The organism is Paenibacillus sp. FSL R5-0341 (assembly GCF_037975235.1).
Classification (GTDB): domain Bacteria; phylum Bacillota; class Bacilli; order Paenibacillales; family Paenibacillaceae; genus Paenibacillus; species Paenibacillus amylolyticus_A.
Map to the genome: position 1 here is coordinate 5,649,213 of NZ_CP150241.1, position 56,331 is coordinate 5,705,543.

The window sequence follows — 56,331 nt, forward strand, 5'->3', positions numbered from 1 at the left end:
TCATGGGCGATTGTGTGAAGATTGGCAAAGTAGGTACTGCGGTTCGTTCGGGATTTTACGCAGCGAGCGCTATATAACTCAAATTCAAAAAGAGCCAGACTCCGGTTATCCGGGTCTGGCTCTTCCTATTGAACTCATTTAGCTTCGCTGCTGCATGTCCAATATGCCGTAGAAAAAGAGATCCTGCGTCTGCCGTGCCAACTGCGAAGGTGTCTCGTGACCTGGCAACAGCTTAATCAGGGTTAAGCGTTCAATAATAGCGAGCAGACATTCTGCAAAGAAAATCGCATCCAGATCCTGACGATAATATCCGGCTTGCTGTTCTTCAATCAGATTCTGTTCCATGAGCCTGGCAATCTCTGCCTTGATGCCCACGGACTCCGGGGACAGATACAACCCAATTCGGGTCAATGCCGGATTCCTTCCGAGGAATCGGTAGATCTGCTCCAACGAGGCCACGACCGCTTCCTTGAGGTCCTCCCTATTCTTTCCCGGCCCGATATGACTATCGCGCACTGCCTCACTGAGGCCATTACGAAAATCAGCCACCAGCTCTTCAAAAGCAGCTTCTTTGCTCTCAAAGTACAGATAAAATGCAGGCTGTGTTAACCCAGCCCGAGCAACAATTGAACTTATTTTTGTCTGGTAGAATCCACTCAATGCAAATTCCTCTGCTGCTGCCTCCAGGAGACGAAGCCTGCTCTCTTTGCCAATAGCTCCTTGTTTTCTCACTTCAACTCCCAGCCCCTCTCTGTTCAGACATCCTGCTCTGTTGTCCAAACCTCTACTGTAGATTATACCTAATCTATGGGGCTACTGAAGTGAAGCTTTAGTGATGAATGTTCACTTGAGGCATACATGAATGAAATGGCTCCTCACCTCATTCTAAAAATCATGCACCGTCACACACAGCTGAATCGCGATGCCATACGGATCACGCACAATGCCGTATCCTGGGCTGAATTCATTTTGCTCGTAAGGTACCAGTACCTTCACACCCTCATGTTGCACCAAAGAATGATACAGTTGGTCGATTGTAGCTTTATCCTTGGATTGAATACATAATGACGTGCTGTTTCCCAGCTGCCACGCTCTCTCCGTGTCCATTGCTTCTTCCGCAATCATGATCTTGTTGACCCCAATCTCCAGCACCGAATGTGTAATATACTCATCTTGTCCGGCAGGGTACTCAAAGCCTGGGTTCATCTCCTTCATCTCTTTATAACTTTTCTTGAATATCACCTTGGCGCCCAGAAACTCCTCATAAAAAGCAATGGCTGCCGCCGCATCACCGTTCATCGACAAAAATGGTATCACTTCAAAATTCATTAGATTGCCTCCTTGTTCCTATTGGATTACACTTATCACTATAACAATGAAAGGTGCCAACCCATGGCACCATTAAGAGGATTCGATATGAAAAAATCAGAACGCATGAACCAGATGCTACGTTTCATTAATCAAAAACAACAGTTCACCCTGCAAGATCTCATGCAGGAGTTCCAAATCTCCAAGCGGACCGCGTTAAGAGATATCGCTTCATTGGAAGAGTTGGGTGCACCTATCTATGTCGAATATGGACGCTACGGCGGATATCGACTGCTGCAACAGATGCAGCTGCCTCCCATTTCGTTTAATACGGGTGAGCTTCATGCCCTTTATTTTGCGATGCAGGCCCTCCGCAGCTTCTCCAGCTTGCCCTTTCAGGTTTCTTTCCGTACCATTCATGAGAAATTTATGAGCGCGTTATCCGACAAGCAACGACAGGATATTGAGAACATCCAACATCGGGTTTCCTTCCGTCATACGGAGCAGATTCGCGATAGTGTGCATTTGGAGTTTTTGTTGTTGGCTGCTGTGCAAAATATAGTGATCCAAATTACGTATCCTGATCAACGAAGATCTACAGATACAGGGTCGTCTCCTGCCGACTTTTCTGATCCTGAACCATGGGATTCACCATCTCGTACATCCAGCTTCAACAATCGTACCATTCAACCCATTGCGCTCTATGCCAGGAAAGGCTACTGGTATTGCCAGGCTTATGATCTGAATAAGCAGGCGTATCGTGTGTTCCGCTGCGACCGGATCACTTCGGCTGAAGTGTCCGACATTGAACCTTTGGCTCATGTTATTGAACTTCAAGCACAGGATACCCATTCGTTATGGGAACCATCACAAGATGCTATTTCATTTCAATGTCGGATTGACGAAGCCGGGGTTGAACTTTTCCAGCAAGAACATTTTCCATCCATGCAGATTACGCACGTCAACGAATCGGGCAGTGAGCCGGCACAAAGGCTTCTTGTCGGTTCGTATGAAGCTCATGAGCTTGATTTCATTACTCGGTACCTCGCAGGATTCGGCAGATCTATTAAGATCATGGAACCGGACACGTTAAAAGAATCATTGCGACAGTACTATATGGACTTGTTAGATCATGTATAAAGATCATATCTCTATATCTATTTTACTTTACATGCCTTTTAACTCCTGTTCATGGTCAACTACTTTTAAGTTTTTCTTATTACCAATAGCGAATTGAACGATAATCTGCAGTACGATGATGATAGCCAAACCATAGAATGCTTGCACGAAGCTGCCTGTCAGATCGTGGAGCCAACCAATCGCAAGCGGCCCCAGTGCTCCCAAGATATAACCACCGGATTGAGTCATAGCAGACCAGCTACTAGCTTCCTGTGCATTGCTTGTCTCATCGATCGGCAACATCAGTGCAATTGGGAACAGTCCACCTGCACCAATACCGAGCGGGATCGCCGCGAGCCACGGGCTGACAGAGAGATTCAGCATCAGGACACCTATCAGCTCTAACGATGCACATCCGACAAGCCAGAATACACGTCTTTGGTACCGGTGTACAAGCATGGGAATGAATAACGTTGAGGGCAGCGATATCAATGTAAACAACGTTTGGATGTTGCCAGCAGTCTCTTGGCTATATCCATGGCTTTGAATCGCTGGTGCTAGCCAAGCGGTTAGTGAATAGAAGATCGCTGCCATCAGCCCGAAGAACAATGTCAGCACCCATGCTCGCCTGTTCTTCACCGGAAGTGATGCATGAATGACAGCTGAAGTTTGTCCAGATTGACGCTCTGTGCGCGCAGACCAAGCTAATTTCAACCAGATCGGTAATGCAATAACTGCGAGTAATGCCCATGTGGCTAAAGACCCTCTCCAAGATCCACCCAGCGTATGCTGGAACGGAACCGATAATCCCACACTAATGCTGGCCCCCATCACCATTGCTGTAGAGTAGATGCCTACCATGGCTGCCACTCGGTTAGGAAAATACTGCTTAATGAAGCTGGACAACAGCGGACCTGTGAGTGCAATCCCTACACCCGACAGAAAAGAAGTGAACATCATTAACGGCGTTGCACCTACGAATAATCGTAGTCCCGTTCCTAACCCAATAAGGATTAAAGCCAGTACAATGGCACCTTCGTTCCCCCACCTTCTACTTAGTCTTACGGAGAACGGAGCGAATATGCCCATACATAATACAGGTAGTGTCGTTAACAGACTGGCGGTCATACCACTCAAACCCAGATCATGCTGTATGGTGCTCATTAGCGGAGAAATGGATGTAATGGGTGGTCTCAAGTTCAGTGAAGCCAGGATAAGCGCCAAGACAATATAAAAAATTTTCATTATGGATCACCTCATGGTAGTAGTATTCTTGCCTCACCAAAGATCCTATTTGTTAATGCCAGGGTCTTTGAGTGGTGCAAGATTAAGTATAGATTTATCATAATGATTGAACAATACTATTGTTTCTATTAAAATGATTACTAAAATCAATGATTGAAGGTGAATTCATGGAGATTCGTCAGATGGAGAACTTTATTACAGTGTGCGAGGAGCTTCATTTTACTCGGGCAGCTGAGAAACTTGGCATATCTCAACCTACGTTGAGTCAACAAATACGTGGGTTGGAGGATGAACTTGGTGTTCCTTTATTTGACCGTGTCGGCAAAAAGATTGTGATGACCCAGGCAGGGACTCTGTTTCTTGAGCACTGTGTACAGATGATCCGGCATTTACAGAATACCCAAGATGCGCTAGCTGAATTCCGCAATGATCAGAGAGGTCGATTAGTCATTGGTGTTCTTCCATCCGATTTGGATTATCGTCTCACTCCACTGCTCGTTGATTTTCATGCCCGATTCCCCAAAGTGCAATTGAAGGTGATCTCTTCGATCTATGTCGTGAATCAAGTGTTGGAAAATGAAGTCGATATCGGCATTGAGATCACGTCTGCACCTGATGATCGGCTTGTACGCATTCCTTTGTGCAGCGAAGAGTATGTACTGGTCGTTTCCGAGAATCATGATTGGGCAGAACAAGGTACGATTGGAATCCAGGAACTGCGTGATATCCAAACGGTGATGTTCCCCGAAGGATTTACAGGCAGAGAATTGGTCGACGGTTATTGCCGTAAGTATGGATTCACCCTAAACACCATCATGGAGACCAGTTCGGCAACCTCTATCATTAGCTTGGTCAAAGCCAACGTTGGAGGAACATTGCTGCCTTATCCTCTGATCCAAGCCATGAATGAACCCACGCTACGTTGCATTCGAATTACAGACGATCCGCCATACCGACACTTTGAGATTATCCATCGGTCTGATCGCTACCTGACGCAATCGGCTAAGGCATTTATTGAGAAGACAATCGAATATTTCAATCAAAGGTAAGTTTAAAAGGAGAGATATTGAAATGAAAATAAAAGAAGTTGGATTGTTGGCACATCAGATCGAGGCCATAAAGGAGTTTTACGGTACACTACTGGAGTTGGATGTTGTGGAGGATAATCCTACTTTCGTTTCATTTCATGCGGGAGACTCGGTCCTTTCATTCAAGATGGCTCCAGAACAGGAGAAGCCTTACTATCATGTAGCGTTTACGATTCCAACAAATAAACTTGCTGATGCGAAGAGGTGGGCCCAAGACTGTAACATTCCGTTGCTTTCCAAAGATGGACAGGATGAATTCTATTTCCCCTACTGGGATGCAACAGCCTTCTACTTCTATGATCCAAACGGCAACTTGATGGAATTCATTGCTCACCACTCACTCGATAATGCAGTCGAGGAAGCTTTTGAAGCGAATCATTTATTATGCATAAGTGAAATCGGCCTGCCTGTCGATGATGTTCCTGAGACGATGAGCACATTGAATGGGCATTATCGACTTGAACCCTTTGCTGGAGACGGAAAGAAATTCTCTCCCACGGGTGACGCAGAAGGCATGTTTATTGTCATTGATAAACAGATGCCCTGGTTCCCAGACGGGCGCATGCCCGCTGTATTTGCCACGGAGGTTAAGGTAGAAACTGGGCAGCACGGTAGTCTACGTTTACAGGAGGGTCTGTACTCTATTGTTTCGATTTGATGTAAGAACGTACGGAATGAAAAGCTCAAAAGGGACGTCCGGCTCAATACTTACCGAAACCATCCTCACACGTGATATCCGATTTAAGAATTTCGTACAGATTTTGTTTGGAATGCTCTAATTGTTTTTGTGCTTCTTCAATTTCTGATATTTTTGCTTGGATAATGCTTGCTTGATCTTTACTTGAAAACCCGTCTTTAGAGATCATGGACTGGATCTCATGAATCGAAAAGCCTACGGCTACACATTGTTTGACCACTTCCAGATGCTGAATAATGCTCTCCGCATATATTCGATAGTTGTTATGATCTCTTAGCATATGTTCATCCGGGATAATACCTATTTTCTCGTAGTAACGAATCGTGGATATCGGAAGGTTTACATGGTTCGCTACTTCACTAATTTTCATATGGATTTCCCCCGTTTCTTCTTCTTGCTATAAAGTATACTTCATAGTTTACAATCCTCATAGTGAGACAGATGGAGATATAACCTATACCCACTCTCACCAATATAGATATGAGGAGAGATATCAATATGAACACAATTAACGGTCAATTCAACAAAACAAATGATTTTGATAACATCGTCTTGGAGCGCCATTCCGTTAAAGCCTACGATCCTGAAGTAAAAATCAGCCGCGAGGAGATGACCGAAATATTAGCGAAAGCTTCACGAGCCCCTTCGGCCATTAACATGCAACCGTGGCGTTTTCTTGTTATCGACAGTGCTGAAGGCAAAGAGAAGCTTGCACCACTGGCCTCTTTTAACCAGACACAGGCACTAACGTCTTCCGCTGTCATTGCCGTATTCTACGATGCTAACAACGTTGAATACATGGAAGAGATTTTTAGCAAATCAGTCGAACTTGGATATATGCCACAAGATATCATGGATATGCAGATGCAGCAGGTAAAACCTTATTATGCGAACATAAATGCATCCGAACTGCGTGATATGAACCTCATTGACTCAGGCCTCATATCCATGCAACTCATGCTCGTTGCTCGCGCTCATGGTTATGATACGAACCCTATGGCCGGCTATGACAAAGACCAGATTGCTGAAACCTTCGGCCTAGATAAAGAGCGTTTCCAGCCCGTGATGTTGATCTCCATAGGGAAAGCAGCCAAAGAAGGCTATCCTTCCTATCGTCTCCCGGTTGAAACGATTACGACTTGGGCGTAACCAATAGTATATTTCGAAACAAACATGACAATGGATAACGCTATTTATGAGCATCATTTTCATACTCATTGCAAATTATCCTGTTGCTCATAGGCATACCGTTAAAAACTGATCTTGTGGAGAGTCATTAATATGTAGTATCTCTGGAGTAAGGATATAAGTTCATATAACAACTATTATTGTATATTATTCTTAAGAAATAGTAATACTCTCTGTGCGTCCCTATAACATCAGAGAATTTATCCTATAGCCTCGGCTATCAGTCATAGGATTTCATAAATGTGCCTCTCCTCTACTGATTTCGAAATAGGAACTTTTGCGATAGAATCATAATGGATAGGCTAACAATGGATAGGAGGTCCATAACAAAAAGGGTCCTAATGACAAATGTCATCAGGACCCTTTTAATATACTAAAACTTAAATATTATAAGAATTTAACAATCTGTTACTCAACCGTTACGCTTTTCGCCAGGTTACGTGGTTTATCCACATCGTGACCCAGTGCCAAGGAAGCGTAGTATGCCAGCAATTGCAACGCAACTACAGACAGAGCCGGGCTCAAGAGTGGCAAAGTCTTAGGAATGGCAAACGCTTGGTCTACGGATTTCAGCAATGGTGCTACGTGCTCTTCGTACGTAATTGCCAGTACATCCGCGCCACGTGCTTTCACTTCCTTAATGTTACTCACTGTTTTCTCAAGTACGTTCTCTTGCGTTGCCAGGGCAATAACAGGTATACCGTCTTCGATCAATGCGAGCGTACCATGTTTCAACTCACCCGCAGCATACGCTTCGGAGTGAATGTAAGAGATCTCTTTCAACTTCAAAGATCCTTCTTGAGCTACTGCATAGTCAAGACCACGACCGATGAAGAAGAGATGTTCATGTTTGGAGATTTGCTCTGCATATCCTTTGATTGCTTCTGCTTGCTCCAACATGGATTCCACTTGTTCAGGTAATGCTTGCATAGCTGCCAGCGTGTGTTCAATCTCTTCTGCTGATTGAGTACCACGAACTTGTGCAAGGTACAGACCAAGCAAGTTGAACGCGATCAACTGCGAAGTATACGCTTTGGTAGAAGCTACTGCAATTTCAGGACCTGCCAATGTTGCGATAACATCATCTGCATCACGTGCAATGGAGCTGCCCACTACGTTTGTGATTGCCAGTACATGTGCACCATTGGATTGTGCTTCACGCAATGCAGCAAGCGTATCGGCAGTTTCACCGGATTGGCTTACTACGATTACGAGTGTATCTTTGTGCACGATTGGGGAACGGTAACGGTACTCGGAAGCCACATCTGTTTCAACCGGAATACGCACCAATTGCTCAATCACTGTACGTCCAACCAGACCTGCATGGTACGCTGTACCACATGCAATGATTTGAACGTTACGGATATTTTTAATTTGTTCTTCAGTCATTTTCAACTCAGGAAGTTGAACTTTTTTACCTTCATTATCGATGCGACCCAGCATTGTATCACGATATGCTTTTGGTTGCTCATGAATTTCTTTCAGCATGAAGTGCTCGAATCCGCCTTTTTCTGCGGTTACAGCATCCCAATCGACACGAATCATTTCCCGAGAAATAAAGTTGCCTTCAATCGTCATCAATTCGACAGCATCATGTGTCAATACAGCCATTTCACCATCATTCAGAATGTACACGTTACGTGTATGTTCCAGAATTGCCGGAATGTCGGAACCAATGAAGTTCTCGCCTTCACCAATACCAATAATCAATGGGCTTGCTTGACGCACAGCTACGAGTTTCTCAGGCTCATGCTCTGTCAATACACCCAGTGCGAATGCACCACGCAACAACGTGATTACTTTTTGCACTGTTTTAACGATATCACCGTTGTATTCACGTGCGATCAGGTGAGAGATAACCTCAGTATCTGTCTCGGAAGTGAACGTGTGACCTTGAGCCATCAATTCATCCTTCAGATCAAGGTAGTTCTCAATAATACCGTTATGCACAACAGAGAACTTCTGGCTTCCATCCGTGTGTGGATGAGAGTTCTCATCCGATGGTTTACCATGAGTTGCCCAACGTGTGTGTCCGATTCCGGCATTACCTACCAGTGGTGCACCATCCAGCTTGGCTTCAAGATTCGCAAGACGACCCAGAGCTTTCGTGATTTGCAGACCATCCGGTGTGAATACTGCGATACCTGCAGAATCATAACCACGATACTCGAGTTTCTTCAAACCTTCTACCAATACCGATTGAGTGTTCTTATTACCAATATATCCAACAATACCGCACATAATTTATTTCCTCCGTTTGTATATGAATACTGTGTCACGAAGAGAAACAGGCAGAGGCGGCATATCGGAAAAATGAGTGATTGCCTAACGTTTCATGAATACTTGTTACCTATTCAATTATCAATGATCAGAGCGACCTCGTGTCGCCCCGCAGTCATCATAAGCTGTTATGAATGCAATCATGAATGTACATCATTTTCCCGTCCGCGTACTGTTTACGCTCTTCACGCACATTCATTTGAATTTTAGTTTAACTCATGCACCTGCACCGGCGCGTTGTGTGGACAGTCACCCATCCATTTTCCGCAATCCGGTTTACGGCTCTGGTGCTTCACCGGGAGGTCCCCGCCGAACAATCCGAACACCTCCACCTCGTCAGCTTGGTTGCCGTTGATGTTAATCAGCTTTCCTTCAACCTCGAAGAAATCCTGATCAACATCTTTCCGCGCAACTCCAAGCTCTGGCGCTTGTGTAACTGTAACCTTACGTTCCTCACTTTCTGTGTCTGAATGACGACTCCACTCATTATATGCACGTCAGGTCTATTTTGCAATGGAGCAAAGTACCTGTGACAATTTCAGCATATTTACCCACAATCCCGACCCGATAAACGGACCTATGGTCTCATCAGGCCGGGACGCAGGAATATTCATCTTTAGAGGAAATTCAAAAAGTCCGCTTTTGATTACGAATCATGCCTATTGGCATAATCAGCATCGAATATGAAATTCAGCCGAAATGTCCGTTGCTCACGTAGTTTCCCTACGCTCCGCTACTCCATTTCTATATTCATTCCATCTTCTCGGTACTGAAAACCAGACTTTTTGAACACGCACTATATGTCTTAAATCCTGTTATATCATACCCTTTATACACAACAATTCCCTTTAGAAAACCGTATGCACAAGGGATTTCTTTCAGTCCTATACCAGTTCTTTTTGCACTACATCTGCGATTTGGGACACAAATTGTTCAAGTTCGTCTTTGTCTGGTCCTTCCGCCATAACACGGATCAGGGATTCAGTACCTGAAGCACGAACGAGTACCCGTCCATTATCGCCGAGTTGTTGTTCTACTGTAGCAATAGCTTGCTCAATCGCTGAATTTCCCTCGTATTTGCTCTTATCTTCAACACGCACATTCACCAATACTTGTGGGTACTGAGTCATCAGCGCTTTAAGTTCACTCAGTTTTTTACCGGAAGCTTTAAGCGTATCCACGAGTTGAATCGCAGTCAGCATACCGTCACCAGTTGTATTGTAATCCAGGAAAATAACATGGCCAGACTGCTCTCCGCCCAGGTTGTAACCGCCGCGACGCATTTCCTCCATCACATAACGGTCACCTACAGCCGTTTTAGCTGTTTTCAGTGCAAGTTTCTCCGTTGCTTTGTAGAACCCGATGTTACTCATAACGGTCGATACAACTGTACTATCTTTCAGTTTTCCCGCACGATTCATCGCATCACCACAGATACACAGAATGAAATCTCCATCCACCTCAGCGCCTGTCTCATCAATAGCAATCAGACGATCCGCATCCCCGTCAAAAGCAAGACCCAGATCTGCTCCATGTTTGAGCACTTCTTGTTTCAGGTTCTCTGGATGAGTTGATCCACATTGCTCATTGATATTCAGGCCGTTAGGCTCAGCGCCAATGGCAATGACTTCTGCACCAAGTTCACTGAACAACTTCGGTGCCAGCTCATAAGCTGCCCCGTTTGCACAGTCCAAAACAATTTTAAGACCAGAGAACGACTCATTTACTGTTGTTTTCAGGAAATCGAGGTAACGATAACGGGATTCTTCATCCGTCGTTACGGTACCCAGGCCGCCACCAACTGGCCGTGGCAATTGATCTGTCTCCGCATCCATCAGTTCTTCAATCCGGTTCTCTGTTTCATCAGACAGCTTGAAACCATCTCCGCCAAAGAACTTGATTCCGTTATCCTCAACCGGATTGTGAGAAGCCGAGATCATCACGCCCGCGTCAGCTTTCAACAAACGTGAAATATAAGCCACTCCCGGAGTGGATACAACGCCCAGACGAATCACATCAGCGCCAATGGACAACAGACCTGCAACCAGTGCGGATTCCAACATCAATCCCGAGATACGAGTATCCATGCCGATAACCACTTTTGGTCTTTCCACACCACCTGCAAGCACGTAACCACCACAACGTCCAATGCTGTAAGCCAGTTCTGCCGTTAACTCTTTATTGGCAACCCCTCTTACTCCGTCTGTACCAAAATATTTCCCCATGATTTAACTCCTTCTATTCGCATCATATACGAGCACTATTATTATTTTTTAAGAATTTTAAAATTAGATCGTTTACGGATTTGAGCCACTTTTACTGCCAGTACCGCTGTTATTGTTATTTAAATTTCCACGATTGGTGGTACTCCCCTGTTGGCCCTGATCCTGATTATCCGTATTCGATTCCGTTTCTTCTTCATCAGGAGCAGTCTCTGTTTCCCCATTTTCGACTTCGGCTGGTGTAGGGTCAGGTGCTACCGTTCCCTCGTCCGTCGGTTCTTCGCCAGGAGTGGTCGTTGTGTCTTCAGCTTTTTCGCTAATTTTGACCGTCGCACTCAATGCAGTGGATGATTCATCCAGCTTGGCAAAACGGGGCAGATCGGCTTCAAGCTTGATCTCATGCGTTCCGACCGCAAGGCCAGCAAGATCCCCGGTCAACGTGAGATCATCACTACTCAGTCCCTCAAGCATGCTTGCTGAGCCTGTAAGTGTGAGGTTCAGACCGCCACTTCGAGGCGTAACCAGCGTACCTTCCAGTCCATTCCCCGCACCTGTAAGCGTAATGGGGACGTTCGGAAAGACTTTGGTCGTCTCCTCTGCCTCGTCAAATGGTGATATGGTTACCTTAATCTGAATCGAACTAGGCTCGATTTTCTCAAAACCGGAAGGCGGCGTCAAGTCCACGTTAACTGTCGACGTACCCGACTGATCAAACTGCGTCAGATCAAGGGTTACTTGGTCGTAGGACTGTATACCCCCAAGCGCATCCTCTGATCCATAAACCGAGACTTCTTTCACGCTTGGCTCTACCGTGGAGAGTACCAGGCCTTCCGGAAGCTGTCCCGAATATTTGATTCTTAAGGGTACAGATGTATAGGGCTGATTGACCGGAACTCGGACTTCAACCGTTTGAGGCGTTATAATCGCATTTTCAAGGACCTTGCCTTCAGCATCGTATGCCTGAAGCTTCACTTTTTTCTGTATAACATCTTCCTTGGCATCTTTCACGCTCACACTGCCCTGGACCTTCGCTACAGCCTCAAGCTGCCCTTCGGGCAGAGTTACCTTAACCGGAGCTGAAGGTTCAATTACGGGCGTTCCAGCACTGTATCCGGCGTATGTTTCCCCTTCGGGTACAATATTCACATTGAAGGATTTGGTGCCCAATTTTTCTACATTCACCGTAACCATGGAAGGTTCCATGCTGACCACTTCTACCCCTGAAGGCAGATCAGGTACCAGCGGCAGTGTATTGGACCCATCTTTCACCTGACTCAGATCGACCAGTACCTTGTAATCATCATTGGTAAAAATCGATGTTAGCATTGAGCGCTGTCCTTTGATCTCCAGCCGGACCTCATCCGTACTTAATGAAGTAAGCACATAGCTGTTGCTGTCTAATCCATAAGGTTGAACAGGCACCGTACGTTCCACAACCTTGTTGGTTGTGCCTGTCGTAATCGTAGGAGTGGTCGGTACTTCATCCAGATGAATCATGAACCAGAGCAGCAGGCTCACCGCAAGCGCAAGTATTTTGGCAAAGTTATTATTGTTAAACCACTTATCCATTGTTACGTCCTCCCTTCCGTTTCCAGAAGGTTGTCCAGCCATTCTTTTTCAGATTGGATGTAGGGCGCAACTCCTCATACAGTTTGGCAATCAGTGATTCTTCCTTAATATCACGAACGACCTGTCCATTCATTGCCAGTGATACTTGTCCTGTCTCCTCGGAGACAACCAAACAAATCGCATCTGCAACTTCGGTAATCCCGATTGCTGCACGGTGGCGTGTTCCTAATTCCTTACTGATAAACGGATTTTCTGATAATGGCAAATAACAGGCTGCCGCCGAAATCTGTTTTCCCTGTATAATGACGGCTCCATCATGGAGCGGTGTATTTGGAATGAAAATGTTAATCATCAGCTCCGAACTGACCAGAGAGTGCATCTTAATGCCCGATTCCGTGTAATCGTTCAGACCCGTTTCACGTTCAAATACGACCAATGCGCCAATTTTACGCCGTGACAAATAATTAACAGACTTAATAATCTCACCAATTAACACCGTTAATTCTTCATCACTCGCTGCCGCTGAACGTCCAAACAGCTTACCGCGTCCCAATTGCTCCAGACCACGGCGCAGTTCCGGCTGAAAGATAATGAACACCGCAACGACACCAAACGTGAACATCTGGTTCATCAACCACTTGAGCGTATACAGGTTTAGCCACGTACTTAATGCCCAGATCAGCACAAGGAACAGAATGCCCTTTAGGAGCTGAACCGCACGCGTACCTCGCACAAGCAAAATCAGTTTGTACATAATATAGGTAACGATCAATATATCGATAACGTCCTTAATGGACTCTGTCCACGTTAAGTCAGCAAAATAATTCATAAGCCAGCCCCCGCTATCCCCATTGATGAGTAAACCCTGATCTCATATTAACCCATTAGGATTTTAAATAATCCTTTATCTCCGCATTTTTGCATCTTGGATTCCTGCAAAATGCTTATCTATATGTAGTAGTATGTTCTCTTTAGTATCTAGGTTATAACGTTAACGTTCAGGTTGCAAGTTACGGCAGTCTCAAACTGCACATAAACATCACATTTACCATGAATTACAAAGTTTGCGTATAAAAAAAGAGTACCCCATGCAATCTGGAGGTACCCTGCTTGGTATATACCATTGAAGATTTTACCCTGTTCTAGCGATAAGCCACTTCATTTACCATATTGGTTATTTTGTACCAGAACCAGTCCAGCGCCTGATCAATACTTTTCACCTGACCTGAAATATGCGCCGTTGAAGCCTGAAACAGTTGTCCGTCGATAACCGTCAGATTGCCGTTCACATCACCATATACTTGTGCGGTTCCATTTTCTATCGTAAGATCGCCAGCAATTGACTTACCTTCAGGAACAATAACCGTGTTACCCTGAATCACGATCTGGTCCAGATTATTTCCCTTAACGACCATTTCGTTGTTCTGATTCCAGAAATTCAAGGCGCTAAAGAGCATCACGACCAAAAAGAAGGCTGCCGCCGTCAGCGCGGGATGTCCTTTGACCCATTTGAGCCATGCTTGCTGTCTCTTGGGCTGGGGCAGAGCATTCATAATTCGATTGGTCAGCTCATCAGAGGCAGACGGTGAATAGTGTTTCATGGCAAAGAGTAGCATTTCCGTCTGTTCCAACTCTTTAAAGCGCATGCGACAATCCGGACAGATCACAAGGTGACTTTTCAGTTCCACCTTCTGGGCCGGGGACAACGACTCATCCAAACATTCATGCATTAAAGAGACGGCCGAGTTGCAATCCATATGAGAGCCAATCCTTTCTTAAATCACTTAGTCCATGAGCCATTAAAAAGCACGCATAAGACTTGCATACATTACATACGCATCCGTTTCGGATATGTTTCAATTAATTTCGCCCATATTTAAAGGCGTTTAACATTTATAACTTATACTCCAATTTTTTACGTAGAAAATCACGGCCCCGATGAACGCGTGTCTTAATCGTTGTTACGGGCATACCTGTCACATCACTGATTTCCTGTAGCGACAAGTCCTGTAAATATCTCAGAATCATAACGGACTTATACTTGGCTGGCAAACTGTCAATGGCTTCACGAATGAGTGTCTGCGTTTCTGACAGGAGTGCTTCACTCTCCGGTGTACGATCATCACTCGGGAGCATCGCGTAACCATCAGATCCTTCCTGATCATTCAGTTCAGCATCCAAAGAGTATGAAGGTTTCTTTCTACGCAGTCGGTCAATACACAGATTGGTCGCGATCCGGTAGATCCAGGTTGAGAACTTCTGGTTCGGATCGTACTTCTCCATGTTACGAAACACACGTAAAAACGTCTCCTGCACAACGTCTTCAGCTTCATGACGATTGTTCAGCATCCGGTATGCCAAATGAAATAGCTTGTCCTTATATAGTTCAACGATTTCTGCGAAGGCTCTCTGGTCGCCCTTGAGCACCAGTTTAACAAGCCTGTTCTCCAAATTGTCCACCCTTATTCCCCCAGACATGCTGATGGGTCTTCCGTCTTCTGATACCCGTCCACACTTGTAATTCACCAATCAAATCGTAAATCAACTTTGGTCAAAAATCAAGACTGTATGACAAATATCCGCCAAAAACAGTAAAAACGGGAACTCCCGCAGGAGTCCCGTTTCATCTCTCACTCCGTAGAGCAGAGAATGGAGCTTTTTAGTTAACAAAGTAATGAGTACTTTGTTACATATGAATCAAAATCATTCATATGCATCAGTTTAATAATCAACCTGTATTACGCAACCCTGCAGCAATGCCGTTGATAGTCAACAACACTTCTCTAAGTAGCTCCGTATCGTCCTCACCACGTTCACGCATATCTCTGAGCTCGCTCAGAAGTTGAACCTGCATGTAGGATAACGGATCCACATAAGGGTTACGAAGACGAATCGATTCTTGAATAACCGGTACATCATCCAGAATCTCAGCTTCTCCGGTAATTTTCAGAATCAGCTCTTTTGTGAGCTTGAATTCGGCTTCGATCTGACCGTAGATGCGATCACGGGCTTCCTTGTTCGAAGTCATTGCTGAATATTCTTTGGCAATCACGAGGTCTGCTTTGGCTACAGCCATCTGAACCGTATCAATCAGCGTGCGGAAGAATGGGAAGCTTGCATACATTTCTTTCAGGACAACCAGATTTTCCTCTTTATCCTGATAGTAACTTTGCAGCCCTGTTCCTGCCGCATACCATGCCGGAAGCAGATAACGACTTTGCGTCCATGCAAATACCCAAGGAATTGCTCTCAGATCTTCGAACTTGTCGCTACCCTTCCGCTTGGACGGACGTGAACCAATATTCAGTTCACCCACCTCTGGAAGCGGTGTGGATTCCTTGAAGAATGTAAAGAAGTCTGGATCACGGAAAATCAAATCCTGATATTTCGTCAGAGATACTTCCGAAATCTCTTTGATGATGCTATCCCAATGACGCTCAGATTCTGATTCTTGCGGCTCAAGACCATTCAGTGCTGCTGTAATCAAAGCAGATGTTGCCTGCTCCAGACTACGGTACGCAATCCCCTGAAGGGAGTAACGGGAAGAAATAACCTCTCCCTGCTCTGTAATCTTGATGCCTCCACCAATGGTATGTGGTGGTTGAGCAAGAATACTGCGGTTGAGTGGCATGCCACCACGTCCCAGAGCCCCGCCACGTCCATGGAAGAACTTCAGCTTAACGCCGTGTTCATTACCTACAGCCGTGATCGCATTCATTGCTACGCGCAGTTCCCAGTTGGCTGTAACCACTCCGCCATCCTTGTTACTGTCTGAATAACCAAGCATGATTTCATGCAGTTCGTTCCGTCCTCTTACGCTTGCGCGGTATACAGGAAGATGGAACAGCTTCTCCATAATGTCCGAAGCCGCATGTAGATCATCAATCGTTTCAAACAGCGGTACCGCTTGAAGTGTAGATACAACCTCACCGTTGTGACCTTTGGTGAATAAGCCCACTTCCTTCGCGAATACCATAACCTCCAGCAAATCACTTGCGCCCTGCGTCATACTGATCAGGTAACTTGTGATACAGCCGGTCCCGAATTCGTTCTGGGCACGCTTAATGGTACGGAAGACATCCAGACACTCTTTGGTTCCCTCCGTGTATTGGTGGTAAGGAGAAGTAAGTGGACGCGGATCATCGAGCAAACGAGCAAGCAGATCGATTTTACCGTCCTCTGTCAGACGTGCATAATCTTCTACAATGTTCATTTTCGCCAAAATTTCTGACATCGCATTTTCATGTTCCTTACTGTGCTGACGCACATCCAATGCCGCGGTATGGAAACCAAACAACTCGACTTGACGAATCATTTTGCGGATAGTCGTATCCGCTACGTAATCGGCAAAATGATGGCGCAGACTTCGATCAATGATCATCAGATCATCAATCAAATCCTGAGCGCTATCATAACGGTCAGGCTGACCTAATTTGTTCTCATCCAGTACATTGTTCAGCTTGGCAATCATATAGGCCAATTTGATGCGGTATGGCTCTTTTTCATTCCGCCAGATATCCACTTTTTTCAATGTAACATAATTGCGGTCCTGCTCAATCGACTGCACCAGCTCATCCGATACATGGATGATGTTCGTGCTGAAGCTGAGATGGCCCATAAGTTCAATCATAATCCGTTGGTACTCACGCAAAGCTAGCTTGCGTTGCATCAACAGTGTCTGCCATGTTACATCTGAAGTTACCGAAGGATTTCCATCCCGGTCTCCACCGATCCAGGAACCGAACCGCAAATACGTCGGCACATGCCAGTCATGGTCAGGATAAAATTTGTTCAGGCAGCGTTCCAGCTCCTGATATACATCCGGAAGTACGTGGAACAACGTTTCATGAAAGTAATACATCCCGTTCCGCACTTCATCGAGTACAGTCGGTTTGCGGTCGCGAAGTTCATCCGTCTGCCAGAGGGTAATAACCTCATTCAACAGTTTCTCTCGCAACTGTTCACGTTCACGCAACGTCAGCGTAGGATTATCGAGTAGCATGACATCTTCGGATATCCGTTTGTGGATGTCCAGAATAACCCGGCGCATGGCTTCGGTTGGGTGAGCTGTCATAACGAGTTCCAGCGACAGATCGTCAAGAATCTCTTCCACCTCTGTATGAGACAATCCACGTTCCTTCAGATCCTGTACTGCTTTCTCAATCGATCCTGGCTGCACAGCGTCCCCTGCAGAACGTTCATAATCCCGTTTACGCCGGATCCGATGGTTTTGTTCAGCAATATTAACTAATTGAAAATAAATAGCGAAAGCCCGAATAACCTGATGACGATTGTCCGAGTCTAATTCCTGGATCATCGTTTTGAACTCTGCATAGAGTTCTGGCAAAAATTCTGCACGTAACGATTTGCTCGTTTCCCGAATCTTCTCAACGATATCTAGAAGCTCCGTGCCGCCTTGATGGACAAGAACTTCCCCGAGTATATTGCCCAGGAACCGCACGTCTCGCCGAAGCAGGTTGTTGGATTGGCTTTTGCTGGCGGTTACCATAGTTTCAGTCATGCTTATCCTCCCATCTGATCGTTCCATTCGTACACGTAAATTTGACACCTTCATAACATCATACAATAAAATGGTACGAAAATCTTTATTTTTCTACTAGAAAAAATGGGGATTATCCCCGATTTACAGCACAAAAACACGCTTTTTTATTCATTTTCTTGTTCTGCTTCAATTAATGGTCATATGCTGTCGCATGATACCTTTTTCACGTACTTTAAATAACTCAAATGTCTCATACCTATTCTAAAAAATTCATAATTATACAGTTCTTTTAGATATGATCCCATGTACCTGATTGTAAGGTTAAACCGCATAATTTCATTGTTTGAGAACAGATGATATACAAAGAAACATGACCGGCAAAGCAAGCTTTTGTATACTTTACCACAGTGACGCAATAAATTAAAGATGTAATTATAAATTTTCTTTCTACTACAGTTTGCTTATAGGGCGAGTTTCTTATGTACTTTGTTAATCCACTATAGTCAAAGGGATATCTTAACAGACCATTTCTACATATTGTCCTTGTCTTTTTGGGCAGATTAATTTATAGCTCTAACCAAAAAGGAGGAACTCAAATGATGAAAAAAGGTACGACAATTATTGCTTCCGTGCTTCTGGTAGCGGCGATAGCTGGTCCTGCTACTGCTGCTGATGGTCATACGGCCAAAGGAACAGATACAACCGGCTCACGTGTCCAGTCTTATCAAAACACTAACTACCTTGATCGTACAAACACCAACATGAACATGGATGGAAACTACCGCAACAATGGTGACTATCGTACCAACAGTGTTCGTGCTAATGCCACGACAACCAACCGTGATAACGGTATGGATTGGGGCTGGCTCGGTTTGCTGGGACTGCTTGGTTTAGCTGGGATGCGTAGAAGAGTTAATGATCATAACGAACGTTAAATTGCGGTCACGTTTACGTAACAATGGCTACTGTGTCTTAGAAGCGTCTCATTCACAGAGGTAAACAGAAGAGCCAAGACCTCCCTATTTGGATTGCAAAGGGGTCTTGGCTCTTTTTAAGTAAACCTGTACTGTACTCTACATAAAAATATCTGTTACTCTGTGTAAAAATAAAAAAGCCTCTGCATCTGCAAAGGCTTCTTCATTATGTAAGCGGGTGATGGGAATCGAACCCACGCTATTAGCTTGGAAGGCTAAAGTTCTACCATTGAACTACACCCGCATAAGCATAAAATCGGGATGACACGATTTGAACATGCGACCCCCTGGTCCCAAACCAGGTGCTCTACCAAGCTGAGCTACATCCCGATACTAAAAAAAAATAATGGCGCGCCCTGAGAGATTCGAACTCCCGGCCTTTTGATTCGTAGTCAAACGCTCTATCCAGCTGAGCTAAGGGCGCAAAATATTGGAGCGGAAGACGGGAATCGAACCCGCGACCCTCGCCTTGGCAAGGCGATGCTCTACCGCTGAGCCACTTCCGCAAATAAGGGATGCGCGTGGAGGGACTTGAACCCCCACGTCAAAGACGCTAGATCCTAAGTCTAGTGCGTCTGCCAATTCCGCCACACGCGCATATAATGGTGAGTCATGAAGGGCTCGAACCTTCGACACCCTGATTAAAAGTCAGGTGCTCTACCAACTGAGCTAATGACTCATAATAAAATGGCTGGGGATATAGGATTTGAACCTATGCATGACGGAGTCAAAGTCCGTTGCCTTACCGCTTGGCTAATCCCCATTAAAATTAGATGGTGGAGGCTGAGGGGATCGAACCCCCGACCCTCTGCTTGTAAGGCAGATGCTCTCCCAGCTGAGCTAAGCCTCCATCTATATGACCCGTAGGGGATTCGAACCCCTGTTACCTCCGTGAAAGGGAGGTGTCTTAACCCCTTGACCAACGGGCCCCATTTTCAAAGCTCTCAACCGGGATCGAACCGGTGACCTCATCCTTACCATGGATGCACTCTACCTACTGAGCTATGAGAGCAAATGGCTCCCCGAACAGGGCTCGAACCTGTGACAACTCGATTAACAGTCGAGTGCTCTACCAACTGAGCTATCAGGGAATAATATGCATTTGCAGTGCAAATGCAATTCATCGTACAACGTCCACATGCAGAGCCTGTTTTCTATGTATGATGAAAGAGTTCGCTTGGCGGCGTCCTACTCTCCCAGGACCCTGCGGTCCAAGTACCATCGGCGCTAGAGGGCTTAACGGTCGTGTTCGGGATGGGTACGTGTGGAACCCCTCCGCCATCGCCACCAAACGCGGTGCTTACATTTCAGAGTTGTTGTTCTCTGAAAACTAGATTCGAAACGAAACTTACGCGATCAGAACTTGCATATTTGGATAAGCCCTCGACCGATTAGTACTGGTCAGCTCCATGCATTGCTGCACTTCCACCCCCAGCCTATCTACCTCGTCGTCTTCAAGGGGTCTTACATACTGGGAAATCTCATCTTGAGGGGGGCTTCACGCTTAGATGCTTTCAGCGTTTATCCCGTCCGTACATAGCTACCCAGCGGTGCTCCTGGCGGAACAACTGGTACACCAGCGGTACGTCCATCCCGGTCCTCTCGTACTAAGGACAGCTCCTCTCAAATTTCCTACGCCCACGACAGATAGGGACCGAACTGTCTCACGACGTTCTGAACCCAGCTCGCGTACCGCTTTAATGGGCGAACAGCCCAACCCTTGGGACCTACTTCAGCCCCAGGATGCGATGAGCCGACATCGAGGTGCCAAACCTCCCCGTCGATGTGGACTCTTGGGGGAGATAAGCCTGTTATCCCCAGGGTAGCTTTTATCCGTTGAGCGATGGCCCTTCCATGCGGTACCACCGGATCACTAAGCCCGACTTTCGTCCCTGCTCGACTTGTAGGTCTCGCAGTCAAGCTCCCTTATGCCTTTGCACTCTTCGAATGATTTCCAACCATTCTGAGGGAACCTTTGGGCGCCTCCGTTACTCTTTAGGAGGCGACCGCCCCAGTCAAACTGCCCACCTGACACTGTCCCCGCACCGGATTACGGTACCAGGTTAGAACCTAGATACGATCAGGGTGGTATCCCAACGTTGCCTCCACGCAAGCTGGCGCTCACGTTTCAAAGGCTCCCACCTATCCTGTACAGATCGTACCCAAATTCAATATCAAGCTGCAGTAAAGCTCCATGGGGTCTTTCCGTCTTGTCGCGGGTAACCTGCATCTTCACAGGTATTAAAATTTCACCGGATCTCTCGTTGAGACAGCGCCCAAGTCGTTACGCCATTCGTGCGGGTCAGAATTTACCTGACAAGGAATTTCGCTACCTTAGGACCGTTATAGTTACGGCCGCCGTTTACTGGGGCTTCGGTTCACAGCTTCGGATTGCTCCTAACCACTCCCCTTAACCTTCCAGCACCGGGCAGGCGTCAGCCCGTATACTTCGCCTTACGGCTTCGCACAGACCTGTGTTTTTGCTAAACAGTCGCTTGGGCCTTTTCACTGCGGCCCCCTCGTGCTATTCACACTACCGGGGCACCCCTTCTCCCGAAGTTACGGGGTCATTTTGCCGAGTTCCTTAACGAGAGTTCTTCCGCGCGCCTTAGAATACTCTTCTCGCCTACCTGTGTCGGTTTGCGGTACGGGCACCATCACCTGGCTAGAGGCTTTTCTTGGCAGTGTGAGATCATGACCTTCGCTACTGTAATTTTCACTCCCCATCACAGCTCAGCCTTACAATGTGCGGATTTGCCTACACATCAGCCTTACTGCTTAGACGGACATCCATCAGTCCGCGTCACTACCCTACTGCGTCCCCCCATTGCTCATAACGGCTTACGGTGGTACAGGAATTTCGACCTGTTGTCCTTCGACTACGCCTTTCGGCCTCGCCTTAGGTCCCGACTTACCCTGAGCGGACGAGCCTTCCTCAGGAACCCTTAGGCTTTCGGCGGATCAGATTCTCACTGATCTTTTCGTTACTCATACCGGCATTCTCACTTGTATAATGTCCAGCGCTCCTTACGGTACACCTTCAACCCTTATACAACGCTCCCCTACCCCTGATGCAAAGCATCAAGCCATAGCTTCGGTGGTGTGTTTAGCCCCGTTACATTTTCGGCGCAGAGTCACTCGACCAGTGAGCTATTACGCACTCTTTCAATGGTGGCTGCTTCTAAGCCAACATCCTGGTTGTCTGTGCAACTCCACATCCTTTCCCACTTAACACACACTTGGGGACCTTAGCTGATGGTCTGGGCTGTTTCCCTTTTGACAATGGATCTTAGCACTCACTGTCTGACTCCCGGAAGTAAGTCTATGGCATTCGGAGTTTGACTGAGCTTGGTAACCCTTGCGGGCCCCGCACCCAATCAGTGCTCTACCTCCACGACTCTGTTTTCCGAGGCTAGCCCTAAAGCTATTTCGGGGAGAACCAGCTATCTCCGAGTTCGATTGGAATTTCTCCGCTACCCCCACCTCATCCCCGCATTTTTCAACATGCGTGGGTTCGGGCCTCCAGTGCGTGTTACCGCACCTTCACCCTGGACAGGGGTAGATCACCCGGTTTCGGGTCTACGTCCACGTACTAAGTCGCCCTATTCAGACTCGCTTTCGCTGCGGCTCCGGCTCTTCACCTTAACCTTGCACGGGAACGTAACTCGCCGGTTCATTCTACAAAAGGCACGCCATCACCCCTAAAACGGGCTCTGACTTTTTGTAAGCACACGGTTTCAGGTTCTATTTCACTCCCCTTCCGGGGTGCTTTTCACCTTTCCCTCACGGTACTGCTTCACTATCGGTCGCTAGGAAGTATTTAGCCTTGGCAGATGGTCCTGCCGGATTCATACGGGGTTTCACGTGCCCCGCACTACTCGGGATCCGTCTCGGAGGGAACAGACTTTCAATTACAGGGCTTTTACCTTCTTTGGCGGGCCTTTCCAGACCTCTTCGCTTAATCGGTTCCTTTGTAACTCCATGTGAGACGTCCCACAACCCCAAAGAGCAAGCTCTCTGGTTTGGGCTTCTCCGCGTTCGCTCGCCGCTACTGACGGAATCACTATTGTTTTCTCTTCCTCAGGGTACTTAGATGTTTCAGTTCCCCTGGTATGCCTCTACACAACCTATGTATTCAGTTATGAGTAACTGGAAATTACCCCAGCTGGGTTTCCCCATTCGGACACCCCCGGATCAAAGCTTGCTTACAGCTCCCCGAGGCAGTTTCGTTGTTCGCCACGTCCTTCATCGGCTCCTAGCGCCTAGGCATCCTCCGTGTGCTCTTAGTAGCTTAACCATATTGCTCCGGTTTTGACTGCTCGCTTCCCTTGTTTTGCTTGCGCAAATCCAAAAGTCGCTCCCATTCAATACCATCGCAAAAGCAATTAACTACCGTTTTTATTAAAACTTGTTTAACACAAGTTCAGCTAAAAAGGAATGTTCTAATTCGCGTTTGTTTCGTTTCGATATCTAGTTTTCAAAGAACAAGCTTGTAAAACATTTTTGGTGGAGCCAAGCGGGATCGAACCGCTGACCTCCTGCTTGCAAGGCAGGCGCTCTCCCAGCTGAGCTATGGCCCCATATAAAGTTTTAAAGGTATAGATGGTGGGCCCTGGTGGACTCGAACCACCGGCCTCACCCTTATCAGAGGTGCGCTCTAACCAACTGAGCTAAGGGCCCACATTTTATATACTATTTGAACCCAAAATGGGTTACGCTTGGCGGCATTCTACTCTCCCAGGACCCTGCGGTCCAAGTACCATTGACGCTGAAGGGCTTAACGGTCGTGTTCGGGATGGGAACGTGTGGAACCCCTTCGCTATCGCCACCAAACGTTTGAGAGTTTGAGCTCTCAAAACTGAGCAACGAGTGAGTAGTTTGTGCTCTTCATTTCATCCACACCGAAGTGATGGACCAAAATGAATCGCTGTTGCAGGTTCTTAGAACCTGCTTATTTGAATGTTTCCATTGCAGGAAACGATTCTCCATAGAAAGGAGGTGATCCAGCCGCACCTTCCGATACGGCTACCTTGTTACGACTTCACCCCAATCATCTATCCCACCTTCGGCGGCTGGCTCCTTGCGGTTACCCCACCGACTTCGGGTGTTATAAACTCTCGTGGTGTGACGGGCGGTGTGTACAAGACCCGGGAACGTATTCACCGCGGCATGCTGATCCGCGATTACTAGCAATTCCGACTTCATGCAGGCGAGTTGCAGCCTGCAATCCGAACTGAGACCGGCTTTGTTGGGATTGGCTCCATCTCGCGATTTCGCAGCCCGTTGTACCGGCCATTGTAGTACGTGTGTAGCCCAGGTCATAAGGGGCATGATGATTTGACGTCATCCCCACCTTCCTCCGGTTTGTCACCGGCAGTCTATCTAGAGTGCCCACCCGAAGTGCTGGCAACTAAATATAAGGGTTGCGCTCGTTGCGGGACTTAACCCAACATCTCACGACACGAGCTGACGACAACCATGCACCACCTGTCTAGCATGTCCCGAAGGAAAGGACTATCTCTAGCCCGGTCATGCTGATGTCAAGACCTGGTAAGGTTCTTCGCGTTGCTTCGAATTAAACCACATACTCCACTGCTTGTGCGGGTCCCCGTCAATTCCTTTGAGTTTCAGTCTTGCGACCGTACTCCCCAGGCGGAGTGCTTAATGTGTTAACTTCGGCACCAAGGGTATCGAAACCCCTAACACCTAGCACTCATCGTTTACGGCGTGGACTACCAGGGTATCTAATCCTGTTTGCTCCCCACGCTTTCGCGCCTCAGCGTCAGTTACAGCCCAGAGAGTCGCCTTCGCCACTGGTGTTCCTCCACATATCTACGCATTTCACCGCTACACGTGGAATTCCACTCTCCTCTTCTGCACTCAAGTCACCCAGTTTCCAGTGCGATCCGGGGTTGAGCCCCGGGATTAAACACCAGACTTAAATGACCGCCTGCGCGCGCTTTACGCCCAATAATTCCGGACAACGCTTGCCCCCTACGTATTACCGCGGCTGCTGGCACGTAGTTAGCCGGGGCTTTCTTCTCAGGTACCGTCACCTTGAGAGCAGTTACTCTCCCAAGCGTTCTTCCCTGGCAACAGAGCTTTACGATCCGAAAACCTTCATCACTCACGCGGCATTGCTCCGTCAGGCTTTCGCCCATTGCGGAAGATTCCCTACTGCTGCCTCCCGTAGGAGTCTGGGCCGTGTCTCAGTCCCAGTGTGGCCGATCACCCTCTCAGGTCGGCTACGCATCGTCGCCTTGGTGAGCCGTTACCTCACCAACTAGCTAATGCGCCGCAGGCCCATCCCCAAGTGACAGATTGCTCCGTCTTTCCAGTTCTCTTCAGGCGAAGAAAAAAATTATTCGGTATTAGCTACCGTTTCCGGTAGTTGTCCCAAACTTGAGGGCAGGTTGCCTACGTGTTACTCACCCGTCCGCCGCTAACCATCAGAGAAGCAAGCTTCTCTTCAAGTCCGCTCGACTTGCATGTATTAGGCATGCCGCCAGCGTTCGTCCTGAGCCAGGATCAAACTCTCCAATAAAGTATTGAAAAGAGCGATAAGCTCATTTTGAATCTGACGAGATTAAAAATCTCATTTGTGCTCCAGCCGATTCAAGCCAAGGCTTGTTTCAAACTTTCGCGTTCATCCTGCAAGCAGAATGTTTACTCACTCGTTGTTCAGTTTTCAAAGATCAAACATTCAATTTGTTGCTAACTTTCATGTTGTCGTCGTTTCAGCGGCGACTTTTATAATATATCATGTTGAAGTTCTCTTTGCAAGCATTTTTTTCGATTATTTTTCAATCGTTTTATTTACATGCTTGTTTCGGTGAACCGCTCCTAAAAAAGGAACGAAAATTAATTTACCATATGAAATTAGAAAGGTCAACCCTTTTTCGACAAAAAGTATGAACCCCTACGTAATTTCAACATTGTCATGGTTCAGAGGTACAGCACCCGATATTAAGAGCCGCACCTCGCATCCACTACTGTACACCTAATATATGACCAGCTTTAGCATTACGGCTTCGACTTTTTCAGCTTCCCACCTCTTGCATACTTGGACAACTCTTTTGGCGGGGCAAAGCGTGCATACATGCGGAACACAGTCTTATATCGGCTCGCGATAGCATATTTAATCTCTTGGTCAAGACGATTATCACTTAGATCGAACAGCATTTCATCTAATTCTTTACGCAGCACATAGTCTAGTTCCTTGCATTCCTTCTCGTTAAACAACATACCCAGCATTAGAGTTCTCCTTTTTGTGCATAGCCTCTTTATCACACTTACACAAGTTTCATGCAGCACCCCGTGCATTCGCTTTTTATGGGTGCTGCTGGAACCCGTTTTATTGTTATGGTCAACTTTCTGAAAATTTATGAATGCCAACCATCACAAAATTTTATCCTCTCACCAGAGCATACGTAAGTGTGCTTTCAATGATCGCTGCTACAAGAAGCAAGATGACAACCCAGAAAGATGCCGTTAAGGTCCTATTCATAAATGCTTTCCACCGCGTCCCAATCGTATTTCGTTTGTCACTGCCAACGTGTACAAGGCTTTTGATAACTAGTCCACCAAACTTCAGTCCGAATGCGCAAGCAATAATAATCACCGGAATCTCAATAATGCCATGCGGAAGTAAGCCTTTAACCACAATGTCATAGAAGCTTGCTCCATAATTCATCGTGGTGTGCACTACAAATCCAAGGACCATCCCATTGATCAGCAGGAAGATGACAGGCAAGATTCCGAAGAATATACCGGCATAGATGACAAGTACACTTTTGATGGCATTATTGAAAAAGATAAACAGGAAGAAGTTCCATTGCACATTGCCTCCCTGCTCCAGTCGTTCACTGACCTCGCGTAATCCTCCAATTTGGTCTAACAACAGTTTCTCCAATGGACCTGTACTCACCCATCCTGCCCCTATTCCTACGGCAAACAAAACCACGGACCAAATCAATGCACCACGGATGGAACCAAGATCTCTAAGAAATGTACTGAATTTTAACATAATAACCTCCTGTAGAATCTAAAATGATGGACAAACAAGGTTCAGTGACGAATAACTGGGCAGTACGAGCATACATTGGAGAGTAAACAAGCATTTCTTATGGGAGAGGGGCGCTTATTGAAATGAACTCGTTCTATGTATTTAGCGGCAAAAAGATTAAACGTTACCTGATTGTCCTGGTTGCTGCCGTCTTTGCGATCGGTATTATCTATCTGGAGAGAGGTAATGTCTCCGTATTCTCGGAGGAAGCACCATCAGCCGTGTACAGCGTTCCAACCGAGAAGAAAGTGATTGCACTAACCTTTGACATTAGCTGGGGTGATAAACGGACAGAGCCGATTTTGAAAGTTCTTCAGGAGAATAAAGTGCAGAAGGCAACCTTTTTCCTTTCCTCCCCCTGGAGCAAGACACACCCCGAAATTGTTACAGCAATCAAAGATGCAGGATATGAAATTGGTAGCCATGGACATAGACATGAGAATTACAGCAGCCTGACCGAGGAAGAAATTCGCAAAGAAATTTCGACAGCTCATAGCATTTTAACCGATTTAACGGGAAAAGAACCGAAATTATTGCGTCTGCCCAACGGGGACTTTGACAAGCGTGTGCTTCAGGTAGCCAATAGTCTGAACTATCAGGTTGTACAGTGGGATACTGATTCCCTGGATTGGAAAAACCCTGGTGTACAGACTATTGTTGATCGCGTGGTTAGTAAAGCACATCCGGGTGACATCGTGTTACTGCATGCAAGCGATTCCTCCAAACAAACGCATGAAGCACTCCCTGTCATTATCGACAAGTTGAAAAATCAGGGCTATGAATTCGTTACCGTCTCGGAATTGCTAAACCATTCCAGTGTCGAGGGGAAAGAAGTTCGAGACCAAGCTAGTAATCAGTAAGTGGTTGCTTTCTGGAGCGACAGCCTAAACACGAGGTTAAACGTTGAAAAGAGCTAACCTGGTTAGCTCTTTTTGGTCTGTTTTTTATGCAAAATGCATTCTATGCGCGGCTTTCTTTCAAGTGTTCTGCCTTTCCACTTACACTCTGGTTCGTAGATACACCCACCAGCCTGTGCAATATCAGCATTTGGTATGCATTACATAAGAGCAAAGGAACCACAATAAATATGGTTGCAGCGTTCACATCAATACGTAATACACCGATCGTCTCCACTATGGTGACGGCAATCATGAAAAAGAGTGTAGGTACGAGCGCGGAGATATGAGTCAGTTTTACTTTAACGTAAGCGGTAACAATTGCTGCTGCCAAAATAATGATACCTAGCACGATATCCGATATGCGTTCCCGGTCTCCCCCAACAAACAGGCGCAAAAACATCACGTCAAGCAGGGCTAACACTGTAAGTACAATCTGCACAATCTGCCAACCGCGCTTTGAAAAAACACCTTTACCCATATAATTCAATATCAGATATGCAAAGAAACCCATTTGTGAATACACGCTGATCATAACCCCTGATCCAAAGAGTATCAGAAGATACAGAAGAAAATCATTCAATCCATTTGTTTTCTCTCCGTTCACCAGCATCATAATCAATCCTGTGCCTAGTGCTCCCGCGGCCCCAATAAGCAAGGCTGTCCAAAACAGGAAAAACCATTTACGTAAATTCAAATGTTTTCCACCCCCGAGTGTTTATTTTACCAACCTTCACAGCAAAAAACCATCATTGCTCAACATATTTCCCCCTTTCCCATCACATACTACATCCAGTATCTAATCAAGGAGGGATTGTACACATGAAACGGCCTTTGTGGCAGCTATGCTGTGTCGTACTGGGGCTATCCGTCATGCTTGCCGGCTGCGGTTCAGATCAGAGTTCTTCGCCTCCTCAGGGCAGTTATAAAGAGATGAAAACGATGGTTGTCGATATTTTGAAAAGTGATGAAGGCAAGAAAGCCGTGGAGGAAGCTCTTACTGGTCAAAGCTCATCCAGCGGTGAAGGCGGCGGTTCAGAAGAAGGTGGCGGCGGATCGGGTGGTGGTTCGGGAACCATTGGTATGAAAATGTTAATGCCTGTGCAATCTTCGGAACAAATACGTATTGCAGTAAAAGATACCATTACAGCTCCCGAATACCAGAAGGAATTCGAGAAGATCATGACAGATCCACAGTTTGCCGGGGAATTTGCCAAAGTGATCAACGCGCAAAGCAAACAACTCCATATGCAGTTGATCAAAGATCCCACATATCAAAAGTCTGTTGGAGACATCATGAAGTCACCTGAGGTATCCAAGATGTTCATGGATATGACCAAAACTCCGGATTATCGTAAACAGACGATGACTGTTATGCAGGAAGTGATGCAGAACCCGTTATTCCGCATGGAAGTACTCACTTTGCTCAAGAAGGTTGTGCAGGAGGAATTACAACCCAAAGTAGAAAGTGGCGGAGAAGAGGGAAAAGAACAAGGCGGACAACAAGAAGGTCAGGGAGGTAGCGATGGCGGAGATGGTGGAAGCAGTGGAGATTCTGGTGAAGGCGGAGGTTCATAAACAGTAGGTGTTGATACACCATAGCATCTGAAAAGCCTGCATCCAAATGGACGCAGGCTTTAGTTGTATTTATACACTCATGCCATTAGAATTTCGATTCAATGGATCGGGCAACTTCATCGTAGATGGATCCGATACGGGAATCTGCTTTATACACAGAAGGTGAGAAATCTGGCTCGGAAGGATGATTATCCGGAGTGCCTAATGGAATTTGGGCAAGTAAGCTCGTATGCAGACTCTCCGCAAGCCTTCCCCCACCTCCACGACCAAAGACATAATCCTTCTCTCCGCAACTGCCACACTCGTAGTAAGCCATATTCTCAACCACACCAAGTAACTCATGATCGGTCTGAATGGCCATCGCACCTGCACGTGCTGCGACAAAAGCTGCTGTTGCATGCGGCGTGGTAACGATGATTTCCTTGCTCTGTGGCAACATCTGATGCACATCCAGAGCAACATCTCCCGTACCTGGTGGCAAGTCGAGTAACATATAATCCAACTCACCCCACTGAACATCCGTAAAGAATTGACGCAGCATCCGACCGAGCATGGGTCCACGCCAAATTACCGGGTTGTTCTCCCGAATAAAGAAGCCCATCGACATGACTTTGACGCCGAAACGCTCAACCGGTTGAATAACGCCATCTTCCACGACCGGATATTCCTCAATCCCCATCATGTCGGGTACACTGAAGCCGTAGATATCGGCATCAATTAATCCCACTTTCTTTCCTTGTCGTGCCAAGGCTGCAGCCAGATTAACGGTCACCGTTGATTTTCCAACGCCACCTTTACCACTGGCCACTGCGATAAAACGAACACCCGATTCAGGACTTAACAGCTCGTGTCCATCCAGACCCGCTGCATGACCTTTCACAAGCACTTCGTCCGGATCCGGCTCATCATCAGGTTGTCCCATATTCAGGCTCTCACGATCATGCTCAGAAGCTGCACGCACGCGAATATGTACATCCTTCATTCCGTGCTGGGACAACAGATTACGCGCTGCATCGCTCAAGGCTGTTGTATCCTCAGGCCGATTCTCCAGTGTCACCATGGTCAGAGCCACATGATTTTCTTTCACCATAATATCACGAACCCATTCCAGTTCGGTCAGACTTACTCCCAACTGCGGTTCTTGTAATGGCTGTAATAGTTCAAGTATCTGTTCTTTTGATAACATCAGACAGCACCTCAGCTTTATCTATTGGCATGTAATTAGGTATGCTGTTCCAATTATATCATTACCCTTCTTGTTATGACTAACTTTTAGGTCGTTCTCCTGAGGAATATCTGAGAACCCCATTATAGATCGAAGCAGCTACTTTACGTTGATAAGCTTCGTCCGCAAGCATACGTGCCTCTTCTGGATGAGAAAGAAAACCCACTTCTACCAGTGCTGACGGGATTTTCAGAGCCTGTAACAGGTAAACTGTATTCACCGTTTTGGCGATTCGATCAGTATTCTCGAGATTACGAACCATCTCTTGTTGAAGCAGATTGGCCAGTCCTTCGTTATCCGGATGGTTAGGTGTATAGAAAACCTGCGCTCCACTCCATCGGTTTGAAGGAACACTGTTCATGTGAATGCTGATAAAAAGATCCGCTTGCTTATCCTCTATCCTCCTTACTCTTTGTTTCAGATCTTCCGTCTTACGTTTGGAGTACCCCTTGGTGTCTGATTCCGCCAGATCGGTGTCTATTTCTCGTGTCATCACAACTAAGGCCCCTGCCTGTTGCAAATAATCTCTTACATACAAGGCGATAGCCAGGTTGATATCCTTTTCAATAACCCCCTGTTTACTCACCGCTCCTCCATCTGGACCTCCGTGTCCTGCATCAATAGCAATGACTTTACCTGCCATCGGCAAACTCCAGTAACCTGACGTCTTCGCTGAAGGCAGCTCATAGGACATTACCGCCACTAACATGGCCAGCAAACCGAGGCTTAACATGACCCTTTTGATTGTCTTTAACCTAATCCAGACTACAAAGTGCTTCCCCATATTTTTACGCATAAAAAAACCACCTCGTCCCTATAAATGACTCTAATCATCTATATGGGACAAGATGGACAAATATACCGTTAGGACCAGACTTGCTCCGCCATTCCTTCAATCAGCACCTCAGCTACCTCAGGACGTGTAAATTAAGGCGAAGGGCATTGGCCGTCACCGTAGCAATCCGCGCACTTTGGTGCCGGAAAGCGTCATATGGTGTTCCTTATCCTGTGAACAAGTTTTGCTGGATGGCATATTTCCACAGTTGGTACAGAAGAAACTATGCTCGAAGAACAACCGAGTGTTCCCCAGTTCCTCAACCGTAAAGTTAGTATAAATCTCCTGTGCTTCATACGTTCCGTATATTCGCCCAATATTTCGGACGGTTTAGAATTTGAATTGGACCTCCTACGTATGTTGCAGGACGCTCCAACCATTTTTTCACACCTGGATGCTCTGGATCATCTGTTTTGAATACACGCCGTGCTTCTTCACCCTGATCCACCTGGTATATAATTTGGACTTCGAGCAAACCATCGGTTACCCCATCTTGATCAGCAACAAGTTTCACACGTTCACCAATCTGGAGGGATGCCACCTGTGTATCGTCAACAATAAGTGTAATCGGTATACTCCAGACGGTTCCATACACGAACGCATGCGAGACACAACCGAAAGGTAATCTTCCTCATTTATGGAACCTTGAAGTGGCGAGAACGCATCCACACCAATCAGATCCAAATCTGATATCGTCCAAGTATTACTACGCAAAGAGGATAAATTCATACTGGTCTTGCAACAACTGCTCCCGTTCTTCTCCTTGTAGAATACGCTGCACCAGCGTACCTCCATGAAGCAGAATCGATGTCATCTTGCAGCTCCTTGTTTATCTATTATTTATGAAGGCCACATTCCGTTTTATCATTACCAGACCAGCGTCCAGCACGTGGGTCCTCGCCAGGCATAACTTGACGTGTGCAATGCTCACAACCAATACTCGGGTAGTTCTGATCATGAAGCGGGTTATACACAACGTTATTGTCACGAATATATTGCCATACATCTTCCGTCGTCCAATGCGCAATTGGATTAAACTTCATCAAGCCGAATTTTGAGTCATATTCAATCTTTTTCGAATTTGCACGGGTTGGTGCTTGATCTCTACGGATACCTGTAATCCATGCATCGTACTGTGAAAGAATACGTGTCAGTGGCTCGACTTTGCGGATATTGCAACATCCGTTGGGGTCAGACTTCCACATCTCTTCACCATGTTGAGCTGCCTGCTCTTCAGGCGTAATCTTAGGTGATACACGTACAAAATCAAGATTATAATTCTCCTGCATCTTATCACGTGTTTCGTATGTTTCCTTAAAGTGAAAATCTGTATCCAGATAAAAAATATCTGTGGATGGGCTGATCTTTTGCAGCATATCTACAAGTACGACATCTTCTGCACCAAAACTACATGCAAAAGTGATATTTGGAAATGTCTCAATCGCATACCGAATAATATCCTCTGGACTCGCATGTTCCAGTTCCTCTGCCTTAGTCCGTGCCAATTCTTCTTTCTCCAACAAGTTCATCTGTGAATTTCCCCCATTCTGCATTTCAATACATTCTAAAGCCGACTAATCTAATATGAATTATGTTTAGTATAAATCTTTCATTGGGGATGTCAATGCCTGCCATATGGTAAAATAAATCAGTTTTTACCCTCACTTAAACGTCTCTTTCACACAATATTTTAGTACAGTTTACGCATTTCTCTGTTAGTCAGATAAAAACAATCCAATTGCTCCAAGTCACCGGGCAGATCAAAATAGATCACATACCCTTGGAACCTTTGCTGCTGTTAGGTTTGCACAGTTCATGTCTACATGAACTGAATTAAAAGCGCCAGTTGATTGAGAATGAAGAAAGAAAAGAACAAGTTTGAAGCTGAGTAGGATTGCAACATATAGTAATTGATATGTAAGGGACTTTTATCGTTTCCATAAGAAATACTGATGAGCCTTAGATCAGAGAATGAAGTTCAAAACAGCATACCGAATGCATTCAGTGAATTCAGCGTGAGTCTCCACAGATGATCATATAGGGAGCTTTTATAGAAAGTAGAGGTGAAAGATCGATAAGAGTAAATCGAATGATGTAAAACGGATTTAGAGAGGTTCTTTAAGATGTATTAACGCACATACTAAAAGGTTGTATGGAGGAACATTAAGAGGACTCGACAACAGCAATGAAGGTACAATGTACAAGCATGTGGAGAGATATGAGAGCTATATTACACCAACTGATGCAGTATAAGTGAGTAGTCATGAACATATAAAAAAGCCTTTGACCGAGGCCAAAGGCTTTTAATATTAACGTTTGGAGAACTGAGGTGCGCGACGAGCCGCTTTAAGACCGTATTTTTTACGCTCTTTCATACGTGGGTCACGAGTCAGGAATCCTGCTTTTTTCAGAGATGCACGGTATTCCGGATCTGCTTTCAACAGAGCGCGGGAGATACCATGACGGATTGCGCCGGCTTGACCGGAGATTCCGCCACCATGAGCAATAACAAGAACGTCATAGTTGTTAAGCGTTTCTGTCAAGTTCAGTGGTTGTTTTACGATCAGTTTGAGTGTTTCCAAACCGAAGTATTCATTAATATCACGTTTATTGATGACAATGCGTCCTTCACCCGGTACAAGGCGAACACGTGCTACCGAATGTTTACGACGACCTGTCCCATAGTATTGTACTTGTGCCATGAAACTGTCCTCCTTTTAATTAACCGCGAAGTTCGTAAACTTCTGGTTTTTGTGCTGCATGTGGATGCTCAGTGCCTCTGTACGCTTTAAGTCTCAACTTCATTTTCTCGCCCATGCGAGTTTTTGGAAGCATACCGCGAACAGCCAATTCCAACATACGCTCAGGTTTGTTTTTAACCATCTCTTCAGCTGTAGTTACTTTCAAACCACCTGGGTGCATTGAGTGACGGTAGTATTTTTTACCTTGCATTTTCTTACCAGTCAATACGATTTTCTCAGCATTGATGATAACAACGAAATCGCCAGTGTCCACATGTGGAGTGAATTGTGGCTTGTGTTTGCCGCGAATCAAAGCAGCTGCTTCGCTCGCCAAACGTCCGAGGGTTTTGCCTTCAGCATCAATGATGTGCCATTGGCGCTCAACTTCGTTAGGCTTAGCCATGTACGTAGTACGCATGAAAAGTTCCTCCTTAAAATGTTCAAAATCATCATTTTCATTTATCTTCGTTCGTTAAGTTATAACTTTAGGTGTTGATGGATTGTAAATTCGATGTGAACCTCTTAATTGGGGCTGTGGGAAAGCCATTAAGAAAACACAACTTTTATATTACATGATAGGCGATTAAATCGCAAGTGTTAATTAAGCTTTTCACTCACCAAATTTAATCTTTTTTGTATTCAAGATCCCAGAGCATTAAACCGCAGCTAACTGCAGTAGGTCCTGCAGCAGATCGATTACATGCAGCAATCATATTCGGTACATCAGAGGCTTCCCGTTTGCCCTCTCCGATCTCCAGCAGTGTCCCTACAATGATACGAACCATATGCTGCAAAAAGCCGTTACCACTCACATAAATGTGAATGACACCCTGATCGCGCGGATGGTCTCTGCACATTGATCGGTCCACTTCCATCCATGCTTCGTATACCGAACGTACGTGATTCTCTTTCTGGGACTTGCGTGAAGCAAAAGAGGTAAAGTCATACGTCCCTATGAAATGACGCAATCCCTCCTGCATTGCCCTAACGTCCAGCTTCGCATGATGATGATACTGCAATCTTCTGTTGAATACATCCGGAAATTGATTCGCATTGACTGTATAACGATACGTTTTCTTTTTCGCTGCATAGCGAGAATGAAAATCAGCCGAAACTTCAATCGCATCAATAACGACAATATCGGATGGTAGTCTGGAGTTGAGTGCAATACACCAACGTTCAATCGGGATCTGGGACTCCGTAGGAAAATTGAAGATCTGTCTGCGAGCGTGAACGCCTGCATCTGTTCGTCCTGAACCTGTAATCTTAACAGTCTCACCGGTCAAAGCACGAATCGCATCTTCAAGATGGTCCTGAATGGTATTCCCTCCCGGCTGTACTTGGAAGCCGTAGTAGGCAGTGCCATCATAACTTAACGTCATACATAAGTTCCGCATTATTACCACACCTTTGTTCCATACTATACATATCCCTATCCCGAACAGCAAAAGAAGCCCCTTACGGAGCTTCTATTACAGCACGAATTCCGAAATGAAGAGAAAAAAAGGGTTAATCCAGAATCGTTGATTCTGTCCCCTTTCCTCATCTCATCTGTTTTACGCGCGGTCTACCAGTTCCAAGTAAACCATTGGCGCTGCGTCACCACGACGAGGTCCCAGTTTCAGGATACGAGTGTATCCACCTGGACGCTCAGCGTAACGACCGGACAATTCGCTAAACAGTTTTTGGATTGCATCCTGCTCACCATCGATAGTTTCGCGGCGAACATAAGCTGCCACTTGGCGACGGGCATGAAGATCTCCCTTTTTCGCTTTAGTGATCAGTTTTTCAGCAATAGAGCGAACCTCTTTTGCTTTCGCTTCAGTTGTCTGAATGCGTTCGTATAAGAACAGGTCGGTTACCAGGTCACGGAACAAAGCTTTACGTGCGCTGGAATTACGGCCCAACTTTTGGTATGCCATTGTTTTCCCTCCTTCACTTCAAGCACTCGGCTGTCTATTCTTCTGTACGGAGTCCCAAACCAAGTTCCTCAAGCTTCTCTTGAACTTCTTCCAAAGACTTGCGTCCGAGGTTACGGACTTTCATCATGTCTTCTTCCGTTTTCGTAGTCAGCTCTTGCACAGTATTAATACCGGCACGTTTGAGGCAGTTGTAGGAACGAACAGAGAGATCCAGCTCTTCGATCGTCATTTCGAGTACTTTTTCTTTTTTGTCTTCTTCTTTTTCGACCATGATCTCTGCATCTTTCGCTTCGTCTGTAAGACCCACGAAGAGCATCAAATGCTCAGTCAAAATTTTAGCGCCAAGGCTTACAGCCTCTTCAGGACGAATACTTCCATCAGTCCAAACTTCCAACGTGAGCTTGTCATAGTTGGTCACTTGACCGACACGCGTATTTTCCACAGCGTAGTTAACGCGACTGATCGGGGTGAAGATGGAATCGACTGGGATGACGCCGATCGGCTGGTCATCGCGTTTATTCCGATCTGCCTGGACGTAGCCGCGACCGCGATTGGCAAAAATACGCATGTGAAGTCTCGAACCTGGTCCGAGCGTAGCAATGTGCAAATCCGGGTTAAGGATTTCCACATCGGAGTCAGCACGGATATCTCCAGCCGTAATTGCTCCTTCGCCTTCAGCATCAATCTCGAGCACTTTCTCCTCATCCGAATGAATCTTAAGCGACAAAGCTTTCAGGTTAAGAATAACCTCCGTAACATCTTCCATTACGCCAGGAACTGTAGCAAATTCATGCAGAACGCCATCGATTTGAACCGAAGACACTGCCGCACCCGGCAGTGACGAGAGCAAGATTCGGCGAAGCGAGTTTCCAAGCGTCGTACCGTATCCGCGCTCAAGCGGTTCTACTACGAATTTCCCATAGGTGCCATCATCGTTGACGTCTACCGTCTCAATTTTCGGCTTTTCGATTTCAATCACTGCAATACCCCTCCTTCAAAACGTCGGTCCTCTATGAAACATTTACCTTCTCTTGCGAAAACATGTAGTAGTATGCCTAAACAACCATTATTAGCAGATTGTGCCGGAAATATACCACACGCAGGGGCAAATCTCATTAGACACGACGACGTTTTGGAGGACGGCATCCGTTATGCGGGACTGGAGTTACGTCTTTGATCAGGTTAACTTCAAGACCAGCAGCTTGCAAAGAGCGGATCGCTGCTTCACGGCCTGCGCCTGGTCCTTTAACCATAACCTCAACGGCTTTCATCCCATGTTCCATTGCAGCTTTGGCAGCAGTCTCAGCAGCCATTTGTGCAGCAAACGGAGTCGATTTACGGGAACCTCTGAATCCGAGGCCGCCTGAGCTTGCCCACGAAATTGCATTTCCGTGAGGATCCGTAATAGTAACGATAGTGTTATTGAAAGTGGAACGGATATGCGCCACGCCAGATTCAATATTCTTACGGTCACGACGTTTAGTACGTACGACTTTTTTCGGTTTAGCCATTTTCTCTTATCCCCCCTTATTATTTCTTCTTGTTCGCTACTGTACGACGAGGACCTTTACGAGTACGAGCATTCGTTTTCGTACGTTGTCCACGAACAGGCAGACCACGACGATGACGAACTCCACGGTAACAACCGATCTCCGTCAAACGTTTAATATTCAAAGAGATTTCTCGACGCAGGTCACCTTCTACTTTGACCTCTTTATCGATACTTTCACGCAATTTGCTGACTTCATCTTCCGTCAAATCACGAACACGAGTGTCCGGATTGATGCCTGTTGTGCTCAGAATTTTCTGGGAAGTCGTTTTACCGATTCCGAAAATATAAGTCAAGGCGATCTCAACGCGCTTATCACGTGGCAAATCCACACCAGCTATACGTGCCATTTTACGCTACACCCCCTTCTTTAACCTTGTTTTTGTTTGTGTTTCGGATTTTCACAGATAACCATAACATTCCCTTTGCGGCGAATGACTTTGCATTTTTCGCAAATCGGCTTGACCGAAGGTCTTACCTTCATGTGAATTACCTCCTCAAAGTTTTGCTTAGCAAAACCCTCTTCGTAAGCATTGACCTTGTTCTACTATTGTAAAACCGGCTTCGAAGCTTTCGCAAGTTTTGCCGGGCAAAACCCGCTTCATAAGCTTCACAGTTCATTGCAACTGTCTACTACTATTTACGGTAAGTTATACGACCTTTTGTTAAATCATAAGGCGACAACTGAACAACTACTTTGTCTCCAGTCAGGATACGGATAAAGTGCATCCGCAGTTTTCCGGAAACGTGAGCGAGAATTTGATGACCGTTCTCAAGCTCAACCTTGAATGTTGCATTCGGTAGCGGTTCGAGAACCGTACCTTCCACTTCAATGACATCTTCCTTGGCCATTAGTCAGTCTCCTTTCTCTTCAGCTTGAATGTTGGTGGATTCCAGAAATGAATGAACCGCATAGCGGAGCTTTCCATTTGTCACCCGACCACACTCGTTTAAACTGTTCACAACCTCGCTGCTAATCATGGGTTGGAGTTCAAGATGAAGAAGATTCTTCTTCTTGGGTTGATCAAACTTACGTTTGTCTCCATCCGCAATATATACGAACCTACTGTCCGCTATAGCAACAATTACTGCGGCTTGGTCCGCATTGCGGCCTTTACGGATCTTCACAAGTTGACCGAGCTGCGGATTAGACTGATTGTTCATGCCTTATCACCTACGCATTCAGTTTCGTGAAAATTTCCATACCATCTGGTGTAACTGCTACGGTGTGTTCAAAGTGGGCACATAACGTTCCATCAACTGTGACGACAGTCCAGTTATCTTCCAACGTTTTCACATACCGTCTACCTACGTTAACCATCGGCTCTATGGCCAGCACCATGCCCGCTTTAAGCCGTGGTCCCCGATCGGGAAGACCATAGTTCGGAATCTGTGGTTCTTCGTGCAGATCCGCGCCTATGCCGTGACCGACATATTCACGCACTACGGAGAACCCTTCATCTTCAATATATTTCTGAATCGCATGAGATATTGTAAACAAGCGAACGTCCGGTTTTACCAGCGCCAGACCTGCGTATAACGAAGCCTCGGTAACGTCCAGAAGACGACGGGCTTCTTCGGAAATACGGCCGACCGGATAAGTCCAGGCGGAATCTCCATGATACCCCTGGTACTGCGCGCCAATGTCAAACGTAACGATATCGCCCTCGTTCAACTTGCGTTTGCCGGGAAATCCATGTACCAACTCTTCATTTACTGAAGCGCACACACTGGCAGGGAAACCGTTATAACCTTTGAAAGACGGCACAGCTCCTTGACTGCGGATGTATTGATCGGCCATATGGTCAAGTTCTCCAGTCGTAATACCGGGAGCGATATGCTCTGCCAAGAGACGATGCGTTTCCGCAACAATTCTCCCTGCTTCCCTCATCAAGCCCAGTTCCGTTTCGGACTTACCAATGATCATCAATTAACCTCTCAGTAAGGACACGATTTCTTGAGAAACTTGATCGATATCCTGTTCTCCGTTCATTTGACGAAGAAGACCTTTAGTCTCATAGAACGTGAGGAGTGGTGCTGTTTTGTTGATATACTCGTCCAGTCGGGTACCTACACTCTCTTCATTATCATCAGAGCGTTGATACAACTCACCGGCGCATTTATCACAAATACCTTCCTGCTTAGGCGGATTGAATACCACATGATAAGTGGAACCACAGTTCTTACAAATTCGACGACCCGTCAAACGGGCGAGCAATTTGTTGCGATCCACTTTCAGGTTGATTACATGATCGAGACCTGAGTTCAATCGATCCAGAATGCCATCGAGCGCTTCTGCTTGCGAAAGGGTTCTTGGAAATCCGTCCAAGAGGAAACCTTTTCTGCAGTCAGGCTGCTGCAAACGTTCTTCAACGATGCCAATGGTTACATCATCTGGTACAAGCAATCCTTGATCCATATATTCCTTGGCTTTCATGCCAATGGGAGTTCCCTGTTTGATCGCGAGACGAAATGCATCGCCTGTTGAAATATGGGGAATACCGAACTCTTTCACGATGACGTCTGCTTGCGTTCCTTTTCCTGCCCCCGGAGGGCCCATGAATAGGATGTTCACGTTATGTCACTCCCTCCAAGACTACCCTACATCAACAAACAGCACAATAGGTGCCGGCAAGTAAATCTTCACTCGACCGGTACCTATTGCCTATTTATTGATAAAACCTTTGTAGTGGCGTTTGATCAATTGGCTTTCGATTTGCTTCATCGTATCCAGCGCAACACCGATAACGATCAGGAGGGATGTTCCTCCAATTTGCGCAGATTGAGGCAAACCAGAAAGTGCCCCTAAGAATACAGGCAGAACGGAAATGACTGCCAAGAAGATGGCTCCGGCCATTGTCAAACGAGTCATGACACGGGTCAGATATTTCTCGGTTGCTTTACCCGGGCGAATGCCTGGGATGTAACCGCCGTTCTTTTTCATATTATCAGCCATCTGCTGTGGATTCATCTGTACGAAAGTATAGAAGAATGTGAAACCGAAGATCATCACGACATACAGCAACATACCGAGAGGTTTGTGTGTAGTCAAGTTCTGTCCGATCCACTGTGCCCATAGGCGATCTGCCCAGAAGTTGGCGATGATCGTTGGGAACATCAACAGCGATGATGCGAAGATGACAGGGATAACACCTGCTGCATTAATTTTCAGCGGGATATGTGTATTCTGTCCACCGTACATTTTGTTACCTACGACACGTTTAGCGTACTGTACCGGAATTTTCCGAATCGCCTGCTGAATGTAAATGACCCCTATGATGATCAGCACAATAACAATTGCGATGATTACACCTTTAAGAATATTCATAAACAGTTGGTCAGGTTGAATGAAGTCGGATTCGATGGTTTGTTTGATAATATTAGGCACCGTTGATAGGATACCCGCAAAGATCAAGATCGAAATCCCGTTTCCTATGCCCTTCTCGGTGATTTGCTCACCAAGCCACATCAGGAATGAAGTACCGGCCGTAAGTACAATCGCGATCAAGATATAATCTGCAAATGTAGCGTTAGGCACCATCTCTGTATTGTACAAGCGGTTGAATCCGATCGACGTACCAAACGCTTGAATCAATGCCAGCCCGATGGTTAAGTAACGGGTCAACTGTGCAGATTTCTTCTTACCTTGTTCACCTTGCTTTGCCCACTCCGCTAATTTAGGAATAACGTCCATGGAAAGCAACTGTACTATGATAGACGCAGTGATGTAAGGCACGATCCCGAGCGCAAATATCGAGAACTGGAAGAGCGCTCCACCCGAGAACGTATTTAGAAGTCCAAAAACTTCTTTACCCGCAGAATTTGTCGCTTCGAACACATCTTTGTTAACTCCCGGTACGGGAACAAAGGAGCCGATGCGGTAAATGATCAGTACAAAAAGGGTAAATAATACCCTTTTGCGCAGATCTTCAACCCGCCAGATATTCTTTAGGGTCTTGAACATTAAATCACCTCAGTTGTACCGCCGGCAGCTTCAATTTTCTCAATAGCAGATTGAGAAAACTTGTTAGCTTTAACAGTCAGCTTCACAGTGACATCACCGTTACCCAGGATTTTGATTCCGGATTTAGCGTTTTTAACTACGCCATTCGTCATCAAGAATTCTGGAGTTACTTCAGTACCCGCAGCAAAACTGTTCAGGTCTTCAGTATTCACAACTGCATATTCTTTGCGAGTTGGGTTTACAAAACCACGTTTTGGCAAGCGACGATACAATGGATTTTGTCCACCTTCGAAGCCTGGACGAACTCCACCGCCAGAACGGGAATTTTGTCCTTTGTGACCGCGACCTGATGTTTTACCTGTACCACTACTTGGACCGCGACCAAGACGTTTACGTTCTTTGCGGGATCCAGGAGATGGTGAAAGCTCATGTAACTTCATCGTTCGTTGCACCTCCTTAAAGATTTGTGGGATTAACCCGTTTTTAAGCTTCTACTTCTTTAACAGCAACCAAGTGGCTTACTTTGTTAATCATACCACGGATGGCAGGATTATCGTTTTGTACCACTTTGCTATTGATTTTGCGCAAACCCAATGTTTTCACAGTTGTTCTTTGCGTCTCCGGACGTCCGATCAAGCTGCGGACGAGGGTAATTTCTAATTTAGCCATGAGAATTCCCTCCTTAACCCAGAAGCTCTTCGACGGATTTTCCGCGCAGTTTAGCCACGTCTTCAGCACGCTTCAAACGGGACAAACCTTCCAAAGTCGCATTGACCATGTTCATGGAATTCGAAGAACCCAGAGATTTTGTCAAAATGTCACCTACACCAGCAAGTTCGAGAACCGCACGTACAGGACCACCAGCGATAACACCAGTACCTTCAGATGCTGGTTTCAACAGCACGCGTCCTGCGCCGAACTTACCTGTTACCAAGTGAGGAATCGATGTTCCTACGAGTGGAACGTGTACAAGGTTTTTCTTAGCGTCTTCAATACCTTTGCGAATTGCATCAGGTACTTCGCCCGCTTTACCGATACCAGCTCCAACCCAGCCGTTGCCGTCGCCGACTACAACCAGTGCGCTAAAGCTGAAACGGCGTCCGCCTTTTACTACTTTAGCTACGCGATTAATATTTACAACTCTTTCAGTCAGTTCCAAAGTATTCGGATCTACACGCAAGTCGTTAACCTCCTTTTGAAAAATATCTTAAAACTCAAGTCCTGCTTCACGAGCCGCTTCAGCCAAAGCTGCGATACGACCATGGTACAGATAACCGCTACGGTCAAATACGATGTTGGAAACACCTTTGTCTTTCGCACGTTTAGCAACGAGTTCGCCAACTTTACGAGCTGATTCAACAGATGCACCATTTTTGATGTCAGTGCTCAATTCTTTGTCTACGGTAGACGCGGAAGCGATTGTTACACCAGCAACATCATCGATGATTTGAGCATACATATGTTTACCAGAACGGAATACGTTCAAACGAGGACGTGCTGCCGTTCCTTGGATTTTCTTACGAACACGAAGGTGTCTTTTCAGACGAGCCTTATTTTTATCTGGTTTCGTAATCATCTCAAAGATTCACTCCTTTCAGGTTACCTCGCTGGCTTCAAAGCAGAAGCCACGGGGTATATTAGAAACACACGAAGCAAGCAAGCCGAAAGCCGCGCAAAGGCGGTAAGAGAAATCTTATTTCTTCTTACCGGCTTTACCTTCCTTACGGATGATACGCTCGCCTTCATATTTGATACCTTTACCTTTGTACGGCTCAGGTTCACGAACGGAACGGATTTTAGCAGCGTAAGCACCTACACGCTCTTTATCGATTCCGCGAACGATGATTTTCGTATTCGAAGGTACTTCGAATTCGATTCCCGCTTCCGGTGTAATTTCAACCGGGTGAGAGTAGCCAACGTTCAGAACGATTTTATCTCCGGATTTGCTTGCACGATATCCGACCCCAACCAATTCCAGAGATTTTGCGAATCCTTCAGTAACGCCGCTCACCATATTGTTTACAACGCTACGCGTTGTGCCGTGCAAAGAACGGTGAGTTTTGTTATCGGAAGGACGCACAACTGTGATTTCGTTATTTTCAACTGTAACCTTCATGTCTTTATGAAGCTCACGAGTCAAAGTTCCTTTTGGTCCTTTTACCGTAATAACGGTGTTGTCCAGGGTGATGTCTACACCACTTGGTACTGTGATTGGTTTGCGACCAATACGAGACATATGTTGCACCTCCTATCTTGTGACGTTATATTACCAAACGTAGCAAACGACTTCTCCGCCGGATTTCGATTGACGAGCTTCTTTGTCCGTCATGATACCTTTAGATGTCGAGATGATCGCGATTCCCAGGCCACCAAGTACACGAGGTACTTCGTTGCTTTTCGTGTAAACACGAAGACCAGGTTTACTGATTCTTTTCAGACCAGTGATAACGCGCTCGTTATTTTGACCGTATTTCAGGAAAACACGGATAATCCCTTGTTTGTTATCATCGATAACTTCAGCGTCACGGATGAAACCTTCACGCTTCAGGATATCGGCGATTTGTTTTTTCATTGTCGAAGCAGGCATTTCTACCGTTTCGTGACGAACAGTGTTCGCGTTACGAATACGAGTAAGCATATCTGCAATTGGATCAGACATAGTCATTGTGAGTTAACCTCCTTCCCGTTCAGGACTTTTTACCAGCTTGCTTTTTTCACGCCAGGGATCTGGCCTTTATAAGCTAATTCACGGAAGCAAATTCTGCAAATTTTGAACTTTTGCAGGACCGAATGTGGACGTCCGCAACGCTCACAGCGTGTATATGCACGTACTTTGAACTTTGGTGTACGTTGTTGTTTAACTTTCATCGAAGTTTTTGCCACTTAGCCTGACACCTCCTAAATAATTTCGGAGAAAAGGGAGTCTTTCCAGACACCCGGAAACGTTATGCCAACATTACTTAACGAAAGGCATTCCCATTTGCGTGAGCAATTCGCGGGACTCTTCGTCTGTTTTCGCCGTTGTTACGATGACAATATCCATACCGCGGACTTTATCAACTTTATCATACTCGATCTCTGGGAAGATCAATTGCTCTTTCAGACCCAGTGTGTAGTTACCACGTCCGTCGAAAGCTTTGCTCGATACACCGCGGAAGTCGCGGACACGAGGAAGCGTTACGTTGAACAGTTTATCGAGGAAGAAGTACATACGCTCGCCGCGCAATGTTACTTTAACACCGATAGGCATATTCTCACGCAGTTTGAATCCTGCGATAGATTTTTTAGCACGAGTGATTACAGGTTTTTGACCTGCGATCAGTTGCAAATCGCTTACTGCGGAATCCAACACTTTGGAGTTTTGGACAGCGTCGCCCACACCCATGTTGATAACGATTTTCTCGATTTTCGGCACTTGCATTACCGTTGTATAGTTAAACTTCTGCATCAAAGCAGGAGCGATTTCTTGCAGGTAACGTTCTTTCATTCTTGATGCCATGAATCATAGCCCTCCTTTCTCATTCGGTTCAATTAGTCGATAATTTCTCCGGAACGTTTAGCAACGCGCACTTTCTTTCCGTTATCCAAAACTTTGTAACCTACACGGGTTACTTTTCCGCTCTTCGGATCGATGTGCATTACGTTGGAAACGTGAATCGGAGCTTCCTTCTCGATAATGCCGCCTTGCGGATTTTGCTGGTTAGGCTTCTGGTGTTTTTTCACCATGTTAACACCTTCCACAAGGACGCGGTTCTCACGAGGATAAGCAGCGATGACACGGCCTTTTTTACCTTTGTCTTTACCGCTGATCACCATAACCGTATCTTCCTTTTTAACGTGAAGTTTGTTGTTATGGGATTCCAGAACTTTTTTCACTCTTGGCATTTCGTACACCTCCTGTTTCTAACATCACGAGATTAAGCTTTAGATAACTTCTGGAGCCAAGGAAACGATTTTCATGAAGTCTTTATCGCGAAGTTCGCGAGCAACTGGTCCGAAAATACGTGTTCCACGTGGGCTTCTGTCGTCTTTTACAACTACCGCTGCATTTTCATCAAAACCGATGTAGGAACCGTCTTTACGACGTACAGAACGTTTCGTACGAACGACAACCGCTCTAACTACATCACCTTTTTTGACAACGCCGCCTGGTGTTGCTTGTTTTACAGAACAAACGATCAGATCACCGATTTGAGCTGTACGACGTCCCGTACCGCCGAGTACGCGGATACACATCAGTTCCTTCGCACCGGAGTTGTCAGCCACAGTCAAACGTGTAAATGGTTGAATCATTTAGTATTCCTCCTTTCAGCAGTGCTGCTGAGCATTAGATGATAACCGCTTTTTCTACGATTTCAGTAAGTCTCCAGCGTTTATCTTTCGAAAGCGGACGAGTCTCCATGATTTTCACCGTGTCACCGATTTTCGCAGTGTTTTCTTCGTCATGTGCTTTGAATTTTTTAGTAACCTTAATGCGCTTATGGTACAAGTTGTGTTTTTTGTAAGTTTCTACAGCAACAACAATTGTTTTGTCCATTTTATCGCTGACCACTTTACCAGTTTGCACTTTACGTGCGTTACGTTCTTCGCTCATTGTTGGCCTCCTTCCTGATTACGGACGGATTGTACATCCTATCCCTAATTAACCGATTCCCAATTCTCTCTCACGGATAATGGTTTTAGCACGAGCTATTTCTTTCCGCACATCACGGATGCGAGTCGGGTTATCCAGCTGACCGGTAGCTAATTGAAAGCGGAGGTTAAAGAGTTCTTCTTTAAATCCGGCAATCTTTTGCTCGATTTCAGCAGAGGTTAGGTTGCGAAATTCACTAGCTTTCATTTGCTTCACCACCCAATTCTTCACGTTTCACGAACTTCGTTTTGATTGGCAGTTTGTGAGCGGCAAGACGCATTGCTTCGCGTGCAATTTCCTCCGGTACACCAGCAAGTTCAAACATGATCTTACCTGGTTTCACTACTGCAACCCATTTTTCTACGTTACCTTTACCGCTACCCATCCGAACCTCGAGAGGCTTTTGAGTGATTGGTTTGTCTGGGAAAATTTTGATCCAAACTTTACCACCACGTTTGATGTAACGAGTCATCGCAATACGAGCCGCTTCGATCTGACGGTTCGTAATCCAAGCCGGTTCCGTAGCTTGCAGACCGTATTCGCCAAAGTTCAGAGTCGTTCCGCCTTTAGCTTGGCCCTTCATATGTCCACGTTGTTGCTTACGGTGTTTTACACGTTTTGGTACCAACATGATTAGTTGCCTCCTTCCTTAGCAGCTTGTTTCTTAGCCGTAGGAAGAACCTCTCCACGATAGATCCATACTTTTACGCCGATACGTCCGTAAGTAGTATGAGCCTCTGCTGTACCATAGTCAATGTCAGCACGCAGTGTGTGCAGTGGAACAGTTCCTTCGCTGTAGCCTTCAGAACGTGCGATCTCAGCACCGCCAAGACGTCCGCCTACTTGAGTTTTGATACCTTTAGCACCAGAGCGCATAGTTCTTTGAATTGCTTGTTTCAGAGCACGACGGAAAGAAACGCGACGTTCCAATTGTTGTGCAATGCTTTCAGCTACAAGAACAGCGTCCAGGTCTTGGTTCTTAATTTCAGAAATGTTGATGTGTACTTTTTTACCGCCAGCAATTTTCGTAATTTGGTTACGAAGATTTTCAACTTCCGAACCACCCTTACCAATAACCATACCTGGTTTAGCAGTGTGAATCGTTACGTTTACGCGGTTAGCCGCTCTCTCAATTTCTACACGAGATAAAGCGGAGTCTTTCAATTTATTTTTCAGGAATTCACGAATTTTCACGTCTTCCATCAAAAGATCACCGAAGTCTTTGCCTGCATACCACTTAGATTCCCAGTCACGGATAATTCCGACACGGAGTCCGACTGGATTTACCTTTTGGCCCACACATTTCCCCTCCTTCTACTTCTCAGATACCACCAAAGTGATGTGGCTAGTACGTTTGTTAATACGACTTGCACGTCCCATTGCACGAGGGCGGAAACGTTTCATTGTCGGTCCTTGGTTCACGTAAGCTTGCGAGATAACCAAGTTATTAACATCTAAAGAATAGTTATGTTCCGCATTCGCAATAGCGGAGTTAAGCAACTTCTCAACGATAGGAGAAGCGGATTTCGGAGTGTGACGGAGAATGGCAACCGCCTCACCTACTTGCTTGCCGCGAATCAAGTCAACAACGAGTTGAACTTTACGAGGAGCAATCCGGATAAACTTAGCATGTGCTTTTGCTTCCATTGTGTAACCTCCTCTCAAACATTAAAGATGTTCATTTATCTTCTTGTTTTCTTATCATCATCAGTATGGCCTTTGTACGTACGGGTTGGAGCGAACTCACCCAGTTTGTGTCCAACCATGTCCTCAGTTACATACACTGGCACGTGTTTACGACCATCGTAAACGCCAAATGTGTGTCCGATGAATTGTGGGAAAATTGTAGAACGACGGGACCAGGTTTTGATTACGTTCTTCTTACCTGAAGCTTCCATCTCTTCTACCTTTTTGAGCATGTAGCCATCAATGAATGGCCCTTTTTTCAAACTGCGACCCATGTGGAGATCCTCCCTTCAAACGTAGCTATTATGCATCCGCAGATGCCTCACGAAGTTATGCACAGTGTGTATTACTTCGTGCGGCGGCGAATGATGTATTTATCAGAAGCTTTATTTTTCTTACGCGTTTTGTAACCAAGAGTAGGTTTACCCCATGGTGACATTGGCGATTTACGTCCGATTGGAGCACGACCTTCACCACCACCGTGTGGGTGATCGTTAGGGTTCATTACTACACCACGAACCTCAGGACGTTTACCCAACCAACGGCTACGACCGGCTTTACCGATTTTGATGAGCTCGTGGTCTTGGTTACCAACAGATCCGATTGTCGCGCGGCAAACTTTCAAAATACGACGAACTTCTCCGGAAGAGAGACGAACGGAAACGTATTTTTCTTCTTTACCAAGCAATTGAGCTTCTGTACCAGCAGCACGAACCAATTGTCCGCCTTTACCTGGTTTCAACTCGATGTTATGGATAACGGTACCTACTGGAATGTTTTCAAGCGGCAGTGCGTTACCGATTTTGATGTCTGATTCAGGTCCGGAGAATACTTGATCTCCAACTTTCAAACCTTTAGGAGCGATGATATAACGTTTCTCACCATCAGCGTAGTGAATCAGAGCGATGTTAGATGTACGGTTCGGGTCATACTCAATCGTAGCAACGCGGCCCGGTATTCCATCTTTAGTACGTTTGAAGTCGATGATACGGTATTTACGTTTGTGTCCACCACCATGGTGACGAACTGTAATTTTACCTTGGTTGTTGCGGCCTGCTTGTTTGCTCAACGGGGCCAACAACGATTTCTCCGGCTGATTTGTGGTGATTTCCTCAAATGTAGAAACGGACATGTTCCGTCTTGCCGGGGATGTTGGTTTATACTTTTTGATTGGCACTGGGTTTCCCTCCTTACTTCAAAAATTCAATTATACAGTTTCAAAGAACTCAAGCGTTTTGCTGTCTTTTGTCAGCGTTACAAACGCTTTTTTCCATTCGCTAGTATATCCGGAATAACGTCCGTACCGTTTTGGCTTAGCTGGAACACGAAGCGTGTTCACGTTTTTCACTTTTACGTTGAAAATAGCTTCTACTGCCTTTTTGATCTCGGTTTTGTTTGCACGGATATCGACTTCAAATACATATTTCAAGTCGTTCATCATGTCAGCAGTACGTTCCGTAATAATCGGACGTTTTACAATATCACGAGGATCCTTCATTACGCGAGCACCTCCTCTACCTTCTGAACTGCTTCTTTCGTAATGATCAATTTGTCGTGCGAAAGCACGTCAAGAACATTAATGCCGTCAGCAGCTACGAATTTCACGCCTGGAATATTCCGTGCGGAAAGAGCTACATTATCATCATAGCTAGGAGCTACGATCAAAGCTTTACGTCCCACTTTGAGGTTACTCAAGATGGCTGCGAATTCTTTAGTTTTAGGCGTGCTCAACGTGAGAGCGTCCAAAACGATAATGTCATTGTCAAGCACTTTAGATGAAAGGGCTGATTTGATCGCCAAGCGGCGAACTTTCTTAGGCAGTTTATACGCATAGCTCCGTGGTGTTGGACCAAATACGATACCGCCGCCTTTCCATTGTGGTGAACGAATTGAACCTTGACGAGCGCGACCTGTACCTTTTTGTTTCCAAGGCTTACGTCCACCGCCACGTACTTCAGAACGTCCTTTTACTTTGTGGGTACCTTGACGAAGGGAAGCGCGTTGCATAAGAACTGCATCGTACAGAACGTGTTGGTTCGGTTCAATTCCGAAAACCGCATCGTTCAATTCAACTTCGCCTACTTGGCTACCATCTACATTGTAAACTGATACTTTTGGCATTTTGTGTTCCTCCTTTCTTCAGTGGTTATTTTTTCACCGTTTCTTTAACTTTAATGAGACTGTTTTTCGGTCCAGGAATGGAACCTTTCACGAGCAACACGTTACGCTCAGCGTCTACTTTAACTACTTCAAGACGTTGGATTGTAACTGTGTCATGTCCCATGTGTCCTGGCAGGCGTTTGCCTTTAGGAACGCGGTTAGCTTGGATCGAACCCATTGAACCAGGGCCACGGTGGTAACGCGAACCGTGTGACATAGGTCCAGTGCTTTGTCCCCAACGTTTGATAACGCCGGCAAAACCTTTACCTTTAGAAATACCCGTTACGTCAACGAATTCGCCTTCAGCGAAAATGTCAGCTTTCAGTTCTTGGCCAACTTCATATTCTGCGATGTTGATACCGCGAACTTCACGAACGTAGCGCTTAGGGGCAGTGTTCGCTTTTTTAGCGTGACCTGCTTCTGGCTTGTTAGCATTTTTCTCTTTCTTATCGGAGTAACCGATTTGAATCGCTTCGTAGCCATCATTCTCAATGTCTTTCTTTTGCAAAACAACACAAGGGCCTGCTTCGATAACCGTTACTGGAACTACGTTACCTTCAGGAGTAAATACTTGAGTCATTCCGAGTTTTTTTCCTAAGATTGCTTTCATGTTGACACCTCTTTTCCTTTATACATGGTCTTTGTTGTAGCTTGTATTACAATTTAATTTCGATATCTACACCGGACGGCAGATCCAAGCGCATCAAGGCATCCACAGTTTGTGGAGTCGGGTTAACGATGTCGATCAAACGCTTATGTGTGCGTTGTTCGAATTGCTCCCGAGAATCCTTGTACTTGTGCACCGCACGAAGAATAGTAATGATTTGTTTTTCAGTAGGAAGCGGAATCGGACCGGATACACCTGCACCCGAACGTTTTGCTGTTTCAACAATTTTCTCCGCGGATTGATCAAGAATTCTGTGGTCGTAAGCTTTCAAACGAATACGAATTTTTTGCTTTGCCATTTTAGTCCCTCCTTCTATCGCCCAATTTTTTATCGGACATACTCCGTGAAAATTTTCTAGCCACTGTCCCATGGCAAAGGGGCCGGGTGTGCCAGTAACCTCTCACATCATCGCAACGTCACAGAACAACATTCATTATTATATAGAAAAGATGGGCGTATTGCAAGCATATTTAAGAAAAACATTTAAACTTATCTTTTCTGACGAAATGACTTCGTTTATTGCAGTGTTTTTCTTCAATATCCAGGCTGCCTTGCCAATCCTTCTAAACTCGTAAATGATGTTCATTTCGTATGACGCAGGTTCCGAAACTTTACACATAATAAAAGAGTTCTTTATCCGATGTCGGATAAAGAACTCTTCCGAAGCTTCGTTACAATACAATGTTACTCGTTCCAGTACACTGTTGCATATGCTTTATTCAGCGTTAAGCCGAATTATTTTTGGATAGATGCTACGGAACCGGCACCTACTGTACGTCCGCCTTCACGAATGGAGAACTTAGTTCCTTCTTCAATCGCGATTGGGGAGATCAGGGAAACAGTAACAGTGATGTTATCACCAGGCATTACCATTTCAGTACCTTCAGGCAAGTTGATGATGCCTGTTACGTCAGTTGTACGGAAGTAGAACTGTGGACGGTAACCAGTGAAGAATGGTTTGTGACGTCCGCCCTCTTCTTTAGTCAGAACGTAGATTTGAGCTGTGAATTCTGTGTGAGGCTTAACAGAACCCGGTTTAGCCAAAACTTGGCCACGCTCGATGTTGTTACGGTCAACACCACGAAGAAGTGCTCCGATGTTGTCACCAGCTTGAGCGGAATCCAGCAATTTGCGGAACATCTCAACGCCTGTTACAACAGATTTTTTAGTTTCTTCAGTGATACCAACGATTTCAATCTCTTCGCCGACTTTAACAGTACCACGCTCTACACGGCCAGTAGCAACAGTACCACGACCAGTGATGGAGAATACGTCCTCGACAGGCATCAAGAAAGGCTTGTCAGTTTGACGCTCAGGCAGTGGGATATAAGTGTCGATCTCTTTGAACATCTCAACGATTTTTTGAGCCCATTCGCCATCTGGGTTTGCCAGTGCTTCACGAGCGGATCCACGAGTGATTGGAGTATCGTCACCTGGGAACTCATATTCGTTAAGAAGGTCGCGAACTTCCATCTCAACCAATTCCAACAACTCTTCGTCTTCAACCATGTCACATTTGTTCAAGAATACAACAATGTAAGGTACGCCTACTTGACGGGAGAGCAAGATGTGCTCACGAGTTTGTGGCATTGGGCCGTCAGCTGCGGATACTACCAAGATAGCTCCGTCCATTTGTGCCGCGCCAGTGATCATGTTTTTAACATAGTCGGCGTGACCTGGGCAGTCTACGTGAGCGTAGTGACGAGTGTCAGTTTCGTACTCAACGTGTGCTGTGGAGATAGTGATACCGCGCTCGCGCTCTTCTGGAGCTTTGTCGATTTGGTCGAATGCTACAGCAGCACCACCGTAAGTTTTAGACAATACAGTTGTGATTGCAGCAGTCAGAGTTGTTTTACCGTGATCGACGTGACCGATAGTACCGATGTTAACGTGGGGTTTATTACGTTCGTATTTAGCCTTTGCCATTTGAACGTGGCCTCCTTAAAATTATAATTTTATGTTTTCACTGAATGAAGTGCTCCGAAATAAATTCTTATGCACTTGCATCCAGTGTGAGAAAACTACTCGGTGCCTTTTGTTTTAGCAACGATTTCTTCAGCGATGCTCTTAGGAACTTCTTCATAGTGGGAGAGTTCCATGGAGAATACGCCGCGTCCTTGAGTACCGGAACGAAGAGTTGTAGAGTAACCAAACATTTCAGACAAAGGTACCTTAGCACGGATGATTTGAGCTCCACTACGGGAATCCATACCTTCGATGCGGCCACGACGGGAGTTCAACATACCCATTACGTCACCCATGTACTCTTCTGGAACTGTTACTTCTACTTTCATGATTGGCTCAAGCAGAACTGGTTTACACTTGTCTTTAGCCGCTTTAAGCGCCATAGATCCGGCAATTTTAAATGCCATCTCATTGGAATCGACATCATGGTAAGATCCGTCTACAATTGTAGCCTTAACGTCTACAAGCGGGAAGCCTGCAATAACGCCGTTTTTCATTTGCTCTTCAATCCCTGACAGTGCAGGTTGAATGTATTCTCTTGGAACGGAACCACCGACAACCTTACTTTCGAACTGGCTGCCTGTACCCGGCTCGAGAGGTTCGAATTCAACCCATACGTGACCGTATTGACCACGACCACCGGATTGACGTACGAATTTACCTTCAACGCGCGCTGGAGCACGGAATGTTTCACGGTAAGCTACTTGTGGTTTACCCACAGTAGTTTCAACCTTGAACTCACGACGCATACGGTCGATGATGATATCAAGGTGAAGCTCACCCATACCTGCCAAGATTGTTTGACCTGTTTCTTCATCAGTATGAGCACGAAGAGTTGGATCCTCTTCAGTCAACTTGCCGAGAGCAACACCCATTTTATCTTGGTCAGCTTTGGTTTTAGGTTCAACGGCGATTTCGATAACCGGATCAGGGAAGTTCATTGACTCCAGGATAACCGGATTTTTCTCATCACATAGTGTATCACCTGTACCCGTATCTTTCAAACCTACGGCAGCTGCAATGTCACCGGAGTAAACTTCAGTGATCTCTTGACGGCTGTTCGCGTGCATTTGAAGGATACGACCGATACGCTCACGTTTGTTTTTAGTGGCATTCAATACATAAGAACCGGATTGAAGAACACCGGAGTATACGCGGAAGAATGTCAATTTACCAACGTAAGGGTCAGTCATGATTTTGAATGCCAATGCGGAGAAAGGCTCTTCATCAGAGGACTTACGAACTGCTTCAGTTCCATCTTCAAGATGACCAGTGATTGATGGTACATCTGTTGGAGCTGGCAAGTAGTCGATAACAGCATCCAACATCAGTTGAACACCTTTGTTACGGTATGAGGATCCACAGATAACTGGGAAGATCTTAACATCTACAACACCTTTACGGAGTGCGCCTTTGATCTCTTCAATAGTGATCTCTTCGCCTTCCAGGTATTTCATTGTCAATTCTTCATCCAATTCTGCAACACGCTCAATCAATTCGTTACGGAGTTCTTCAACTTGCTCTTTGAATTCCGCAGGAATTTCAGTTTCTTCGATATTTTGACCAAGGTCATCTTTGTACATATGAGCCTTTTGTTCAACAATATCGATAATACCGATGAAATCATTTTCAGCGCCGATTGGAAGTTGAATCGCAACAGCGTTCGCTTGAAGGCGATCACGCATGTCAGATACAACGTTCAGGAAGTCAGCACCGATGATATCCATTTTGTTTACATATGCGATACGAGGTACGCCGTACTTGTCAGCCTGTCTCCATACGGTTTCGGACTGAGGCTCAACGCCTTCTTTCGCACTGAATACACCAACTGCTCCGTCCAATACACGAAGGGAACGTTCAACTTCAACAGTGAAGTCAACGTGTCCCGGGGTATCAATAATATTAACGCGGTGGCCTTTCCAAGCAGCGGTAGTTGCAGCGGAAGTAATCGTAATTCCGCGCTCCTGTTCCTGTTCCATCCAGTCCATTGTCGCAGCGCCTTCGTGTACTTCACCGATTTTGTGCGTACGTCCTGTGTAGAACAAGATCCGCTCAGTTGTCGTGGTTTTACCCGCATCAATATGAGCCATGATCCCGATATTACGTGTATTTTTCAAGGAGAACTCTCTAGCCATGAAATGGGTCTCCCTTCAAAATTGAAGTTTTTTTATTGTGAACTGAATCCTACCAACGGTAGTGAGCAAACGCTTTGTTCGCTTCAGCCATTTTGTGCGTATCTTCACGTTTTTTAACGGAAGCGCCTGTGTTGTTGGAAGCGTCGATGATCTCAGCCGCCAAACGCTCTTCCATTGTTTTCTCACCGCGGTTGCGGGAGTAGTTCACGAGCCAACGTAGTCCCAGAGCAGTACGTCTCTCTGGTTTTACCTCGATTGGTACTTGGTAGTTGGCACCGCCGACACGGCGAGCTTTAACTTCCAGGACTGGCATGATATTCTTGATTGCTGCTTCAAATACTTCCATCGGGTCATTACCCGTACGTTCTTGAATCAACTTGAACGCATTATACAGAATGCTTTGAGCAACACCGCGTTTTCCGTCGAGCATGATGCGATTGATCAAACGAGTAACCAACTTGCTGTTGTATACCGGATCTGGCAACACGTCTCTTTTCGTAACTGGACCTTTGCGTGGCATGGATATCCCCCTTTCTTTCTTGTTCAGCAGATCCTGTACCTTCCAGACCTAAGCCAGAAGGCTCTCAGGTTCTCTGCTTATAATAGTTTAGGCTTTTTTAGCTTTTGGACGTTTAGCACCGTATTTCGAACGAGCTTGCATACGGTTGTTTACGCCTGCAGTATCGAGAGCTCCACGAACGATGTGATAACGAACCCCTGCAAGGTCTTTAACTTTACCTCCGCGGATCAATACCACACTGTGCTCTTGAAGGTTATGTCCGATTCCCGGGATATAAGCAGTTACCTCGAGACGGTTCGTCAAACGAACACGGGCATATTTACGAAGTGCAGAGTTTGGTTTACGTGGAGTCATTGTACCTACACGAGTGCAGACACCACGTTTTTGTGGGGCACTGATGTTAGTAGATTCACGTTTCAAAGCGTTGAATCCTTTTTGCAAAGCTGGAGATTTTGACTTCTCAACTTTTGCTTGACGTCCTTTACGAACCAGTTGGTTAATAGTTGGCATGTGATTGCCACCCCCTTCCTCAAATATTCATGTTTCTTTATAAACCTCTTTTCGCTAAGTCCACAGACCCAGGCGGTTCATAAAAAG

63 protein-coding genes, 13 tRNA genes, 4 rRNA genes and 1 pseudogene (1 of these 81 cut by a window edge) are annotated in these 56,331 nt (G+C 45.8%); 8 read left to right on the plus strand and 73 right to left on the minus strand.

The window, feature by feature from the left end; all coding sequences use genetic code 11:
• Positions 1–77 carry the 3' end of an NAD(P)/FAD-dependent oxidoreductase gene (locus MKX75_RS25415; RefSeq protein WP_339167342.1) on the plus strand. Its footprint begins 1,867 nt before the window's first position, so 77 of the gene's 1,944 nt are visible here — the last part of the coding sequence; its start codon lies off the left edge, out of view; it ends in the stop codon at positions 75–77.
• Positions 78–138: 61 nt separating this feature from the next.
• Here the strand turns inward: MKX75_RS25415 and MKX75_RS25420 are convergent, their stop codons facing one another.
• Entirely contained in the window at positions 139–732 is a 594-nt protein-coding gene (locus tag MKX75_RS25420; RefSeq protein ID WP_339167344.1) for a TetR/AcrR family transcriptional regulator, read from the minus strand.
• A 153-nt stretch (positions 733–885) separates the two neighbouring features.
• On the minus strand, positions 886–1,329 hold the full coding sequence (locus MKX75_RS25425; protein ID WP_062836354.1) for a VOC family protein: 444 nt from the start codon (positions 1,327–1,329) through the stop codon (positions 886–888).
• Positions 1,330–1,416: 87 nt separating this feature from the next.
• On the opposite strand from MKX75_RS25425, the gene MKX75_RS25430 reads away from it, so the two are divergent.
• Positions 1,417–2,448 carry a YafY family protein gene (locus MKX75_RS25430; protein ID WP_339167346.1) on the plus strand — a complete coding sequence of 344 codons (1,032 nt, stop codon included), beginning with the start codon at positions 1,417–1,419 and terminating at the stop codon, positions 2,446–2,448.
• Positions 2,449–2,475: 27 nt separating this feature from the next.
• On the opposite strand, the gene MKX75_RS25435 is transcribed toward MKX75_RS25430, so the two are convergent.
• Complete coding sequence (locus MKX75_RS25435) at positions 2,476–3,672, minus strand: MFS transporter (RefSeq protein ID WP_339167347.1); 1,197 nt, start codon at positions 3,670–3,672, stop codon at positions 2,476–2,478.
• 149 nt (positions 3,673–3,821) lie between these two features.
• Between MKX75_RS25435 and MKX75_RS25440 the strand changes: the two genes are divergently transcribed.
• Both MKX75_RS25440 and MKX75_RS25445 read left to right on the plus strand, forming a co-directional pair.
• Positions 3,822–4,721 carry a LysR family transcriptional regulator gene (locus MKX75_RS25440; RefSeq protein ID WP_339167348.1) on the plus strand — a complete coding sequence of 300 codons (900 nt, stop codon included), beginning with the start codon at positions 3,822–3,824 and terminating at the stop codon, positions 4,719–4,721.
• Positions 4,722–4,743: 22 nt separating this feature from the next.
• A complete protein-coding gene (locus tag MKX75_RS25445) occupies positions 4,744–5,418 on the plus strand; it encodes a VOC family protein (protein ID WP_339167349.1) in 675 nt (224 codons plus the stop codon).
• Between the two features lie 43 nt (positions 5,419–5,461).
• Here MKX75_RS25445 and MKX75_RS25450 read toward each other — a convergent pair whose 3' ends face one another.
• Positions 5,462–5,827 carry a MerR family transcriptional regulator gene (locus tag MKX75_RS25450; RefSeq protein ID WP_062836349.1) on the minus strand — a complete coding sequence of 122 codons (366 nt, stop codon included), beginning with the start codon at positions 5,825–5,827 and terminating at the stop codon, positions 5,462–5,464.
• 128 nt (positions 5,828–5,955) lie between these two features.
• On the opposite strand from MKX75_RS25450, the gene MKX75_RS25455 reads away from it, so the two are divergent.
• On the plus strand, positions 5,956–6,606 hold the full coding sequence (locus MKX75_RS25455; protein ID WP_339167350.1) for a nitroreductase family protein: 651 nt from the start codon (positions 5,956–5,958) through the stop codon (positions 6,604–6,606).
• 447 nt (positions 6,607–7,053) lie between these two features.
• Here the strand turns inward: MKX75_RS25455 and glmS are convergent, their stop codons facing one another.
• From glmS to ppc, 7 genes are all read right to left on the minus strand, one after another.
• Complete coding sequence (gene glmS / locus MKX75_RS25460; RefSeq protein WP_339167352.1) at positions 7,054–8,886, minus strand: glutamine--fructose-6-phosphate transaminase (isomerizing); 1,833 nt, start codon at positions 8,884–8,886, stop codon at positions 7,054–7,056.
• A gap of 923 nt (positions 8,887–9,809) precedes the next feature.
• Positions 9,810–11,150 (minus strand): phosphoglucosamine mutase, encoded by a 1,341-nt coding sequence (glmM, locus tag MKX75_RS25465; RefSeq protein ID WP_062836345.1) that lies wholly within the window; start codon positions 11,148–11,150, stop codon positions 9,810–9,812.
• Between the two features lie 72 nt (positions 11,151–11,222).
• Complete coding sequence (locus MKX75_RS25470) at positions 11,223–12,716, minus strand: CdaR family protein (protein WP_339167353.1); 1,494 nt, start codon at positions 12,714–12,716, stop codon at positions 11,223–11,225.
• Complete coding sequence (cdaA, locus tag MKX75_RS25475) at positions 12,709–13,545, minus strand: diadenylate cyclase CdaA (protein ID WP_017692119.1); 837 nt, start codon at positions 13,543–13,545, stop codon at positions 12,709–12,711. The genes MKX75_RS25470 and cdaA overlap by 8 nt, the downstream gene beginning before the upstream one ends.
• 313 nt (positions 13,546–13,858) lie before the next feature.
• Complete coding sequence (locus MKX75_RS25480) at positions 13,859–14,473, minus strand: zf-HC2 domain-containing protein (protein ID WP_036614042.1); 615 nt, start codon at positions 14,471–14,473, stop codon at positions 13,859–13,861.
• Between the two features lie 136 nt (positions 14,474–14,609).
• A complete protein-coding gene (gene sigW / locus MKX75_RS25485; RefSeq protein ID WP_017692117.1) occupies positions 14,610–15,176 on the minus strand; it encodes an RNA polymerase sigma factor SigW in 567 nt (188 codons plus the stop codon).
• Positions 15,177–15,444: 268 nt separating this feature from the next.
• Positions 15,445–18,237, minus strand: coding sequence for a phosphoenolpyruvate carboxylase (ppc, locus tag MKX75_RS25490; RefSeq protein ID WP_339167355.1), 2,793 nt, complete (start codon positions 18,235–18,237; stop codon positions 15,445–15,447).
• A gap of 578 nt (positions 18,238–18,815) precedes the next feature.
• Between ppc and MKX75_RS25495 the strand changes: the two genes are divergently transcribed.
• Entirely contained in the window at positions 18,816–19,154 is a 339-nt protein-coding gene (locus MKX75_RS25495; RefSeq protein WP_339167356.1) for a WGxxGxxG family protein, read from the plus strand.
• A 212-nt stretch (positions 19,155–19,366) separates the two neighbouring features.
• On the opposite strand, the gene MKX75_RS25500 is transcribed toward MKX75_RS25495, so the two are convergent.
• The 19 genes from MKX75_RS25500 to MKX75_RS25590 form a co-directional block, all read right to left on the minus strand.
• Positions 19,367–19,437: transfer RNA gene (locus MKX75_RS25500), tRNA-Gly, on the minus strand.
• 12 nt (positions 19,438–19,449) lie between these two features.
• Positions 19,450–19,523, minus strand: a tRNA-Pro gene (locus MKX75_RS25505).
• 17 nt (positions 19,524–19,540) lie between these two features.
• Positions 19,541–19,617: transfer RNA gene (locus MKX75_RS25510), tRNA-Arg, on the minus strand.
• A 7-nt stretch (positions 19,618–19,624) separates the two neighbouring features.
• A tRNA-Gly gene (locus MKX75_RS25515) sits at positions 19,625–19,699 on the minus strand.
• Positions 19,700–19,709: 10 nt separating this feature from the next.
• Positions 19,710–19,790 (minus strand) — tRNA-Leu (locus MKX75_RS25520).
• 6 nt (positions 19,791–19,796) lie between these two features.
• Positions 19,797–19,872: transfer RNA gene (locus MKX75_RS25525), tRNA-Lys, on the minus strand.
• Between the two features lie 9 nt (positions 19,873–19,881).
• A tRNA-Gln gene (locus MKX75_RS25530) sits at positions 19,882–19,956 on the minus strand.
• Positions 19,957–19,967: 11 nt separating this feature from the next.
• Positions 19,968–20,043, minus strand: a tRNA-Val gene (locus MKX75_RS25535).
• 7 nt (positions 20,044–20,050) lie between these two features.
• A tRNA-Glu gene (locus MKX75_RS25540) sits at positions 20,051–20,122 on the minus strand.
• Positions 20,123–20,132: 10 nt separating this feature from the next.
• Positions 20,133–20,205: transfer RNA gene (locus tag MKX75_RS25545), tRNA-Thr, on the minus strand.
• A gap of 3 nt (positions 20,206–20,208) precedes the next feature.
• Positions 20,209–20,284: transfer RNA gene (locus MKX75_RS25550), tRNA-Asn, on the minus strand.
• 84 nt (positions 20,285–20,368) lie between these two features.
• Positions 20,369–20,485, minus strand: a 5S ribosomal RNA gene (gene rrf, locus MKX75_RS25555).
• Between the two features lie 79 nt (positions 20,486–20,564).
• Positions 20,565–23,490: ribosomal RNA gene (locus MKX75_RS25560) — 23S ribosomal RNA — on the minus strand.
• Between the two features lie 207 nt (positions 23,491–23,697).
• A tRNA-Ala gene (locus tag MKX75_RS25565) sits at positions 23,698–23,773 on the minus strand.
• A gap of 23 nt (positions 23,774–23,796) precedes the next feature.
• Positions 23,797–23,873 (minus strand) — tRNA-Ile (locus MKX75_RS25570).
• A gap of 36 nt (positions 23,874–23,909) precedes the next feature.
• Positions 23,910–24,026 (minus strand): 5S ribosomal RNA (gene rrf, locus MKX75_RS25575).
• Positions 24,027–24,184: 158 nt separating this feature from the next.
• A 16S ribosomal RNA gene (locus MKX75_RS25580) occupies positions 24,185–25,737 on the minus strand.
• Together the 16S, 23S and 5S rRNA genes with 13 tRNA genes alongside form the textbook arrangement of a ribosomal RNA operon.
• A 479-nt stretch (positions 25,738–26,216) precedes the next feature.
• Positions 26,217–26,447, minus strand: a complete 231-nt coding sequence (locus MKX75_RS25585) for a hypothetical protein (protein WP_017692114.1) — start codon at positions 26,445–26,447, stop codon at positions 26,217–26,219.
• Between the two features lie 154 nt (positions 26,448–26,601).
• Complete coding sequence (locus MKX75_RS25590; protein WP_339167357.1) at positions 26,602–27,219, minus strand: stage II sporulation protein M; 618 nt, start codon at positions 27,217–27,219, stop codon at positions 26,602–26,604.
• A 122-nt stretch (positions 27,220–27,341) separates the two neighbouring features.
• On the opposite strand from MKX75_RS25590, the gene pdaB reads away from it, so the two are divergent.
• On the plus strand, positions 27,342–28,118 hold the full coding sequence (gene pdaB / locus MKX75_RS25595; RefSeq protein ID WP_339167358.1) for a polysaccharide deacetylase family sporulation protein PdaB: 777 nt from the start codon (positions 27,342–27,344) through the stop codon (positions 28,116–28,118).
• Between the two features lie 100 nt (positions 28,119–28,218).
• On the opposite strand, the gene MKX75_RS25600 is transcribed toward pdaB, so the two are convergent.
• Complete coding sequence (locus MKX75_RS25600) at positions 28,219–28,851, minus strand: KinB-signaling pathway activation protein (RefSeq protein WP_339167359.1); 633 nt, start codon at positions 28,849–28,851, stop codon at positions 28,219–28,221.
• 125 nt (positions 28,852–28,976) lie between these two features.
• Between MKX75_RS25600 and gerD the strand changes: the two genes are divergently transcribed.
• Complete coding sequence (gerD, locus tag MKX75_RS25605) at positions 28,977–29,732, plus strand: spore germination lipoprotein GerD (RefSeq protein WP_339167360.1); 756 nt, start codon at positions 28,977–28,979, stop codon at positions 29,730–29,732.
• An 85-nt stretch (positions 29,733–29,817) separates the two neighbouring features.
• On the opposite strand, the gene MKX75_RS25610 is transcribed toward gerD, so the two are convergent.
• The 42 genes and pseudogenes from MKX75_RS25610 to rpsL form a co-directional block, all read right to left on the minus strand.
• Positions 29,818–30,918, minus strand: coding sequence for an Mrp/NBP35 family ATP-binding protein (locus tag MKX75_RS25610; RefSeq protein WP_076334118.1), 1,101 nt, complete (start codon positions 30,916–30,918; stop codon positions 29,818–29,820).
• A 79-nt stretch (positions 30,919–30,997) separates the two neighbouring features.
• A complete protein-coding gene (gene cwlD, locus MKX75_RS25615) occupies positions 30,998–31,753 on the minus strand; it encodes an N-acetylmuramoyl-L-alanine amidase CwlD (RefSeq protein WP_339167361.1) in 756 nt (251 codons plus the stop codon).
• A 68-nt stretch (positions 31,754–31,821) separates the two neighbouring features.
• Positions 31,822–32,606 (minus strand): annotated as a pseudogene (locus tag MKX75_RS25620) (hypothetical protein).
• A gap of 22 nt (positions 32,607–32,628) precedes the next feature.
• The gene (locus MKX75_RS25625; RefSeq protein WP_062836192.1) at positions 32,629–33,321 is read right to left on the minus strand and encodes a phosphoadenylyl-sulfate reductase; all 693 of its coding nucleotides are present in this window, start codon (positions 33,319–33,321) and stop codon (positions 32,629–32,631) included.
• A 780-nt stretch (positions 33,322–34,101) separates the two neighbouring features.
• A complete protein-coding gene (gene rpsI / locus MKX75_RS25630; protein ID WP_017692105.1) occupies positions 34,102–34,494 on the minus strand; it encodes a 30S ribosomal protein S9 in 393 nt (130 codons plus the stop codon).
• A 19-nt stretch (positions 34,495–34,513) separates the two neighbouring features.
• Entirely contained in the window at positions 34,514–34,951 is a 438-nt protein-coding gene (gene rplM, locus MKX75_RS25635; RefSeq protein WP_024633564.1) for a 50S ribosomal protein L13, read from the minus strand.
• 205 nt (positions 34,952–35,156) lie between these two features.
• Entirely contained in the window at positions 35,157–35,930 is a 774-nt protein-coding gene (gene truA / locus MKX75_RS25640) for a tRNA pseudouridine(38-40) synthase TruA (protein ID WP_076334120.1), read from the minus strand.
• Between the two features lie 159 nt (positions 35,931–36,089).
• Positions 36,090–36,455: a 50S ribosomal protein L17 gene (gene rplQ / locus MKX75_RS25645; protein ID WP_017692102.1), complete on the minus strand. Its 366-nt coding sequence runs from the start codon at positions 36,453–36,455 to the stop codon at positions 36,090–36,092.
• Positions 36,456–36,489: 34 nt separating this feature from the next.
• Complete coding sequence (locus MKX75_RS25650) at positions 36,490–37,434, minus strand: DNA-directed RNA polymerase subunit alpha (RefSeq protein ID WP_017692101.1); 945 nt, start codon at positions 37,432–37,434, stop codon at positions 36,490–36,492.
• Between the two features lie 136 nt (positions 37,435–37,570).
• Positions 37,571–37,966: a 30S ribosomal protein S11 gene (gene rpsK / locus MKX75_RS25655; RefSeq protein WP_017692100.1), complete on the minus strand. Its 396-nt coding sequence runs from the start codon at positions 37,964–37,966 to the stop codon at positions 37,571–37,573.
• Between the two features lie 19 nt (positions 37,967–37,985).
• Positions 37,986–38,354, minus strand: a complete 369-nt coding sequence (gene rpsM / locus MKX75_RS25660; protein ID WP_062329455.1) for a 30S ribosomal protein S13 — start codon at positions 38,352–38,354, stop codon at positions 37,986–37,988.
• 20 nt (positions 38,355–38,374) lie between these two features.
• Complete coding sequence (gene rpmJ / locus MKX75_RS25665; protein WP_003333770.1) at positions 38,375–38,488, minus strand: 50S ribosomal protein L36; 114 nt, start codon at positions 38,486–38,488, stop codon at positions 38,375–38,377.
• Between the two features lie 152 nt (positions 38,489–38,640).
• A complete protein-coding gene (gene infA / locus MKX75_RS25670; RefSeq protein WP_017692098.1) occupies positions 38,641–38,856 on the minus strand; it encodes a translation initiation factor IF-1 in 216 nt (71 codons plus the stop codon).
• 3 nt (positions 38,857–38,859) lie between these two features.
• A complete protein-coding gene (locus MKX75_RS25675) occupies positions 38,860–39,168 on the minus strand; it encodes a KOW domain-containing RNA-binding protein (RefSeq protein ID WP_062836190.1) in 309 nt (102 codons plus the stop codon).
• A gap of 10 nt (positions 39,169–39,178) precedes the next feature.
• Entirely contained in the window at positions 39,179–39,931 is a 753-nt protein-coding gene (gene map, locus MKX75_RS25680; protein ID WP_062836189.1) for a type I methionyl aminopeptidase, read from the minus strand.
• 3 nt (positions 39,932–39,934) lie between these two features.
• Positions 39,935–40,579 (minus strand): adenylate kinase, encoded by a 645-nt coding sequence (locus tag MKX75_RS25685; RefSeq protein ID WP_076334121.1) that lies wholly within the window; start codon positions 40,577–40,579, stop codon positions 39,935–39,937.
• Positions 40,580–40,669: 90 nt separating this feature from the next.
• Complete coding sequence (gene secY, locus MKX75_RS25690; RefSeq protein ID WP_047841120.1) at positions 40,670–41,968, minus strand: preprotein translocase subunit SecY; 1,299 nt, start codon at positions 41,966–41,968, stop codon at positions 40,670–40,672.
• Positions 41,968–42,408 carry a 50S ribosomal protein L15 gene (rplO, locus tag MKX75_RS25695; protein WP_017692093.1) on the minus strand — a complete coding sequence of 147 codons (441 nt, stop codon included), beginning with the start codon at positions 42,406–42,408 and terminating at the stop codon, positions 41,968–41,970. The genes secY and rplO overlap by 1 nt, the downstream gene beginning before the upstream one ends.
• A 43-nt stretch (positions 42,409–42,451) precedes the next feature.
• Positions 42,452–42,637 (minus strand): 50S ribosomal protein L30, encoded by a 186-nt coding sequence (gene rpmD, locus MKX75_RS25700; RefSeq protein ID WP_017692092.1) that lies wholly within the window; start codon positions 42,635–42,637, stop codon positions 42,452–42,454.
• Positions 42,638–42,650: 13 nt separating this feature from the next.
• Entirely contained in the window at positions 42,651–43,148 is a 498-nt protein-coding gene (gene rpsE, locus MKX75_RS25705) for a 30S ribosomal protein S5 (protein WP_017692091.1), read from the minus strand.
• 27 nt (positions 43,149–43,175) lie between these two features.
• Positions 43,176–43,544, minus strand: coding sequence for a 50S ribosomal protein L18 (gene rplR, locus MKX75_RS25710; protein WP_017692090.1), 369 nt, complete (start codon positions 43,542–43,544; stop codon positions 43,176–43,178).
• Between the two features lie 117 nt (positions 43,545–43,661).
• A complete protein-coding gene (rplF, locus tag MKX75_RS25715) occupies positions 43,662–44,204 on the minus strand; it encodes a 50S ribosomal protein L6 (RefSeq protein ID WP_017692089.1) in 543 nt (180 codons plus the stop codon).
• 30 nt (positions 44,205–44,234) lie between these two features.
• On the minus strand, positions 44,235–44,633 hold the full coding sequence (rpsH, locus tag MKX75_RS25720; RefSeq protein ID WP_017692088.1) for a 30S ribosomal protein S8: 399 nt from the start codon (positions 44,631–44,633) through the stop codon (positions 44,235–44,237).
• 32 nt (positions 44,634–44,665) lie between these two features.
• On the minus strand, positions 44,666–44,851 hold the full coding sequence (locus MKX75_RS25725; protein ID WP_013312154.1) for a type Z 30S ribosomal protein S14: 186 nt from the start codon (positions 44,849–44,851) through the stop codon (positions 44,666–44,668).
• 73 nt (positions 44,852–44,924) lie between these two features.
• A complete protein-coding gene (rplE, locus tag MKX75_RS25730) occupies positions 44,925–45,467 on the minus strand; it encodes a 50S ribosomal protein L5 (protein WP_062836185.1) in 543 nt (180 codons plus the stop codon).
• Positions 45,468–45,499: 32 nt separating this feature from the next.
• Positions 45,500–45,853 carry a 50S ribosomal protein L24 gene (gene rplX / locus MKX75_RS25735; protein WP_017692086.1) on the minus strand — a complete coding sequence of 118 codons (354 nt, stop codon included), beginning with the start codon at positions 45,851–45,853 and terminating at the stop codon, positions 45,500–45,502.
• A gap of 39 nt (positions 45,854–45,892) precedes the next feature.
• Positions 45,893–46,261, minus strand: a complete 369-nt coding sequence (gene rplN / locus MKX75_RS25740) for a 50S ribosomal protein L14 (RefSeq protein ID WP_017692085.1) — start codon at positions 46,259–46,261, stop codon at positions 45,893–45,895.
• Between the two features lie 34 nt (positions 46,262–46,295).
• Positions 46,296–46,562, minus strand: coding sequence for a 30S ribosomal protein S17 (rpsQ, locus tag MKX75_RS25745; RefSeq protein ID WP_017692084.1), 267 nt, complete (start codon positions 46,560–46,562; stop codon positions 46,296–46,298).
• Positions 46,563–46,610: 48 nt separating this feature from the next.
• Complete coding sequence (gene rpmC, locus MKX75_RS25750; RefSeq protein ID WP_017692083.1) at positions 46,611–46,808, minus strand: 50S ribosomal protein L29; 198 nt, start codon at positions 46,806–46,808, stop codon at positions 46,611–46,613.
• Complete coding sequence (gene rplP / locus MKX75_RS25755; RefSeq protein WP_017692082.1) at positions 46,798–47,232, minus strand: 50S ribosomal protein L16; 435 nt, start codon at positions 47,230–47,232, stop codon at positions 46,798–46,800. The genes rpmC and rplP overlap by 11 nt, the downstream gene beginning before the upstream one ends.
• A 2-nt stretch (positions 47,233–47,234) precedes the next feature.
• Positions 47,235–47,900 (minus strand): 30S ribosomal protein S3, encoded by a 666-nt coding sequence (gene rpsC, locus MKX75_RS25760; protein ID WP_076334122.1) that lies wholly within the window; start codon positions 47,898–47,900, stop codon positions 47,235–47,237.
• A gap of 15 nt (positions 47,901–47,915) precedes the next feature.
• The gene (rplV, locus tag MKX75_RS25765) at positions 47,916–48,248 is read right to left on the minus strand and encodes a 50S ribosomal protein L22 (RefSeq protein ID WP_024633583.1); all 333 of its coding nucleotides are present in this window, start codon (positions 48,246–48,248) and stop codon (positions 47,916–47,918) included.
• A 35-nt stretch (positions 48,249–48,283) separates the two neighbouring features.
• Positions 48,284–48,562, minus strand: coding sequence for a 30S ribosomal protein S19 (rpsS, locus tag MKX75_RS25770; protein WP_062836183.1), 279 nt, complete (start codon positions 48,560–48,562; stop codon positions 48,284–48,286).
• A gap of 71 nt (positions 48,563–48,633) precedes the next feature.
• The gene (gene rplB, locus MKX75_RS25775; protein WP_017692078.1) at positions 48,634–49,464 is read right to left on the minus strand and encodes a 50S ribosomal protein L2; all 831 of its coding nucleotides are present in this window, start codon (positions 49,462–49,464) and stop codon (positions 48,634–48,636) included.
• 30 nt (positions 49,465–49,494) lie between these two features.
• Positions 49,495–49,785, minus strand: coding sequence for a 50S ribosomal protein L23 (gene rplW, locus MKX75_RS25780; protein ID WP_017692077.1), 291 nt, complete (start codon positions 49,783–49,785; stop codon positions 49,495–49,497).
• On the minus strand, positions 49,785–50,408 hold the full coding sequence (rplD, locus tag MKX75_RS25785) for a 50S ribosomal protein L4 (RefSeq protein ID WP_017692076.1): 624 nt from the start codon (positions 50,406–50,408) through the stop codon (positions 49,785–49,787). The genes rplW and rplD overlap by 1 nt, the downstream gene beginning before the upstream one ends.
• A 25-nt stretch (positions 50,409–50,433) precedes the next feature.
• On the minus strand, positions 50,434–51,057 hold the full coding sequence (rplC, locus tag MKX75_RS25790) for a 50S ribosomal protein L3 (protein WP_024633587.1): 624 nt from the start codon (positions 51,055–51,057) through the stop codon (positions 50,434–50,436).
• Between the two features lie 46 nt (positions 51,058–51,103).
• Positions 51,104–51,412, minus strand: coding sequence for a 30S ribosomal protein S10 (gene rpsJ / locus MKX75_RS25795; protein ID WP_017692074.1), 309 nt, complete (start codon positions 51,410–51,412; stop codon positions 51,104–51,106).
• Positions 51,413–51,849: 437 nt separating this feature from the next.
• A complete protein-coding gene (gene tuf, locus MKX75_RS25800) occupies positions 51,850–53,040 on the minus strand; it encodes an elongation factor Tu (RefSeq protein ID WP_062836181.1) in 1,191 nt (396 codons plus the stop codon).
• 95 nt (positions 53,041–53,135) lie between these two features.
• Entirely contained in the window at positions 53,136–55,214 is a 2,079-nt protein-coding gene (fusA, locus tag MKX75_RS25805) for an elongation factor G (RefSeq protein WP_062836180.1), read from the minus strand.
• 49 nt (positions 55,215–55,263) lie between these two features.
• Positions 55,264–55,734: a 30S ribosomal protein S7 gene (gene rpsG / locus MKX75_RS25810; protein WP_018753997.1), complete on the minus strand. Its 471-nt coding sequence runs from the start codon at positions 55,732–55,734 to the stop codon at positions 55,264–55,266.
• 87 nt (positions 55,735–55,821) lie between these two features.
• Positions 55,822–56,244, minus strand: coding sequence for a 30S ribosomal protein S12 (rpsL, locus tag MKX75_RS25815; protein ID WP_017692070.1), 423 nt, complete (start codon positions 56,242–56,244; stop codon positions 55,822–55,824).
• Between the last annotated feature and the right edge of the window lie 87 nt (positions 56,245–56,331).

Coding starts and splice junctions, on each gene's coding strand:
- MKX75_RS25425 (WP_062836354.1), bottom strand. CDS start 1,329: ATGAATTTTGAAGTGATACCATTTTTGTCGATGAACGGTGATGCGGCG.
- MKX75_RS25430 (WP_339167346.1), top strand. CDS start 1,417: ATGAAAAAATCAGAACGCATGAACCAGATGCTACGTTTCATTAATCAA.
- MKX75_RS25435 (WP_339167347.1), bottom strand. CDS start 3,672: ATGAAAATTTTTTATATTGTCTTGGCGCTTATCCTGGCTTCACTGAAC.
- MKX75_RS25440 (WP_339167348.1), top strand. CDS start 3,822: ATGATTGAAGGTGAATTCATGGAGATTCGTCAGATGGAGAACTTTATT.
- MKX75_RS25445 (WP_339167349.1), top strand. CDS start 4,744: ATGAAAATAAAAGAAGTTGGATTGTTGGCACATCAGATCGAGGCCATA.
- MKX75_RS25450 (WP_062836349.1), bottom strand. CDS start 5,827: ATGAAAATTAGTGAAGTAGCGAACCATGTAAACCTTCCGATATCCACG.
- MKX75_RS25455 (WP_339167350.1), top strand. CDS start 5,956: ATGAACACAATTAACGGTCAATTCAACAAAACAAATGATTTTGATAAC.
- glmS (WP_339167352.1), bottom strand. CDS start 8,886: ATGTGCGGTATTGTTGGATATATTGGTAATAAGAACACTCAATCGGTA.
- glmM (WP_062836345.1), bottom strand. CDS start 11,150: ATGGGGAAATATTTTGGTACAGACGGAGTAAGAGGGGTTGCCAATAAA.
- MKX75_RS25470 (WP_339167353.1), bottom strand. CDS start 12,716: ATGGATAAGTGGTTTAACAATAATAACTTTGCCAAAATACTTGCGCTT.
- cdaA (WP_017692119.1), bottom strand. CDS start 13,545: ATGAATTATTTTGCTGACTTAACGTGGACAGAGTCCATTAAGGACGTT.
- MKX75_RS25480 (WP_036614042.1), bottom strand. CDS start 14,473: ATGGATTGCAACTCGGCCGTCTCTTTAATGCATGAATGTTTGGATGAG.
- ppc (WP_339167355.1), bottom strand. CDS start 18,237: ATGACTGAAACTATGGTAACCGCCAGCAAAAGCCAATCCAACAACCTG.
- MKX75_RS25495 (WP_339167356.1), top strand. CDS start 18,816: ATGATGAAAAAAGGTACGACAATTATTGCTTCCGTGCTTCTGGTAGCG.
- MKX75_RS25585 (WP_017692114.1), bottom strand. CDS start 26,447: ATGCTGGGTATGTTGTTTAACGAGAAGGAATGCAAGGAACTAGACTAT.
- MKX75_RS25590 (WP_339167357.1), bottom strand. CDS start 27,219: ATGTTAAAATTCAGTACATTTCTTAGAGATCTTGGTTCCATCCGTGGT.
- pdaB (WP_339167358.1), top strand. CDS start 27,342: ATGAACTCGTTCTATGTATTTAGCGGCAAAAAGATTAAACGTTACCTG.
- gerD (WP_339167360.1), top strand. CDS start 28,977: ATGAAACGGCCTTTGTGGCAGCTATGCTGTGTCGTACTGGGGCTATCC.
- MKX75_RS25610 (WP_076334118.1), bottom strand. CDS start 30,918: ATGTTATCAAAAGAACAGATACTTGAACTATTACAGCCATTACAAGAA.
- cwlD (WP_339167361.1), bottom strand. CDS start 31,753: ATGCGTAAAAATATGGGGAAGCACTTTGTAGTCTGGATTAGGTTAAAG.
- MKX75_RS25625 (WP_062836192.1), bottom strand. CDS start 33,321: ATGAACTTGTTGGAGAAAGAAGAATTGGCACGGACTAAGGCAGAGGAA.
- rpsI (WP_017692105.1), bottom strand. CDS start 34,494: ATGGCACAAGTACAATACTATGGGACAGGTCGTCGTAAACATTCGGTA.
- rplM (WP_024633564.1), bottom strand. CDS start 34,951: ATGCGTACTACGTACATGGCTAAGCCTAACGAAGTTGAGCGCCAATGG.
- truA (WP_076334120.1), bottom strand. CDS start 35,930: ATGCGGAACTTATGTATGACGTTAAGTTATGATGGCACTGCCTACTAC.
- rplQ (WP_017692102.1), bottom strand. CDS start 36,455: ATGGCATACCAAAAGTTGGGCCGTAATTCCAGCGCACGTAAAGCTTTG.
- rpsK (WP_017692100.1), bottom strand. CDS start 37,966: ATGGCTAAACCGAAAAAAGTCGTACGTACTAAACGTCGTGACCGTAAG.
- rpsM (WP_062329455.1), bottom strand. CDS start 38,354: ATGGCACGTATAGCTGGTGTGGATTTGCCACGTGATAAGCGCGTTGAG.
- rpmJ (WP_003333770.1), bottom strand. CDS start 38,488: ATGAAGGTAAGACCTTCGGTCAAGCCGATTTGCGAAAAATGCAAAGTC.
- infA (WP_017692098.1), bottom strand. CDS start 38,856: ATGGCCAAGGAAGATGTCATTGAAGTGGAAGGTACGGTTCTCGAACCG.
- MKX75_RS25675 (WP_062836190.1), bottom strand. CDS start 39,168: ATGAACAATCAGTCTAATCCGCAGCTCGGTCAACTTGTGAAGATCCGT.
- map (WP_062836189.1), bottom strand. CDS start 39,931: ATGATCATTGGTAAGTCCGAAACGGAACTGGGCTTGATGAGGGAAGCA.
- secY (WP_047841120.1), bottom strand. CDS start 41,968: ATGTTCAAGACCCTAAAGAATATCTGGCGGGTTGAAGATCTGCGCAAA.
- rplO (WP_017692093.1), bottom strand. CDS start 42,408: ATGAAGTTACATGAGCTTTCACCATCTCCTGGATCCCGCAAAGAACGT.
- rpmD (WP_017692092.1), bottom strand. CDS start 42,637: ATGGCTAAATTAGAAATTACCCTCGTCCGCAGCTTGATCGGACGTCCG.
- rplR (WP_017692090.1), bottom strand. CDS start 43,544: ATGATTACGAAACCAGATAAAAATAAGGCTCGTCTGAAAAGACACCTT.
- rplF (WP_017692089.1), bottom strand. CDS start 44,204: ATGTCTCGTATTGGTCGCAAACCAATCACAGTACCAAGTGGTGTAGAC.
- rpsH (WP_017692088.1), bottom strand. CDS start 44,633: ATGACTATGTCTGATCCAATTGCAGATATGCTTACTCGTATTCGTAAC.
- rplE (WP_062836185.1), bottom strand. CDS start 45,467: ATGGCATCAAGAATGAAAGAACGTTACCTGCAAGAAATCGCTCCTGCT.
- rplX (WP_017692086.1), bottom strand. CDS start 45,853: ATGCCAAGAGTGAAAAAAGTTCTGGAATCCCATAACAACAAACTTCAC.
- rplN (WP_017692085.1), bottom strand. CDS start 46,261: ATGATTCAACCATTTACACGTTTGACTGTGGCTGACAACTCCGGTGCG.
- rpsQ (WP_017692084.1), bottom strand. CDS start 46,562: ATGAGCGAAGAACGTAACGCACGTAAAGTGCAAACTGGTAAAGTGGTC.
- rpmC (WP_017692083.1), bottom strand. CDS start 46,808: ATGAAAGCTAGTGAATTTCGCAACCTAACCTCTGCTGAAATCGAGCAA.
- rplP (WP_017692082.1), bottom strand. CDS start 47,232: ATGTTGGTACCAAAACGTGTAAAACACCGTAAGCAACAACGTGGACAT.
- rplV (WP_024633583.1), bottom strand. CDS start 48,248: ATGGAAGCAAAAGCACATGCTAAGTTTATCCGGATTGCTCCTCGTAAA.
- rpsS (WP_062836183.1), bottom strand. CDS start 48,562: ATGGGTCGCAGTTTGAAAAAAGGGCCATTCATTGATGGCTACATGCTC.
- rplW (WP_017692077.1), bottom strand. CDS start 49,785: ATGAAGGATCCTCGTGATATTGTAAAACGTCCGATTATTACGGAACGT.
- rplD (WP_017692076.1), bottom strand. CDS start 50,408: ATGCCAAAAGTATCAGTTTACAATGTAGATGGTAGCCAAGTAGGCGAA.
- rplC (WP_024633587.1), bottom strand. CDS start 51,057: ATGAAAGCAATCTTAGGAAAAAAACTCGGAATGACTCAAGTATTTACT.
- rpsJ (WP_017692074.1), bottom strand. CDS start 51,412: ATGGCAAAGCAAAAAATTCGTATTCGTTTGAAAGCTTACGACCACAGA.
- tuf (WP_062836181.1), bottom strand. CDS start 53,040: ATGGCAAAGGCTAAATACGAACGTAATAAACCCCACGTTAACATCGGT.
- fusA (WP_062836180.1), bottom strand. CDS start 55,214: ATGGCTAGAGAGTTCTCCTTGAAAAATACACGTAATATCGGGATCATG.
- rpsG (WP_018753997.1), bottom strand. CDS start 55,734: ATGCCACGCAAAGGTCCAGTTACGAAAAGAGACGTGTTGCCAGATCCG.
- rpsL (WP_017692070.1), bottom strand. CDS start 56,244: ATGCCAACTATTAACCAACTGGTTCGTAAAGGACGTCAAGCAAAAGTT.